The 57,358-nt window shown below is 45.4% G+C and carries 55 protein-coding genes (2 of these 55 running past the window's edge); 25 read left to right on the top strand and 30 right to left on the bottom strand.

Annotation, left to right across the window (positions count from 1 at the left end):
- Nucleotides 1–1,534, top strand: partial view of an ABC transporter substrate-binding protein gene (locus FIU99_RS18915; RefSeq protein WP_006960647.1) — the 3' portion only. Its footprint begins 119 nt before the window's first position; 1,534 of the gene's 1,653 nt are visible here — the last part of the coding sequence; its start codon lies beyond the left edge, outside the window; the stop codon is at nucleotides 1,532–1,534.
- Between the two features lie 15 nt (nucleotides 1,535–1,549).
- Here FIU99_RS18915 and FIU99_RS18910 read toward each other — a convergent pair whose 3' ends face one another.
- The 7 genes from FIU99_RS18910 to FIU99_RS18880 form a co-directional block, all read right to left on the bottom strand.
- Nucleotides 1,550–1,795 (bottom strand): hypothetical protein, encoded by a 246-nt coding sequence (locus FIU99_RS18910; protein ID WP_006960648.1) that lies wholly within the window; start codon nucleotides 1,793–1,795, stop codon nucleotides 1,550–1,552.
- A gap of 143 nt (nucleotides 1,796–1,938) precedes the next feature.
- A complete protein-coding gene (locus tag FIU99_RS18905) occupies nucleotides 1,939–2,424 on the bottom strand; it encodes an acyl-CoA thioesterase (protein WP_006960649.1) in 486 nt (161 codons plus the stop codon).
- A 157-nt stretch (nucleotides 2,425–2,581) separates the two neighbouring features.
- On the bottom strand, nucleotides 2,582–3,751 hold the full coding sequence (locus tag FIU99_RS18900) for a carboxylesterase (protein ID WP_039952060.1): 1,170 nt from the start codon (nucleotides 3,749–3,751) through the stop codon (nucleotides 2,582–2,584).
- A gap of 22 nt (nucleotides 3,752–3,773) precedes the next feature.
- Entirely contained in the window at nucleotides 3,774–3,983 is a 210-nt protein-coding gene (locus FIU99_RS18895) for a hypothetical protein (protein WP_006960651.1), read from the bottom strand.
- Between the two features lie 174 nt (nucleotides 3,984–4,157).
- Nucleotides 4,158–5,594, bottom strand: coding sequence for a glyceraldehyde-3-phosphate dehydrogenase (locus FIU99_RS18890; RefSeq protein WP_006960652.1), 1,437 nt, complete (start codon nucleotides 5,592–5,594; stop codon nucleotides 4,158–4,160).
- Nucleotides 5,595–5,915: 321 nt separating this feature from the next.
- Nucleotides 5,916–6,965 (bottom strand): porin, encoded by a 1,050-nt coding sequence (locus FIU99_RS18885; protein ID WP_099608550.1) that lies wholly within the window; start codon nucleotides 6,963–6,965, stop codon nucleotides 5,916–5,918.
- 4 nt (nucleotides 6,966–6,969) lie between these two features.
- Nucleotides 6,970–7,398 (bottom strand): hypothetical protein, encoded by a 429-nt coding sequence (locus FIU99_RS18880; protein WP_039951956.1) that lies wholly within the window; start codon nucleotides 7,396–7,398, stop codon nucleotides 6,970–6,972.
- Between the two features lie 123 nt (nucleotides 7,399–7,521).
- Between FIU99_RS18880 and FIU99_RS18875 the strand changes: the two genes are divergently transcribed.
- On the top strand, nucleotides 7,522–10,170 hold the full coding sequence (locus tag FIU99_RS18875) for an ATP-binding protein (RefSeq protein ID WP_006960655.1): 2,649 nt from the start codon (nucleotides 7,522–7,524) through the stop codon (nucleotides 10,168–10,170).
- Here the strand turns inward: FIU99_RS18875 and FIU99_RS18870 are convergent.
- The gene (locus FIU99_RS18870; RefSeq protein ID WP_006960656.1) at nucleotides 10,153–10,605 is read right to left on the bottom strand and encodes a dCMP deaminase family protein; all 453 of its coding nucleotides are present in this window, start codon (nucleotides 10,603–10,605) and stop codon (nucleotides 10,153–10,155) included. The genes FIU99_RS18875 and FIU99_RS18870 overlap by 18 nt on opposite strands.
- A 953-nt stretch (nucleotides 10,606–11,558) precedes the next feature.
- On the opposite strand from FIU99_RS18870, the gene FIU99_RS18865 reads away from it, so the two are divergent.
- Nucleotides 11,559–12,323 (top strand): TerC family protein, encoded by a 765-nt coding sequence (locus FIU99_RS18865; RefSeq protein ID WP_006960657.1) that lies wholly within the window; start codon nucleotides 11,559–11,561, stop codon nucleotides 12,321–12,323.
- A 46-nt stretch (nucleotides 12,324–12,369) separates the two neighbouring features.
- On the opposite strand, the gene FIU99_RS18860 is transcribed toward FIU99_RS18865, so the two are convergent.
- The 4 genes from FIU99_RS18860 to FIU99_RS18845 form a co-directional block, all read right to left on the bottom strand.
- Nucleotides 12,370–13,647, bottom strand: coding sequence for a cytosine deaminase (locus FIU99_RS18860; protein ID WP_006960658.1), 1,278 nt, complete (start codon nucleotides 13,645–13,647; stop codon nucleotides 12,370–12,372).
- Nucleotides 13,648–13,656: 9 nt separating this feature from the next.
- The gene (gene codB, locus FIU99_RS18855; RefSeq protein WP_006960659.1) at nucleotides 13,657–14,895 is read right to left on the bottom strand and encodes a cytosine permease; all 1,239 of its coding nucleotides are present in this window, start codon (nucleotides 14,893–14,895) and stop codon (nucleotides 13,657–13,659) included.
- 1,130 nt (nucleotides 14,896–16,025) lie between these two features.
- On the bottom strand, nucleotides 16,026–17,249 hold the full coding sequence (locus tag FIU99_RS18850) for an HlyD family secretion protein (RefSeq protein ID WP_006960660.1): 1,224 nt from the start codon (nucleotides 17,247–17,249) through the stop codon (nucleotides 16,026–16,028).
- Entirely contained in the window at nucleotides 17,249–17,572 is a 324-nt protein-coding gene (locus FIU99_RS18845) for a hypothetical protein (protein ID WP_006960661.1), read from the bottom strand. The genes FIU99_RS18850 and FIU99_RS18845 overlap by 1 nt, the downstream gene beginning before the upstream one ends.
- Before the next feature lie 126 nt (nucleotides 17,573–17,698).
- On the opposite strand from FIU99_RS18845, the gene FIU99_RS18840 reads away from it, so the two are divergent.
- Nucleotides 17,699–18,682: an AraC family transcriptional regulator gene (locus FIU99_RS18840; RefSeq protein ID WP_039952061.1), complete on the top strand. Its 984-nt coding sequence runs from the start codon at nucleotides 17,699–17,701 to the stop codon at nucleotides 18,680–18,682.
- Nucleotides 18,683–18,726: 44 nt separating this feature from the next.
- Here FIU99_RS18840 and FIU99_RS18835 read toward each other — a convergent pair whose 3' ends face one another.
- Both FIU99_RS18835 and FIU99_RS18830 read right to left on the bottom strand, forming a co-directional pair.
- On the bottom strand, nucleotides 18,727–19,422 hold the full coding sequence (locus tag FIU99_RS18835; protein WP_152472461.1) for a hypothetical protein: 696 nt from the start codon (nucleotides 19,420–19,422) through the stop codon (nucleotides 18,727–18,729).
- Between the two features lie 6 nt (nucleotides 19,423–19,428).
- Nucleotides 19,429–20,340: a hypothetical protein gene (locus FIU99_RS18830; protein ID WP_006960664.1), complete on the bottom strand. Its 912-nt coding sequence runs from the start codon at nucleotides 20,338–20,340 to the stop codon at nucleotides 19,429–19,431.
- Nucleotides 20,341–20,665: 325 nt separating this feature from the next.
- On the opposite strand from FIU99_RS18830, the gene FIU99_RS18825 reads away from it, so the two are divergent.
- The gene (locus tag FIU99_RS18825) at nucleotides 20,666–21,358 is read left to right on the top strand and encodes a response regulator transcription factor (RefSeq protein ID WP_301339511.1); all 693 of its coding nucleotides are present in this window, start codon (nucleotides 20,666–20,668) and stop codon (nucleotides 21,356–21,358) included.
- A 6-nt stretch (nucleotides 21,359–21,364) separates the two neighbouring features.
- Nucleotides 21,365–22,684: an ATP-binding protein gene (locus FIU99_RS18820; protein WP_006960666.1), complete on the top strand. Its 1,320-nt coding sequence runs from the start codon at nucleotides 21,365–21,367 to the stop codon at nucleotides 22,682–22,684.
- Here FIU99_RS18820 and FIU99_RS18815 read toward each other — a convergent pair.
- Entirely contained in the window at nucleotides 22,681–23,343 is a 663-nt protein-coding gene (locus FIU99_RS18815; protein ID WP_006960667.1) for a pyridoxamine 5'-phosphate oxidase family protein, read from the bottom strand. The genes FIU99_RS18820 and FIU99_RS18815 overlap by 4 nt on opposite strands.
- A 96-nt stretch (nucleotides 23,344–23,439) precedes the next feature.
- Between FIU99_RS18815 and FIU99_RS18810 the strand changes: the two genes are divergently transcribed.
- On the top strand, nucleotides 23,440–24,861 hold the full coding sequence (locus FIU99_RS18810) for a PLP-dependent aminotransferase family protein (RefSeq protein ID WP_006960668.1): 1,422 nt from the start codon (nucleotides 23,440–23,442) through the stop codon (nucleotides 24,859–24,861).
- A gap of 37 nt (nucleotides 24,862–24,898) precedes the next feature.
- Nucleotides 24,899–25,657, top strand: a complete 759-nt coding sequence (locus FIU99_RS18805; RefSeq protein ID WP_006960669.1) for a class II glutamine amidotransferase — start codon at nucleotides 24,899–24,901, stop codon at nucleotides 25,655–25,657.
- Here the strand turns inward: FIU99_RS18805 and yjeH are convergent.
- Nucleotides 25,650–26,909, bottom strand: a complete 1,260-nt coding sequence (yjeH, locus tag FIU99_RS18800) for an L-methionine/branched-chain amino acid transporter (RefSeq protein WP_006960670.1) — start codon at nucleotides 26,907–26,909, stop codon at nucleotides 25,650–25,652. The genes FIU99_RS18805 and yjeH overlap by 8 nt on opposite strands.
- A 197-nt stretch (nucleotides 26,910–27,106) precedes the next feature.
- Here yjeH and FIU99_RS18795 point away from each other — a divergent pair, with 197 nt between their 5' ends.
- The 7 genes from FIU99_RS18795 (at nucleotide 27,107) to yddG (ending at nucleotide 32,295) form a co-directional block, all read left to right on the top strand.
- Complete coding sequence (locus FIU99_RS18795; protein ID WP_006960671.1) at nucleotides 27,107–27,553, top strand: Lrp/AsnC family transcriptional regulator; 447 nt, start codon at nucleotides 27,107–27,109, stop codon at nucleotides 27,551–27,553.
- The gene (locus FIU99_RS18790) at nucleotides 27,543–28,466 is read left to right on the top strand and encodes a LysR family transcriptional regulator (protein WP_006960672.1); all 924 of its coding nucleotides are present in this window, start codon (nucleotides 27,543–27,545) and stop codon (nucleotides 28,464–28,466) included. Before FIU99_RS18795 ends, FIU99_RS18790 begins: the two co-directional genes overlap by 11 nt.
- An 88-nt stretch (nucleotides 28,467–28,554) precedes the next feature.
- A complete protein-coding gene (locus FIU99_RS18785) occupies nucleotides 28,555–29,169 on the top strand; it encodes a LysE family translocator (protein WP_019275621.1) in 615 nt (204 codons plus the stop codon).
- Nucleotides 29,170–29,241: 72 nt separating this feature from the next.
- Nucleotides 29,242–30,219 (top strand): Gfo/Idh/MocA family protein, encoded by a 978-nt coding sequence (locus FIU99_RS18780; RefSeq protein WP_039952062.1) that lies wholly within the window; start codon nucleotides 29,242–29,244, stop codon nucleotides 30,217–30,219.
- An 11-nt stretch (nucleotides 30,220–30,230) separates the two neighbouring features.
- Nucleotides 30,231–30,629: an OsmC family protein gene (locus tag FIU99_RS18775; protein WP_006960675.1), complete on the top strand. Its 399-nt coding sequence runs from the start codon at nucleotides 30,231–30,233 to the stop codon at nucleotides 30,627–30,629.
- A gap of 146 nt (nucleotides 30,630–30,775) precedes the next feature.
- On the top strand, nucleotides 30,776–31,336 hold the full coding sequence (locus FIU99_RS18770; RefSeq protein WP_152472460.1) for a sugar O-acetyltransferase: 561 nt from the start codon (nucleotides 30,776–30,778) through the stop codon (nucleotides 31,334–31,336).
- A gap of 41 nt (nucleotides 31,337–31,377) precedes the next feature.
- Nucleotides 31,378–32,295 carry an aromatic amino acid DMT transporter YddG gene (gene yddG, locus FIU99_RS18765; RefSeq protein WP_080555935.1) on the top strand — a complete coding sequence of 306 codons (918 nt, stop codon included), beginning with the start codon at nucleotides 31,378–31,380 and terminating at the stop codon, nucleotides 32,293–32,295.
- A gap of 3 nt (nucleotides 32,296–32,298) precedes the next feature.
- Here the strand turns inward: yddG and FIU99_RS18760 are convergent, their stop codons facing one another.
- The 7 genes from FIU99_RS18760 to FIU99_RS18730 all read right to left on the bottom strand — a co-directional run bounded on the left by FIU99_RS18760 (nucleotide 32,299) and on the right by FIU99_RS18730 (nucleotide 39,937).
- The gene (locus FIU99_RS18760; protein WP_050778624.1) at nucleotides 32,299–32,790 is read right to left on the bottom strand and encodes a murein L,D-transpeptidase family protein; all 492 of its coding nucleotides are present in this window, start codon (nucleotides 32,788–32,790) and stop codon (nucleotides 32,299–32,301) included.
- Nucleotides 32,791–33,097: 307 nt separating this feature from the next.
- Nucleotides 33,098–34,717, bottom strand: coding sequence for a BatD family protein (locus FIU99_RS18755; protein ID WP_006960679.1), 1,620 nt, complete (start codon nucleotides 34,715–34,717; stop codon nucleotides 33,098–33,100).
- A gap of 17 nt (nucleotides 34,718–34,734) precedes the next feature.
- Nucleotides 34,735–36,621 (bottom strand): VWA domain-containing protein, encoded by a 1,887-nt coding sequence (locus tag FIU99_RS18750; RefSeq protein WP_152472459.1) that lies wholly within the window; start codon nucleotides 36,619–36,621, stop codon nucleotides 34,735–34,737.
- Complete coding sequence (locus FIU99_RS18745; protein ID WP_099608536.1) at nucleotides 36,614–37,582, bottom strand: VWA domain-containing protein; 969 nt, start codon at nucleotides 37,580–37,582, stop codon at nucleotides 36,614–36,616. Before FIU99_RS18745 ends, FIU99_RS18750 begins: the two co-directional genes overlap by 8 nt.
- The gene (locus FIU99_RS18740; RefSeq protein ID WP_021458215.1) at nucleotides 37,575–38,048 is read right to left on the bottom strand and encodes a DUF4381 domain-containing protein; all 474 of its coding nucleotides are present in this window, start codon (nucleotides 38,046–38,048) and stop codon (nucleotides 37,575–37,577) included. The genes FIU99_RS18745 and FIU99_RS18740 overlap by 8 nt, the downstream gene beginning before the upstream one ends.
- Nucleotides 38,045–38,971, bottom strand: a complete 927-nt coding sequence (locus tag FIU99_RS18735; protein WP_152472458.1) for a DUF58 domain-containing protein — start codon at nucleotides 38,969–38,971, stop codon at nucleotides 38,045–38,047. The genes FIU99_RS18740 and FIU99_RS18735 overlap by 4 nt, the downstream gene beginning before the upstream one ends.
- 9 nt (nucleotides 38,972–38,980) lie before the next feature.
- Entirely contained in the window at nucleotides 38,981–39,937 is a 957-nt protein-coding gene (locus FIU99_RS18730) for a MoxR family ATPase (RefSeq protein WP_021458217.1), read from the bottom strand.
- A 356-nt stretch (nucleotides 39,938–40,293) separates the two neighbouring features.
- Here FIU99_RS18730 and FIU99_RS18725 point away from each other — a divergent pair, with 356 nt between their 5' ends.
- Both FIU99_RS18725 and FIU99_RS18720 read left to right on the top strand, forming a co-directional pair.
- Nucleotides 40,294–42,210, top strand: a complete 1,917-nt coding sequence (locus tag FIU99_RS18725; RefSeq protein WP_152472457.1) for a methyl-accepting chemotaxis protein — start codon at nucleotides 40,294–40,296, stop codon at nucleotides 42,208–42,210.
- Between the two features lie 79 nt (nucleotides 42,211–42,289).
- Nucleotides 42,290–42,490, top strand: a complete 201-nt coding sequence (locus FIU99_RS18720) for a chromosome segregation ATPase (protein WP_006960686.1) — start codon at nucleotides 42,290–42,292, stop codon at nucleotides 42,488–42,490.
- A gap of 99 nt (nucleotides 42,491–42,589) precedes the next feature.
- Here FIU99_RS18720 and FIU99_RS18715 read toward each other — a convergent pair whose 3' ends face one another.
- Nucleotides 42,590–43,531, bottom strand: a complete 942-nt coding sequence (locus FIU99_RS18715; protein ID WP_152472456.1) for a LysR family transcriptional regulator — start codon at nucleotides 43,529–43,531, stop codon at nucleotides 42,590–42,592.
- Between the two features lie 62 nt (nucleotides 43,532–43,593).
- Here FIU99_RS18715 and FIU99_RS18710 point away from each other — a divergent pair, with 62 nt between their 5' ends.
- Nucleotides 43,594–44,577 (top strand): aldo/keto reductase, encoded by a 984-nt coding sequence (locus FIU99_RS18710; RefSeq protein WP_172854215.1) that lies wholly within the window; start codon nucleotides 43,594–43,596, stop codon nucleotides 44,575–44,577.
- Between the two features lie 37 nt (nucleotides 44,578–44,614).
- Here FIU99_RS18710 and FIU99_RS18705 read toward each other — a convergent pair whose 3' ends face one another.
- On the bottom strand, nucleotides 44,615–45,430 hold the full coding sequence (locus tag FIU99_RS18705) for a restriction endonuclease (RefSeq protein ID WP_006960689.1): 816 nt from the start codon (nucleotides 45,428–45,430) through the stop codon (nucleotides 44,615–44,617).
- Between the two features lie 386 nt (nucleotides 45,431–45,816).
- On the opposite strand from FIU99_RS18705, the gene FIU99_RS18700 reads away from it, so the two are divergent.
- A complete protein-coding gene (locus tag FIU99_RS18700) occupies nucleotides 45,817–46,737 on the top strand; it encodes a DMT family transporter (protein ID WP_152472455.1) in 921 nt (306 codons plus the stop codon).
- Here FIU99_RS18700 and FIU99_RS18695 read toward each other — a convergent pair.
- The 3 genes from FIU99_RS18695 to FIU99_RS18685 all read right to left on the bottom strand — a co-directional run bounded on the left by FIU99_RS18695 (nucleotide 46,694) and on the right by FIU99_RS18685 (nucleotide 51,013).
- Nucleotides 46,694–48,007, bottom strand: coding sequence for a HAMP domain-containing sensor histidine kinase (locus tag FIU99_RS18695; RefSeq protein WP_152472454.1), 1,314 nt, complete (start codon nucleotides 48,005–48,007; stop codon nucleotides 46,694–46,696). The genes FIU99_RS18700 and FIU99_RS18695 overlap by 44 nt on opposite strands.
- Nucleotides 48,004–48,687: a response regulator transcription factor gene (locus FIU99_RS18690; RefSeq protein WP_099608527.1), complete on the bottom strand. Its 684-nt coding sequence runs from the start codon at nucleotides 48,685–48,687 to the stop codon at nucleotides 48,004–48,006. The genes FIU99_RS18695 and FIU99_RS18690 overlap by 4 nt, the downstream gene beginning before the upstream one ends.
- 91 nt (nucleotides 48,688–48,778) lie before the next feature.
- Nucleotides 48,779–51,013: a cytochrome c peroxidase gene (locus tag FIU99_RS18685; RefSeq protein WP_152472453.1), complete on the bottom strand. Its 2,235-nt coding sequence runs from the start codon at nucleotides 51,011–51,013 to the stop codon at nucleotides 48,779–48,781.
- 465 nt (nucleotides 51,014–51,478) lie between these two features.
- Here FIU99_RS18685 and FIU99_RS18680 point away from each other — a divergent pair, with 465 nt between their 5' ends.
- The 5 genes from FIU99_RS18680 (at nucleotide 51,479) to FIU99_RS27695 (ending at nucleotide 55,617) form a co-directional block, all read left to right on the top strand.
- A complete protein-coding gene (locus tag FIU99_RS18680; protein WP_099608525.1) occupies nucleotides 51,479–52,168 on the top strand; it encodes a response regulator in 690 nt (229 codons plus the stop codon).
- A gap of 2 nt (nucleotides 52,169–52,170) precedes the next feature.
- Nucleotides 52,171–53,610 carry a two-component system sensor histidine kinase CreC gene (creC, locus tag FIU99_RS18675; RefSeq protein ID WP_099608524.1) on the top strand — a complete coding sequence of 480 codons (1,440 nt, stop codon included), beginning with the start codon at nucleotides 52,171–52,173 and terminating at the stop codon, nucleotides 53,608–53,610.
- Nucleotides 53,611–53,683: 73 nt separating this feature from the next.
- Nucleotides 53,684–55,033: a cell envelope integrity protein CreD gene (gene creD / locus FIU99_RS18670; RefSeq protein ID WP_152472452.1), complete on the top strand. Its 1,350-nt coding sequence runs from the start codon at nucleotides 53,684–53,686 to the stop codon at nucleotides 55,031–55,033.
- On the top strand, nucleotides 55,026–55,508 hold the full coding sequence (locus tag FIU99_RS18665; RefSeq protein ID WP_251768449.1) for a DUF2809 domain-containing protein: 483 nt from the start codon (nucleotides 55,026–55,028) through the stop codon (nucleotides 55,506–55,508). The genes creD and FIU99_RS18665 overlap by 8 nt, the downstream gene beginning before the upstream one ends.
- Nucleotides 55,495–55,617 carry a hypothetical protein gene (locus FIU99_RS27695; RefSeq protein ID WP_285897074.1) on the top strand — a complete coding sequence of 41 codons (123 nt, stop codon included), beginning with the start codon at nucleotides 55,495–55,497 and terminating at the stop codon, nucleotides 55,615–55,617. Before FIU99_RS18665 ends, FIU99_RS27695 begins: the two co-directional genes overlap by 14 nt.
- Before the next feature lie 11 nt (nucleotides 55,618–55,628).
- Here the strand turns inward: FIU99_RS27695 and FIU99_RS18660 are convergent, their stop codons facing one another.
- Together FIU99_RS18660 and FIU99_RS18655 are read right to left on the bottom strand one after the other, a co-directional pair.
- On the bottom strand, nucleotides 55,629–56,018 hold the full coding sequence (locus FIU99_RS18660; protein WP_152472451.1) for a VOC family protein: 390 nt from the start codon (nucleotides 56,016–56,018) through the stop codon (nucleotides 55,629–55,631).
- A gap of 10 nt (nucleotides 56,019–56,028) precedes the next feature.
- Nucleotides 56,029–56,955: a LysR family transcriptional regulator gene (locus FIU99_RS18655; RefSeq protein ID WP_152472450.1), complete on the bottom strand. Its 927-nt coding sequence runs from the start codon at nucleotides 56,953–56,955 to the stop codon at nucleotides 56,029–56,031.
- Nucleotides 56,956–57,300: 345 nt separating this feature from the next.
- On the opposite strand from FIU99_RS18655, the gene FIU99_RS18650 reads away from it, so the two are divergent.
- A protein-coding gene (locus FIU99_RS18650; RefSeq protein ID WP_152472449.1) for a helix-turn-helix domain-containing protein crosses the window boundary here: on the top strand, nucleotides 57,301–57,358 show its 5' end (the start). Its footprint extends 755 nt past the window's final position; only the first 58 of its 813 coding nucleotides appear in the window; it begins with the start codon at nucleotides 57,301–57,303; the stop codon falls past the right edge of the window.

Below are 57,358 nucleotides of genomic sequence, written 5' to 3'. Positions count from 1 at the left end.
TTCAACCGTAATGGGTAAGTTAGCGAATATTGGCTGGGTGTATTGGCAGCCTGCAGTAGGGCGTGGCAAGAGCAGTAAACTTAAGGTAAAAAAATCTCTCCAACAAGTTCTCTCCATTATTTTTCTTTATGAACTCGAACAAGCGCAGTCTAAAGTCATTACGAAATTGCTTGAAAGTTATGGATTAGTTGCGATTCGAGCACTCAGTGTCGCTGCTGAAGAGTTTAACGAGAGAAACGAGCAAGTTAACTCAGTATTTATTTCCTCCTATCCTTGGGTCAATACCATTGACCCCGCCCAAACTTATCGCGCCTCAGAGTTGCAAGTCATTAAAAGTGTTTACGATGTTTTGATAAGACAAGACCAAGACGGCAGCCTACTGCCTGGGTTAGCCCATCATTGGGAACAGAATGACAATGTGATCAGTTTGTGGCTTAGACCACTGATTTACCGGCATGATGGTGAGTTGCTTGCAATAGAGGATGTGGTTTGGAGCTTGGAGCGCCTACGCGATTACTCTGGCCCGGTTCGAGATCTGGTGAGTGGTATTGAAACAATAGATATTACTGCCTCCGACAAAGTCGAGATTACACTGAACTTTCCCAATAAATTATTTATTTACGCTTTGGCAATGCCCTACGCGTCTATTATTTGTCGAGATCAGCTATGTTTCGGTAATGGTTATACCTGCCATGTCGGAACCGGACCGTATAAGGTTGATAGATGGAATGAAGAAAGCCTTTCTCTCAAAGCTCACAATGATTATTACGCTGCACGGGCTTTGATAGAAAAGGTGACGCTGTCTCACAACACAGAGATAATTGAAAATGCGCTTAGCTTTAATCAGGAAGTGGGCGAAGTTGAAGTAGAATCAATCAATGCCTTCTCTTATCTCACCTATCATGAGCGTGCCGACAGTGAGCTAAACCCAGCTACTTGGGATGTGTTAGCTAACTACATTGCCCAAAGTAAATACGATTATGATGAAGATAACGCTGTTGAGGGGGTAGACCTCCAACAATTATCGGAAAATATGTTGCCGGTTGAGCCTCCAAAACTTGAAGGTCGAGTGGTGATTGCAGAGCCTATTTGGACCATTCCCAGTTTAATTCGTAATGCAAAATGGTTACATAGACTGATCCGTTCAACGGGACTAGAACTTGACGTCCATATTGTCGAAGACATTAGTCACCCTGAGGCAGCCACTGCACATGCTGATCTTATGTTGATTGAAGAGATAGTCGAGGCGCCTCTTGAATACGGCCTGTTTGAGTGGCTATCCATCTCGACGGGGCTACGTTTCGCGTTAAATGAGCGGGGCATGGAAACTCATCAACAGAGAATTCGTCAAGCAGTGAGTGCACACGTGCCTCTTGTCGAGTTACAGAAAATAGAGCAAGAGCTATATGAGAGTAAACGTTGTGTGGCGCTTTTTTGTGGGAAAGAGGAAGTAACGAAAGTGCAGCAAGTTCGTGGTGTGCAAATTAGGCCAACGGGGTATAGCGATTTTTACAAACTCTGGATTTCTAAATAGTCAGTGTCGTTTGGGTTAAAATTCGCGATTAGAAGGCGCACATCCTAAATACTGAAGTAGCACGTAAATACTTTCTTGAGAAAGCGCAACTCGACGAAACAGGTCAGCAAAGGTATCGTCACCACCAAAGCAGGTTTGAATATAATGGTTGATTTCCGAATCGGCGTAGCCTTCAACATACATAGTGCGTACCCATTGGTATTCAACAGCCTTTGGGTTGGCTAAGGTGGTTTCGCTAAGTGTTGTATGGCTAAGGTTCACGCCAGTTCCTTCATTCTACTTAATCGATTGCGGATTTAATCAAACCAAGATGAAGGAAAAATGACAGATGTGTTGCGATGATATTAATCTGACATAAAAAAGCGAAAAAAGAGGCCTTTAAGCCTCTTTTTTTGATAGGAATGTTATTTCAGATACTTTACATGCGCTTCCATTTCTTCACCGATTTGTTTACGCATGTTCATTAAACGAATCGCTGAATCTCTTAATTCAATATCGTCTTTGGTTTCTGGAATCCACTCAGGGACAGGTGAAGGTTTGCCTTCTCCGTCTACCGCAACCATGATGACAATACAATGCGTTGTCAGGCGATTTTTCAGCTCTTTTGGATCACTGGCTTGGACGTCAATAGCAATATGCATTGAGGTTTTGCCTGTGTAAATGACTTTGGCGCTGACTTCAACTAAATTACCGACGTGTATTGGAGCAACAAAGCGGATACCACCTGCATATGCCGTAATACAGTACTTACCACTCCATGCCGCTGCGTTGGCATAGGCTGCCAAATCGATCCATTTCATGACGGCGCCGCCATGAACTTTACCACCAAAGTTGACATCTCCGGGTTCAGCTAGAAATCTTAGTGTTATATCGCGTTGACCATTACTCATCTGTCAATCCTTTGTTTTTATGTGTTTGTTAAACTTATTAACAAACACTTCAATAAACTGCAATCAATAATTCCAGCTTAGTCGAAAAAACGCAGGAGCCCCAGAAATGGAGTGGCGCTCATCATGCCCTGATAATTCAGGGCATGATGAAGAGTGGTTAGATTCGAGATGACATGACGGAATCCATGATCTGCATACTTTCGTCAAAGTAAGGGTTGTACGTCAGGCGAGCATGAATCTTACCGGGTTCGGTGTAACCCCAAGCGGAATACCAGACTTGTTCACCTTGAGCACATTTTGCTGCGTCGGTTTCTTCCTGACCGTTGGAGCAAATTATATTCGTTCCATTGATGCCGTAATTGGGGTTATTTGGCGAAAAGAGCAGTCCCATATGAGAGCCGTTAGAAATTCTCTGTTCAGGCAGGTTCATTGAGAATCGGGTTGAACGTGGCTCCGTGAGATCGTGCTCCCCTTGCCAGACAATACGACTGTTTGGGTTCTTCATTTTTTGCGTAAAGGTATCAATTGAAAACTGAGTGTTGATGACACTGTCCGCTTCGCTCATGAGCATAAACACGGGCTTGTCGTAATTGGCTGTCGCGAGTTTATCTCTTACTTGTGCTGATGTTTGATAGTAAACAGCTGCCGCACTCATTGGTAATGAGTTGTAGCGCAGTGGATTGTCTTCTGGATCCTGATCGGCCCATGTAATGAAGTAGCTCGCGAGCTCGGCAAACTTGACTGTCGTTGACCCTGGCTCAAAGGCGGGTGAAAACAATAATACGCCATTGATATCTTCATCAGACAATGCTTCAGAAGTGACAAGGTTCGCGCCCGTAGAGTAACCGCCAACCCAAATAGAATCGGTGTCTTGCTTTAGTAAGCCAATATGATGGTGAACGACTCCTTGCCAGTCTTCTAAACTAGGTAGCAGCAGGTCGCCAGCTTTACTACCATGACCGGGCAGCAAGACTGTTCTCACCAAGTAACCTTGCTCAGCTAGATGTGTGGCGATATCTGTAAAAGAGTATGGAGAGTCGCCCAAACCGTGTACCAGAAGCACACCTTGTCCGTTTGGCTCAGAAGGCACATACTCTCGTGGTAAAACTTGTGCTAGCTCTTGCTGCTGATTTCCCGTTAGAAACAAGCGATTTTCCGTCAGCCAAGTTTTGGTGTCAGCGATGTATTCCTGAAAGCTACTCTGCTGATATTCAGGTAAAGTGTCAGCTTTGTCATAAGCTGGATCTTTAGAAGGCGTGCTGCAGCCCACAAGGCCTGCCGTGACGGCTGCAGCAAAGTAAAATGCCAGCGCGGTTTTTTTACGCATGATGTATTCCAGCTTTTCCTTTTTACTTTGACACTTCTTCATACTCTCCCTCCAACACAGATCCTTTCGATGGCTGGTTGTTAAATGTTGATGCGTTTTTCTTAATCGCTTTTTCGATCTTCTTACCTGTAATCAGAGCCGCGATGGTTAAGGGAATTGCTAGGATCAGGCCAAAAATGATGGTAAAGAAGCCAATAAACAGCGCCAATGCGCTCGAAATCACTCTATTCATAATTTACACCTCTCTTTTATCCTCAATATTAAACAAATCGAAATGAATGAAAGATGAATAAATTCGTCAGCAACAAAAAAGCCGCTTTCATCAAGAAAACGGCAAGTACGGGGGTATATCTTTATAATTGTGTTGTGGAGTTTTGCCCCTGAATCTTTCAGGGGCGATATTCGATTACTTACTAGGGTAAGTCTTATAACGTACACCCATCATTTGTTCCATACAGTGAACAACCTGACAGCTGTAACCAAACTCGTTGTCATACCAAATGTACAATACACAGCGGCTGTCTTGAGCAATCGTTGCAGCACCATCTACTACGCCAGCATGGCGAGAACCAACAAGGTCACTGGAAACGATTTCTGTCGAGTCTGTGTAGTCAATTTGCGCAGACAGTTTAGAAGTTAGCGCCATCTCACGAAGATACTCGTTCAGCTCTTCTTTGTCGGTGCCTTTTTCTAGGTTCAGGTTAGCAACCGCCATCGAAACATTAGGAGTAGGGACGCGAATAGCATTACCAGTCAGCTTACCAGCAAGTTCTGGTAGCGCCTTAGCGACTGCCTTCGCTGCACCTGTTTCGGTCAAAACCATATTGAGTGATGCACTTCGGCCACGACGCTCGCCTGAATGGAAGTTGTCAATCAGGTTCTGGTCGTTAGTGAACGAGTGAACAGTCTCAATGTGGCCTGATAGTACACCATACTTGTCGTTGATGGCTTTAAGTACTGGCGTGATTGCGTTAGTGGTACAGCTTGCCGCAGAGATGATGGTATCTTCCGCTTGGATAACTTCTTCGTTAACGCCAAACACAACGTTCTTAATATCGCCTTTACCTGGTGCCGTAAGTAGCACTTTTTCAGCGCCGTTACAGGCTACATGTTGGCCTAGGCCCTCAGCGTCGCGCCAAACACCTGTGTTGTCGACAACCAAAGCGTTGTTGATACCGTAAGTGGTGTAGTCAATTTCTTCAGGCTTGTTAGCGTAAATGAACTGAATGTAGTTACCATTTGCAATGATTGCTTTACGCTCTTCATCGACAATGATGCTGCCGTTGAACTGGCCATGAACTGAATCACGACGAAGTAGGCTAGCACGCTTTTCAAGATCGCCTTTCTTACCACCACGAACAACAACTGCACGTAAACGTAGCGGATAGCCAGGGCCACTTTTCTCAACCAATAGGCGAGTAAGTAGACGGCCGATACGGCCAAAGCCATATAGAACAACATCACGAGGCTCAGTAACGGTCTCTCCGTTCATCGCGCCCATTAGAGAAGAATGTAGGAAGTCTTTGACACCGTGCTCATCATCGCGACCTTGCCAGAATTGATGAGCCAGTTGGCCTACATCAATACGACATGGTGACAGTTCCATTTCTGATAGTGCTTTAATCAGAGGAAGCGTTTGATCTGCAGATAGTGGAGTTCCTGTATAGCGACGAGCAAGACGGTGCGTCTTGATAATATCGATGGTCGCTGCATTCACCAGAGTTTTACCGAACAGTAGAACTTCGACGCCTTTTTCGCGATAAAGTTGACCTAGTAGGGGAGAGATAGTTTCCGCAATCGTTTGGCTCGTTTGCCAGTCAAGGAGGTGTTTCTCTGGACTCATTGTTTGTTTGGACCTTTCACGTTTTGGGGACTGACTCTACTTCACTGTGTAGGGGGAGTGAGCAGAGATAAAAAGTGTTTTAATTATGTAATTTTTATGCGGCAGGATTGTAATGCCTAACATCTTATTCTGCTAGAAAAAATAATTGCAGAGTAATTGGCTGGTTTTGTTACGATTTAGTCATGGTTTATTGTCGGTATGACCTATTGACTTTTGCAGGGTATGTTACTTATTTTTCGATAAAAAATACTCAACACACAAAAAGTATGCAAATCATAGTGTAAGAACTAAATGTATGTTGATCTGTAGCACGTAAACTACTTAAAAGGTAAACGACAAACCTATAGACACCAAGTCGACCTTAGAAGCAAACGATTCACTTGTGTTTTGTGGCAAGGTGAACTGGCCGCTGATCACGTTTTTTCGACCTTGTATTTGTTGCCACTCAAATGAGGCGTTGAATTGAGGTGTAAAATCGTATCTGACCCCGAGTAAGTAGCTATTACTCTCCTTGGTTCTTCTTGATTGCCCATATTGTATGTAAGGCGTAAACATATCGATTCGATAGTCTATACCCGCATACCAGTTAGCGCGTATATCTTCAGAAAGCACTGCCTCTGTTTGGAGATGCCAATTACCAATCGTATGGCTTGCCCCAAAGCTGACTAAGTGGAGGTTAAAGCATACGTCTGGTTGGTTAGCAAAAATCTGTCGTGCCTCAACATCGGTATAAGAGACATGGAGCTGGCTGTCTTCTATATAGATATCTGCACTGAAGCCATATGCATTTTTCACGTCTAAGGTGAAAGAGCGTCCATAAAGTTCGTAATTCTCCTCGTTATCCAGAGCGTAGAAGGGGGTAAGGCTGAGTTGAAATTGCTCAAACAACTCGAAGTTAAACTCCGCAGATGCACCTTCAAAATGGGTGATACCTAGATTGCCCCCATAGACATCTATGGGCAATCGTAACCATGGATAGGCGCTGGAGACGTAGTAGTACTCAGACATAATAAACATCGGTGACCTCAATCGTCCGACTTTATAGCGGTGCCCTGAGTCTGAATACTCGATAAAGGCTCTCTCTAGAATTGGGGATGAGAAAGTGTCCTGAGGTCGCTTGAGCACTTGTAATACTGAGCGCAGCTCATTACTAATCTGCCAATCCAACTGCAGACCGAAAGTGGTATCACAATCGAAACACCAGTCATCGGCTATATCGCGGCCATAGAACACAGGCGTATTATTATCGCTTTTGGCAGCAGCAACGGTACCAAAGCCGCTTAGATTCAGCTCGTTAGCCAGTTGAGTTTGAGCGGTAACAGGGCAGCTAGCCAGTGCGATTATTAAAAATGATTTTTGTCGTAGCTCCATAATCCTAGCCTTTATTACAGAGTGTAAAGAGGACATTAGCTTGTTCTGGAATCATATCGACTGGAACATAGGCTATGCCATTGGGATGCTTGCTCAGCCATAAGGTAATATTTTTCATTGAAGTGTGAGCGATTTCGTTGGGGGCTGGTGTTTTGCCTGAAAAGCTTTGGCGTGCCCAAATAGCGTTCATCTGGGCTGGGCTTTTATTCAATAACGAGTAGTAAAAATCTTGGCGTTGGGTGGAGTTTTTAGGGAGATCCATCAGCCTAATAGGTTGACCGCCAATACTTGAAGTACGGCCTCGATAGAGCATTTTAACTTGATTAGAGCGCAATACGTTTATCTCTGGGTTCAGGGTGACGATGGCAAAATTACATGCCAGAGACTGAAAACAGAAAAGTAGTAATGTTAATGCTGTCAAATGCTTAAGCAAATATATCCCTTGTCGCTCGAAAAAATCACCTTAATTTTACTCTTGTTAATAAGAAGCGAATTTAATATGAACTAATATTATAGGCCTAGTGGTTCAAAAAATGATTCGAAGGAACGAGTCTCAATGCTCCTCACTAACATATCAATAAAAAGTCGGTTGTTGATTTTATGCCTTATTCCTACATTAGTTATTATTTTGTTCACCGCCAATACGGTAGTGCATATTCAGGACAGGCTTCACAGCTACGCGGTTATCAATGAAAAAAATCAGACACTAAGGCATTTGTCTGCCTTTTCTCGTTACGTCTACGAAGCGCTTGCACTCCGCATTGAAGGGCAAAGCGCAGCCATTGCGCTTGGGATGGCGCAGCAATCGTTGAATTCAATAACGAGCGTGACGCACGCTGAAGAACACGTTAGTGGCAGTATGAGCCAGTCGGATCACACTTTAAGCTACATTGAGGAACTCAACGAACTCCTACCTGAGCTCGCCACAGTCAGCTCTCACGGAAGCTTAGAGCTAGGTCGGCTGATTTATGCGGTTTTGTATGATCTGTACAGTGACGTTCAGTCCATTGAAAGCCATAGCACCGAGCTAAAAGTGCATAAACTCGATCTTGTATTGAGTGACCTCAGCTGGCTGTACTTTTGGATGGAGCAAGAAGCATGGTTGGCCCAGGAAATCAAAGGTATTCGCCTTTCTTATGCGGAGTATGCCACCGAGTATTTCAAGATCAGCGAAAGGCAGCAATTTTACCTCGATAAGTTCATCAATTTGGGGGCAGATTCTGACCAGATAAACACGCTACTTAACATTTTCGCGAGTCGCGATTTCCAGCGTGGTAGTTATTACAAACAGCACATGTTGCTTAATGAGGGGAGCCGTGGACGCCTTGGGGATTTTGCACTTGCGATCGAGCAACGTAATGCCCTGGTAGAAAAACAACTTGGCCTGTTTTCATCAAAATTGCACGAAGAACTGCTGAGCAGTATTCAGCGCAGTGAAAACACGCTTCTCGTCATCGCTATTGGCGGTTTCATTGTGTTCTCCGTGATGTTTTTTTGGGGGACGAGTACGCTTTATCGTATTAATTCCAAGCTGGCAAAAATTCTGGCTGTAATGGGCAGCATGCGTAATAGCGGCAGTACTGAATTAGTGTCTGTGGATGGCAAGGATGAGTTCTCTAAGTTTGCTCAAAACATCAACTATCTCATTCAGGCTCAGAAAGACCATGAACGGGATCTAGTCGTCGCCAAGGAAAATGCAGAGGCTGCCAACCAAGCAAAAAGCGTATTTTTGGCTAACATGTCTCATGAGATCAGAACTCCGCTCAATGGCATTATGGGCATGACCGAGATCCTATCGGATAGTCGTCTTAATTCCTCGCAAAAAGATATTCTCAGTGACATTGATGTTTCTTCTCACGCGCTATTAGTACTTATCAATGACATTCTCGACCTGTCGAAAATCGAATCTGGCAACCTGACGTTATCTCCCAGTCATGCGGATGTTCGCGAAGCGGTTTTTGAAGCGATGAACATGGTCAGTACTAAAGCTCTTAAACAGCAAGTTGAACTCAGAGCAACGTTGTCCCCAGACATTCCGGATAGTTTGTACATTGACGAGTTTCGTTTTAAACAGATCTTGATGAACCTGCTTAGTAACGCAGTGAAGTTTACCCAAGATGGCTCGGTGTCCGTGGTAGTCAAGCTCATGAATGAAGGTGAGAAGGCCTATTTGCACTGCAGTGTGGTGGACACTGGAGTGGGAATAAACGAAGAGAAATTGGAAGAGATCTTTGAGCCATTTACCCAAGAAGATGGCAGCATTACCCGTCGTTATGGAGGCACTGGCTTGGGGTTAGCGATTTGTCGTCAAATTGCTGAATTAATGGGAGGCAGTATTACGGCGAGCTCTACGCCCGGTCTAGGTAGCCGCTTTAGCTTCGTCATACCTGCGCAATCTGTTGTTGAAACGAGTAAGGACAAAGCAAAGGGAAAAGCTTTGTTTATTGTAAATGACAGCAAATATGAGTCGTTGATAAAGAGTGAAGCGGAGCGCTTTGGTTTAGCAGTGACAGCTGCTGAGAGCACTAATGAAGTGACGATGCTTGATGAACAGTTTGATTTGATTTTCTATTGTTACCATCCACATCACAGCTCGCGCCGCGATTTAGCGTCTCTTAGAGCTCGTTTTAATTTCTCAGAGATCATCGGTTTGCAGCATCACTTATATATGTTGCCGGATGCAGAAGCGCTTGTATCATCTAATCTGACTTTACCCTTCTTGGGAAGCCGATTTGAAGCAGCCATCATCAAGGCTCTCAATTCTATCCAGATCAATACCAGTTACTCTGATAATGAACGCCCCCAGCCTTACCCAATAAATGAAAGCCGTTGTGTGCTGATTGTCGAAGATAACTTGATGAATCAGAAGATTGCTAGCTTCTTTCTCAGCAAAGTTGGAATGAATTACCAGATTGCCAGTAACGGCGCAGAAGCGGTGAATATGTTTCAGTCGGGGCGATTGTATACGGCAATCCTGATGGACTGCATGATGCCAGTTATGGATGGGTTGACAGCAACGCGTAGCATCAGAAAATGGGAAACAGAACAAGGGCGAGACAGAACGCCTATTATCGCTTTAACGGCGAGCGTCCTGCCTGAAGAGATTGATAGTTGCTTTGAAGCGGGTATGGACGCCTATTTACCTAAACCGTACAAGTCCCAGCAACTGTTTGACACGTTTGAACGTTTACACGTTGTCTTGTAAATCTTCTAGCGGTAGCCAGTTTACCTTAACGCCTGCTTGAAGGAACATATCTTGGCTGATTTTAATTTTCTCCCCCCAACGAGACAAGAAGTCTTCGGTCTGCTCAGGACAGTGCACTGCTGAAATACCTGTCTGGATAATTTTGGCTGCGCAGTTAGGGCAAGGGAAATGCGTGACCCAAATTTCACATCCGTCTAAATCACGCTTAGCAAAAAGAATAGCGTTTTCTTCTGCATGAAGTGTCTTGAGATACTTCATCTCTCTCTCATCGGTCATCGCACTATCGGAGATTCCATGTGGGTAGCCGTTGAACCCAACTGAAACGATACGGTTTTGCTTCGTGATGACAGCGCCAACCTGAGTCGAAGGGTCCTTACTCCAAGAGCCCACAAGGACAGCCATCTGATAAAAGCGTTGTGCCCATTTAGAAATCATTCAGTCATTCCTCTAGGAAAGAAAACCCTGCTTAGGGAGATAAACAAACGTAATGTGATAGAGATCAGGTAATAATATCCTAATTTCGGCTGAGTTAGTCCAGTAAAATTCAGTACCTTAGCGATTTCAGAAAATGATAGCGCGCTACAAATGTGATTTACATCTCAATTTTTTGCTGACAAGGTGTTCCGATAGAGGAGTAAACGACCATGACTCTTGTGCGAGATCTCTTACAAATACGTAAGTTTAATGATGGTAAAATGCTAGGAAACAGTCATTTATTGATATTAAGGTGTTGATATTATTTGATTATTTTAGTTTTTCACATTCGGGCCGATATCATATTAGACGAAATCGACCATTGTGAAAAAGCGCTACTGACTTAATCTTAAGTTGTCAGCAGGAAGCAGACACGGAACAGGAAAGACCCAAGGATAGGTCATCTTCAGGACGAAGATTCGATTATTCAGGACGAATGGTCGGCATGGAAAGCAAAGGACATTGGCTGGACGCTAGTAACTAGGATGGTTACATCAAGGAAAGTTAATGGACGCTTAAAGGAATAAGGCAATTTCTATCAGGACGATAGATTCAGGACACCGCTTAAGGATAAAGCGATGAGAGTTAGCGAGGATAGCTAACGGGCTGGATTGCCGAGGACACCGCTAGGAAGGCGATGATAAGGAAAGTGCTGAAGGAATCAGCGTACTATCAAGGAATAGATGCAGGGAGCACCTATTAGTAGCCGGATTGCTGCGAGTAAGAATAAGCCCCACTAGGCGAAAGTTTAGTGGGGTTTTCTTTTACGAATTGTTACAAATAGCGCTATTGTGAATTACCTTGGCGAGTGGTCTACTGACGATCCCTAAGCAATAAAGGTAATAAACTTAAATGGACGACCCCTTTAGTCGACTGAACACACTTCTGGCTTCTTCATCCGAGGAGGCAACCCTATGTTAGAACTTTTCATGCAACCCGAAACTTGGGTTATCTTCGCAACACTTTTCGCACTGGAAATAGTACTTGGTGTCGATAATGTTGTGTTTATATCTGTGCTTTGCGAACGCCTACCCGCTCATCAGAGAAAACTAGCCCGTAACTTGGGTATTTCGTTGGCTGTTATTGCTCGAATTGTCCTAGTCTTCTCGATTTCATGGGTAATGTCGCTCACACAGTCTGTATTGGAAATCATGTCATCGAGCTTTACTGGGCGTGACTTGATAATGATCGCAGGTGGCGCCTTTTTATTGCTGAAAAGTCTCAAGGAGCTTTGGGCCTGGCTAGCGCACCAAGAAGCGGGACATTCAACTCATGTACGAACTGGGCTGGCTGTGGTTTTGCTACAGATAGTGGCTGTGGACGCCGTTTTCTCGATGGATTCTGTGATTACTGCGGTTGGATTGACGAGTGAAGTGCCCATTATGGTTGCTGCCATTCTCTCTTCAGCGGTGGTTATGGTTCTAACCGCGGAAAAGATTAATAACCTAGTGAGCCGTTACCCTGGATTTAAAACCTTAGCCCTGCTGTTTTTAGTGCTACTTGGTGGATTGTTGATGGCAGAAGGTTTCGCTATCCACATCAACAAAGGGTACGTCTATTTTGCGATGGCATTTGGCTTAGTTCTTGAACTGTGTCATATCCGAATAGAGAAAAAGAATGCTATCCAAATAAATCGAATTCGACCATTTAAGTTGAAAGTCGGCACGACAACGTTGTAAATGAAAAAGGGAAGCTCAAGCTTCCCTTTTTTGATTCTAACTAGCGTTATCGCTGAAAAGTGATGCGCTCTTCACTGTCAAGGTGAATAGAGGTTACTGCCGGTTGAGTTTGTGCAATCACCTTACCATGGCGTATTGAGTAACGGACAGGCACTTGGCGTCGCACTGCATCAAATCCATTTTCGGCAGGCAGGATCAGCAAACTGCCAGGTTTACCTTCTTCTAACCCATACTTGTCTTGGATATTCAGCGTACGTGCTGAATTTGTGCTGATGAGATCCAATGAATTGTTGATTTGGTCGTAGCCCATCACCTGACAAACATGTAAGCCCATATGGAGCACTTGAAGCATATTTGCTGTCCCTAGGGGATACCATGGGTCAAATACGTCATCATGTCCAAAACACACATTGATGTTGGATTTGAGCATTTCTTTGACTCTAGTGACGCCACGGCGTTTCGGATAATCATCGAAGCGGCCCTGTAGGTGGATGTTGACCAGTGGGTTGGCAACAAAGTTAATACCCGACATTCTCAACAAGCGGAAAAGTCTCGACGCATAAGCGCCGTTGTAGGACCCCATCGCTGTTGTGTGACTGGCCGTAACCTTATCTCCCATCTCATATTTATGGGCCAGAGCGGCTAAGGTCTCGACAAAGCGAGATTGTTCGTCGTCAATTTCATCACAGTGCACATCAATCAAGCGGTCATACTTTCTTGCCAACTCGAATACATAGTGGAGAGACTCAACCCCATACTCGCGAGTGAACTCAAAATGAGGAATCGCCCCGATCACATCGGCGCCGATCTTCACGGCTTCTTCAAGCAGTTCTTTGCCATTTGGGTAGGAGAGGATGCCTTCCTGAGGGAAAGCGACGATTTGGATATCTACCCACTCTTTCATCTCTTCACGCACTTCAACCATCGCTTTCAAAGCGACAAGTGTCGGGTCCGATACGTCAACGTGAGTACGAACGTGTTGAACACCGTTGGCAATTTGCCATTTCAGAGTCTGCTTTGCACGAGCTTTAACGTCTTCCGCAGACAGCATTTCTTTGCGCTCAGCCCAGCGTTCAATGCCTTCGAAAAGCGTACCGGAAATATTCCAGCTTGGTTCTCCGGCCGTTTGAGTTGTATCTAAGTGAATATGTGGCTCACAAAATGGCGCAACGGCGAGTCCACCTTCTGCATCTAAAATGTCACCAGAGTGGTTAACAGCAATGTCGTTATCTAGGATCTGTTGAAATTGACCATTTTCAATCAGGATCTGTTTCAATCCTTCTTGATTTTGTAGTTTTGCATTTTTGATCAATAACTTAGTCATTATGCGTCCTTACGCGGATTGCGCGTTGAGTGTTTTCTTGTTTAAAAGTGGGTTGAGTACGACGTAACACAACGCGCCTCCCAGTACGGCATTGATTGGTACAACTCCAGGGATAAACTTACCTGCTGCAACACCTACTGCCACTGCTACAATACTAGCCCAATTCACGTCTTTGAATTCTGTCGTAGCGAAATTTTGGTAGCGTTTTCTATTCATCAAGAAATCCGCGATGATGACGCCACCAATCGGCGGAATGGCAGTCGATAGGAACGTTAGCCATCCAACAAAGTTGTTATACAGCCACAATGCGAAGATGGTGCCCACGATACCGTTGATAATAGACATCATAGTACTTGAGCGTCCGGTGATGTTAGAAAAGCCTAACCCTGAAGCGTATAAAGCATTTTCATTGGTAGTCCAGATATTGAGCCCAAGTACGATGATTGCAGGTAGTAGTAGGCCTTGAGCAATCATGACGTCCGAAATATCTGCCATACCCGTCGCTGCTGCCCCTGCGGCACCGAAGATAAACATTAGTGAGTTACCGATAAAGAAGGCGATCATGGTGACCAGTACGGCGCCAGCTGGTTTTTTACCAAAGCGAACAAAATCTGCGGTGAGTGTACCTGCGCTGACAAATGAGCCTACGACCATTGCTAATGCGACAGAGAAATCCATAGGCGTTTCTGGTTGAATAAGCTTGAGTTGTTCAAACCCGCCCACGCTATCGACGGCCATAGATACTGAGTAGCTGCCCAGAATTGCAATTGCAGGAACAGCAATCGCTGAAAGCACCATCAGCGCTTTAATGCCAAAGTAAACCGTCGCTGTCATTAGAAGGCCGGACACAATGATCAATGTATTGGTATCAATGCCTGTCGCTTTTTGAACGGGTATGGCGAACATCGCGACACCTACACCAAACCAACCGACCTGTGTGCCACCAAGTAAAGCAGAAGGAAGCCATGAGCCTTTAGTTCCAAATGAGTATCGAGCGAGAAGGTGAGTGGAGAGGCCAGTAGAAGACCCGATGTAGCCGAGGAAAGAAGTGTAAATACCGAGGATGAGGTTGCCAATGAGGACTGCGAGAATAAAGTCATTAAATGAAAGGCCAGTACCGAGTGAGCCTCCCGTCCACATGCTTGCAGAGAAAAAGGTCAGGCCTAACATCACCATCGTGAGTGAAATGACGCCTTTTCTGGCCGTTGTTGGAACGGGTCCCAGACTGTAGTTGTTATCTTCGGACATCTATCACCTCCACAAATAGATAAAACAAACTTAAGTGAGTAAATTCTAGATAAACGGCCGCTATTATGGTGATAAATATCACGTGGTCAATCTAAATCCATAAGGGTTAACGTTTGCTTGGCTTTGTCTTGTAATTAAATTTATATAAAACAAAAAGATAGTTTAATTGTGAATTTAATAAAAAAAATATTAAAGATGATGTAATCGGTTTCTAAATGATATTTTTAGAGGGAATTCTACTAAATTTGTACAAGTTTGTTGTGAATGCATGTCTGTAAGAATTGCTTCATACGTTAGCTTCACCTAGTTTCTGTTCCAAACGTTTGTTGACGTGATTTTGAGTAATTTTGGTGTGGAAGTATCGAATAATGTCTGATTTTGAGGTGTTGGAAATGAAGAAAGCCTATAGTGGTTATTTACTACATTAAATCGTAAGAAATTTAATAGACAAGACAAAGATAAAAGAGAAAGCGTGCAATTATTGAGCGTGTCAGTGCCATGTGATGATCATTGAACTGACACATCAATGTAGCAATCAAAGTTGATGATAAGTTCGTTGGCAACAGATAGAAAAAAAGCCAATCTCAATAAGTAAGATTGGCTCAAATAAGTGTGAACAAATTCGGTTCACTAACAACGTCAGTTGGCTAGGTGACCCTCGGCTTAAGAAGGGTCACTCTAGTAAATGCAGTATATGTGCCAACTTTTATAGAGCTTAATTGCCCACTATTTCACCACTAAATGCCGTTTTGGAAGCAAACGGTTGCAATATGAAATTGCATTTTGCAAATAACCTCAACATTGCTAATGATATATCACACAATTTAAGTGTGTAATCAAACCTTATTGGTATCGGCCCTTGTTTAGATTTTTTCTCGTAACGCTTGTCATTCTTATCATTGAGAATGACGCGCTGTTTTATCTAATCCCAAAAACAGGATAGTCATACACTCTCGTATTGAGCGAGCAGGGCTCATTTCGCAAAGGTAGAATTTGTAAAATTGAATGAAAGTAAGAGTTTTGATGCATATCCAATGATAAGCTTAAAAGTGATAACAAAATCTAATGATTGGTGTAACGCTGGATGCAAATAAAAAGCTCGGGTTAACCGAGCTTTTTACAGGGGAGTGTTAAATAGAGTAGAAGTAGTAAAGCTGAGACTTCATACGAATGATGATACCTCTGATGACATCAAGGAATGCCATAAAACCAACGGGCTTTTCGCCACTAACCCAAGCTAGCCCGACAGAACCGACGGGAATGTCATAGCCCTCGGTTTCTTCTATTTTCAAACGGACGAAGTGATGTTTGTTTTGTAAGTTCTTGCCCGTCGTCGCACGCACGGAGTCATCCAGACCAAGCAAATTGCTTTGTGATTCGCCAGTAGCTTCAACTATTCCCTCAACTTGAGCAGAAAAGATCTTACCTGGGTAGACTGACGAAGAAAATTCAGCACTGTGTCCTGGTTTAACATTGCGAATCGCCTGATGATTGACTCGCATTAGGACGTATTTCTCATCTGTGTACATTTGCAGCCGAGGTAACATTGAGACACGCTGTCCCTCGCGCAAGATGAAGTTGGTAACAAAGCCATCAGCAGGTGCATGAACTTTGGTGCTGTCGAGCTCCCACTTTGCTTTTGCGAGTTTCTCTTGTGACTTTTTCCAATCAGCATGTTTAGATTTTACCGCTAATTCCGATTTCGCGATCGCGAGTTTGGCTTTTTCGGTGTCCACCTGTTTTGTTTTTAGCTTTGATTCTATGGTTGAGACGTTGTGTCGTGCCTTAGTGACTGCTGTTTCCTGCTTATCGATATCGCTCGCAGTGATGGTGTTGTTCACTACACGATTTTGCTCTCTGTAACGCTTTAACATTTTGTTTTGCAAACTGTAATCAGCTTTGGCAGCAGCAAGTTGGCTTTCTGTAGTCTCTAAATCCTGAACCATTGACTCGTACGTTGCCTGTGAGATTGAAATATCCTCAAATGCAACTTCAAGCTCCACCATCGCTGACTCTTCTTCTACTTTTGCCTGGTTATAGGTGATTTGGTATTGAGTCGGGTCGATCTCGTAAATCAGTTGGCCTTTCTTTACCTTTTGGTTGGGTTCAATGTAAATCTTGTCGACTTTACCTGTTACGTTAGGCGAATCGGGGCGTAACTGGATATGGGGGGATTGCACCACCGAACCGCCAGAAAGATCCATTGGCGTATAGTTGATCAAACCCACCCAAACAAACATCAGCCAAGAAACGCCACCTAAATAGGCGAATGACTTAGTCGCGGTATTCCAGGGCATACCCACCAGCCTTAGCAGGTAAATAAAAAGTGCCCAGACAGCTAAACCTTCTAACATTAAGCCTCCTCCTGTTTATCTTTCGTGTTGGGGGCATGACGCCAAGTGTCGCGTAGGTTCACAATGGCTTTGTCCATATCGACGAAAGCGACAATGACTGCTACAACCCAAACCCAGTGCCAGATGAAACCAATCCATGTCAACGCCGTTATCAGTCCTATTTGATGATGATCTTTGCTATGGGCTTTGTTGATTGGTAGTTCGTGAAACTTCCAGAATCCAAACAGAGCTGCACCGACAGTCGCAATCAAGACAATAGTTGCGACGACATGTAATGCGGTGTCTGCACCGGTTCCCACGAACGGGACACTTAATAAACTCATTCAAGGCTCCTTTATTAATAAGGATCTGTATTGTGTTTCGGATTTGAAAATTAGCTTAGTATGTGACAGATTGATTCATATTAAATGTCTAATTGATGTGATCTGTATATGGATAAAGTGCGCTTTATGCGTGTGTTGGGAATTCGACATATTCATCAGGAAGCGAGGTCGCGCTACCAAATTGACGATGACGAACTAGTGATTCCGGAATCTGCGTTTCGCAATCCGATGACGCTGGTCCCAATGTTTGAAGTGAATCGCTGGTTTGAAAAATTAGAGGGCGTTACAGGAAACCCTGATGTGATTCTTGATATCAACCGTGATGTTGATGTTGGACAGATCGGTGTTATTTCTCACTGGCTTCTTTCTGGTAGTGATCTCGCATCGACCATTCGACGTGTGAATTATGGATTTAGTAGTCTGCAAAGCGGAGCGTTTCTATCTGCATCCCTGAGTGGTTCACTGATCAAATGGGCGTATCGGAATCCAATGATCGAACCTGAATGTAAAGTACACGACAGTGTCCGTATGGCGATGGCACTCACCAAGATCTTACGTACTTATCTTGGTCAGGATTTTTCTCCACTCAGAGTACAACTGTCTGGTTCTCGCAAGAATACACCTAAATATGAAGCATATTTTGGCTGTGAGGTGGAATGGAGTCACTCGTCCACGGAGATATGGTTTCATTCGGAGCTGCGTTTAGCGACCAAGCAGCAAGCGAGGCTGCAGAAAGGGCGACTGGCGATGAATTTTGCTGACTTGGACGAATTGCTTAATATGCCTGACCCAGAAGATGAAGTGAAAGTGATTTATGAAATTCTAAACTACAGCCGCCATTATGGGTTGCCAACGGTAGAAAATGTTTCTAGCTTACTCGGGCTGTCAGTACAGCAATTTCAACGTCGGTTGCGTAATTTAGGAATGAACTTCACCACGGTGAGTGGTTATGTACTGAGTAACATTGCGGTAGAAATGATGCGTCATGGTATCAAGATTGATGATATTGCTCAGCGCCTTGGTTATCAGAATATCGCTAGCTTTAATCGCATGTTTAAAAAACATCGGGGTTTGACGCCAAACCAGTACGTGCAGCGTTACTACCTTTAGGCGCAGAGAACAAAAAAGCGCCGCAATGGCGCTTTCCAATCCGCTTACTCTTCAGGGCGCCAACCGAGCGCACTGGCAATCGCGCCGACCACTAAAGTGTCTCGTTCATCATCGTTCAGTGAGTCAAGCATCTGGATTGTGAGTGCGCCATTAGTTTGCACTGCAGCGACTTCTTGTGTTCCACGCTCAAAGCTGTAGCCAAGTGGTGTGTCGACTGGCACAAGTAGGCCTTCACCAGTATGAATAGTTTTCACATTAAAGTGGGTGGTGCCAATTCTTACCAAGCCTTTCTCTGTTTTATCGAAGCCGATATCCAGTACACCTGCATCTGGCTCAATTTTGTACTCACCAACGCTTTTCTCATCTGAGCTTATATCGCAGGTATAAGGATCGTTGCCACCGAACTCTACGCCCATGTAGTTGTATGAGACACCGCCACCTGTGCAGGTCAGCACCCATGTTTTTCCATCACTGTTACGAGTAACTTCTGCCGCCATTTCCCCATCTTTAAAAGACAGTTTATTGAACCACGTTGATGAAGAGGCGCTGCGAGAGTACTTACCCTTATACATACCAGCGATGTCAAAAGTACCTTCTCGACCTAACTTCCATAAATTATTGTCGGTCTTTATGTTGATCTCCGGTTGAGCTTTGACAGCGGGCGATTTATCCATGATAGCGGTGCTACCACAAGCGGTAAGGGCAAGCGCCATTGCGCTAACGAGTAGGTGTTTGTTCATATATATTTACTTCTTGTTGACGAAAAACCAGCTATTGAGGAAGTTGTTCAGTGACGCAAACGCTCTATGCGTCCAGTTAAGAGGGTTATCTGTTGCGTTTGAGTCTTGGCTAGCCACATCCCCGGTTGCGGTAAATGTAGGTTTTAGCTCTCCGGGATAGGTACCTAGACTTGGGTCAACTTTATATTCATACATCGAGCCCAGTAGAGCACCTGGGTTGAGATCCTTGCTGACCGTGTGGATCGGGTCTTCGTCCCCTTTGTCATCTGGGGCAGGGCATGTATTGGCGGCGAGCTGACCGTTTCCGTAGTTACATGGGTCGTACTCAAGCTTAGTCGCGCCAGTTTGCAACGACAAAAGGCGCTGGAACTCTTGATAGGCACTGGCGACTTCGGCGCCTTGTGTGGTTAAAGAGTCTTCATCGACATAGTAGTCGTAAAGCTGCAACATCTTTTGGTAAGAGGTGTTTTTTAGTGTTTCGTCACCACCGCCGTTATTGGTGTAAACAAGCTCAATACCGTCAATACCAGAGGAGGTGTTGACCTGTTGAGCCAAATTAAGGACGAAGGTTTCATAATCAGCACTGCCCGTTGGCTCTTTTTCTATGACGCCAATGACCAAGGTTTTTTGAGCGAATTGTTTTTGCACATCACTGTGTGCCCAGTTAGTCAGGTTGTTAATTTGGGTTTGTACCCGAGCACGCTGCGTTTCAGAGACATTTGGTCCAATGCTCAGTACATAAACGCCTTTATCGAACTGGCAAGCATTCGCGCCAGTCTGAACACTACAGTTGGTTGCTGAGCTGTAGACATTAACGGCATTGGTCGTTGTTGATGTTGGATTCGTATCATCACTGTTACAGCCAGATAGTAAAGCGACGGTGAACGTCGAGAGAAGAAGAGAGCGGCTAGGATTCATTTCATTATTTACTTATTGAATGATAACTTTGGTGAATAATAAAGAGAGTAACTAGATTGTCGAACAGGCCTACTGTGATTTGTAAGAGCATAAACACTCAGCTCATAAAAATGTGCCTTCAGAACACAGTATGTCCACGATACGAACACTAGAATGGGGCTATTAACGACATCTAATCGAATGGATAAAGCGGGTATTGTAATTAATTGTAAGTGGACTCTTACAAAATCCAGTGTGGCAGGGAGCGCAATCTCAATTTCCTTGCTTGAGCAAGTAATCGTCTAATATATAATTTGCGTCAATTTATAAATGGTTGCGAAAGTAGATTGTGAATTACAGAGTGCTTCTTGTTGAAGACGATAAGGAAATCGCAAGACTGACTCAAATGTACCTCGAAGCCGAAGGATATGGTGTTGAGGTGGTGTACTCAGGTGATAAAGCGGTAGATGCGGTGACGCGCTACCAGCCTGACGTTGTGCTATTGGATCTCATGTTACCGGGGGAAGATGGTGCGACGGTTCTTAAAAAGCTACGAACCTTCTATCAGGGTGTTGTGATTGTACAAACAGCAGTTCAAGAGGAGCTGAGTGAAGTCAGTTTACTAAAATTGGGTGCCGATGATTATCTGACTAAACCAATTCGTGGCCATATCTTGGTTGCTCGTCTTGAAGCTCATTTACGTCGTTATGCGGCAGCGGGGCAGGAGCCATCGACCCACAACTATGAAGCTTATGGATTTAGGTTGTGCCCTTTACGTAAAGTGGCTTTTTATCGCAGCAAAAACATTGACTTAACTCAGGCGGAGTTCGACATTCTTCTTTTGCTGGTTCAATCTCCCGACAAAGCGGTATCAAGAGATCTCTGTTGCCAATCATCTCGTGGGATAGAATACACCTTCAATGATCGCTCCATTGATATGCGTATTTCGGGCTTACGACGAAAACTAGCCCGAGCGGATGTGAACAACGCTCAGATTAAAACCATTCGCAATCAGGGCTATATGCTCACAGCAGCATAATCGGATATGGTTCGTTCCACTTTTACCAAAGCATACATTAGTCTGGCAACAGGGCTTGTAATCACTGTTGTTGCATTTCTCACTTTGGGTTCTGACTTTATGAGAAAAACTGAAGTCGAGATATTCCTCAATGATGGGCAGTTTTTCGTTAATCAATACATCGAACAACGTGGTCAGCCTAACTCCCTTTATAAAGAGTTGACCAACACGGGGAAGCAGCAGTTTTACATCTTTAATCTATCTTTGGTTAACGTAAAACCCGAGACGCTGCCATGCTCAGATTGTCGCGAGCTGTACCGATTGAAGTCAATACCCGTTTATCTAGTCGAAGATAACTTGTATGCGGCGGTGTTTCCGTTACCAAACTCGGCGAGAAGTCTCATGTTCAGTGAGAATCGCGATTTTTTTGAACCCCAATTTGAGTGGTACGAAGACTCCGAAGTCATGTTTGTGATTGGTCTTGTGGCCTGGATATTTGTCAGCTTAGGCGTATTTGTTTATGTCCCTATTCGCCATCTACATAACCAAATTAATCAGCTTAACCGTGCGTCTCGTCGCTTTGGACGCGGTGAGTTTAGTGCACGTATTGACAGTGACAACTTCCGACTTCCCCTCAAAGAACTGGCGGAAAGCTTCAACTACATGGCAGATGACATTGAAGGCCATGTAAAGCAGAGTCAGATCTACACGCAGGCTATTCCTCATGAAGTCAGAACGCCGCTCAGTCGAATTCAGTTAGCCAGCGATATGGCTAGGCGCAATGCTGTTGAGGAGCAAGAACCGTTTTTTGATGATATTGACCGATATGTTGACGATATCTCCGCTCTGACTGCTAGCGTGGTACAAATTTCCCGGGTAGGAGGTTTGACGGAAAGTGAATTGCTCGACACACAAAACCTTCTCCCTGAACGCTGGCTTAAACAGCGTATTGACAGGCAAGAGCATTACAACAAACAAATCAGCTTTCATGCTTCTTTGACTGAGCCTGCCCCAGCTTTGGATGTATTAGAAACCTTAGCTAATCTGGTGATTGATAATCTGCTTCAAAACGCATTCCGTTACGCAGATGCTGCGGTCGCGATCACTTTAATCGGTTTTGACAACACATTAGTGATTGATATCGAAGATGACGGGGCTGGCATCCCAAAAGATAAATACGATGAGATCTTTCTGGCATTCTCCAGATTGGATGAAAGCCGCCATAGTGACGGCTTTGGGTTAGGGCTGACCATCGCTTCAGAAGCAGCCAAGCGACTCAACTGGCGTATTTCTTTAGGCGAAAGCGAACTGGGTGGGGCTCGTTTTACTGTTTTGATCGAGTGCTAGTTCACTACTTTGTGCCAGCGTTCACCATATGCACTGCTGTAATCGGGCTCTTCCAGATGTTTAGATGCTTCTACTGGCTCAAGTGGACCAACTATCGTCCGATAGGGTAAGACGCCAGCCCACACGGGAAGATCCAAATCGGATTCATCATCGTTGACTCCAAAACGACTGATTTTGACCGATGCTTCGCTTAAAGGCATCTTCAGCACCATGGTCGCGGCGAGTTCTCTGTCACTACTTAATCTGACCTGCTCCGTTCTCCCGGGGGCAATCTGCTCAACAAAATGATTGAGCAGACGATCTTTTTCCTGCTTCTCTTCAACTACTTCAAATTGGCCAAATACTACAGCTGAGCGATAGTGCGCGCTGTGGTGAAAAGCCGATCTCGCTAGAACCCAGCCATCGAATAGTGTGAATGTCAGGCAGGTCTGGTGGCCTTGTTTTAATGAGCGCAGCAATCGGCTGTTGTTCGCACCGTGTATATACACATGTTCATCAACACGCCATGCCAACATAGGAATCACAATAGGGCCGTTAGCGTCATTAATCGCGATATGGGCGATTAATGACTCATCAATAATTTGTTCAAGATGTTTGTCCTCGAACACGGCTTTGTGCGCGCCTTTTTTTATTTGGGTCCTTTCTGTGTTTGATAGCATTGCGTTTCTCCATTAGCTTGTAATTTATGGTTCCAATCTAATGTTTAACTGGTATGTTATTGAGAGCCAGTTTTGACAAAGTTATAGGTCCAGTTAATGGCGTTGATTGATATTGGAGATCTGACTCTCTCAGGTGGGGCGAGCACCTTACAACAGCAGTTATTTCATGCGATTCGAGCAAAAATAGTGAAAAGCTTGTGGCCATTGCAGGGTAAGTTGCCTTCGACGCGCAAGCTCGCCAGTGAACTCAATGTAAGTCGCAATACAGTGACGGCTGCTTATGAGCAGCTGTTGGCGGAAGGCTACATAGAAAGTAAGCAAGGTTCGGGGTTCTACGTTGCGGTTGAGTTACCGGATAAATATGTGCCAGCGACCGTGACTCAGGGTACGTCTTCGGGCGAGTCCAACTGCTTTGATATCAATTCGTCATTTGCACCTGGCGTTCCAGATCTTTCACAGTTTCCACTTGGTAAATGGCAGCGATTGCTGCAAAGGCATGTTCTACGCCCAGTGTTACTGGGAAATCAAAATATTCAGGGCAGTGAAGCGCTTAGAGCGGCGCTGTCTGATTACTTGTCTTCCAGCCGCTCCGTTCACTGCTCAGCACAGAGAATCATTGTGACTTCTGGTGCTCAACAGGCTTTGACCATTGCGATGGCGGCGACTCTGGCACAAGGTGAAAAAGTTCTAATGGAGCAGCCAGGGTATGCCCAAATGACCAAGGTGCTTGAACTCAACCAATATCAGCTGGAACCTTTGACGGTGCATCAAGAAACAGGCTTTGAGTTGAGTGATGTCCTGAAAAGTACGGCACGAGCGCTATACATCACCCCGAGTAACCAATATCCGATGGGAACGACCATCAACACTGAAAATCGCCTTAAGTTGATTGAATGGGCGGCGAGTCATCAAGGGTGGATTATCGAAGATGATTATGACAGTGAGTTTCAGTTTGCACACCGGCCTTATACCAGCTTACAGGGATTAGCGGGCCAAATGGGGCTAGATGAGCACGTGATCTATATTGGCTCACTAAGTAAAGTGATGTTTAACGGCTTAAGGTTAGGTTACATGGTGGTGCCGGATAATTTAATTCAGCGCTGTCTTGAAATCAAAGATGCCATGAGCGGTGATTCTCCGTCACATACTCAGGAAGCGTTAGCTGACTTTATTGCTGAAGGCCATTTACTGCGTCATATACGAAAAATGCGCCGACTGTACAAACAAAAACATGAGATTGTCAGCCAAGCCATTGAACAAGCATTCGGTGGACAGGTTACGATCATCAGCCAAGCTGCTGGTTTGCATGTCACGCTAAAATGGAGCGGCAGAATAGACGAGCATGCGTGGGTGAAAAGGGCCGCGAAGCAAGGGATAGTGCTGCGGCCACTGAGCTATTATGAACATAACAAGGAGAGTCATCGAGAGTGGCGAGCGGTCGTGCTCGGTTTTGGTAATACACCATTGCAAGAGATCGAACCCGGGATACAAGCACTTGCCCGATTATTTGAATCGTGATTGTATTGAACAAAATGTCATCAATTGAGGGAAGAATATGTGCCGTTGGTTAGCCTATCAGGGAGAGTCAATTTACTTAGACGAATTGGTGTATGAACCTGAGCATTCTCTGGTGCATCAAAGCCTCGATGCAAGAAAAGCCGTAACAAGGGTGAACGCCGACGGCTTTGGATTGGGCTGGTATACTGAGCGAGACACTCCAGGGCAGTTCCACGAAGTTTTACCAGCTTGGGGAGATGAAAACCTACGTTCTCTGACACATCACATTCGTTCTCATCGATTTATGGCGCATGTTCGCTCATCTACGGGTACACAGGTCTCTCGCTCTAATTGCCATCCGTTTATCATCGACAACTGGATGTTTCTGCATAATGGTCAGATTGGTGAATTCGAGCGCGTTAAGTATGAGCTACAAAGCCAGTTACCTGAATCATTGTTCCTTAAACGCATGGGTACGACCGACAGCGAGCTGATTTTTCTTTTGATGCTACACAATGGCCTGTGTGAACAGCCTGTCGAAGCGATTCGTAAAACCATTATTGATATTAGCCAGATGTTGAAATCGAAAGGCATTGAAGAGCCATTAAAAGCGTCTATTTGTATTTCAGATGGAGAGCAGTTTTGGGCGGTCCGTTATAGCTCTGATGATGATGCGCCAACCGTATTTATAAGACAAGAGGGCGCTAACATCGCTTTAGCATCAGAGCCGCTGGAGAAAAGCTCAGGCTGGAAGGCGGTGCTTCCTCAAAGCATTCTGGAAATTAAAGGTGACGCCGTCACCTTATATGCTATTTAGCCTGACTTTGATCCAGCGTTTGTCGCTTTCCCCATGGTAGGGACAATAAAACAAAGACAGCAACGGCGTATAGCATTGACCAACCTAAGCAGACAAACACGCCTGTGCAGATAAGTAACGACACGCCAGCAAGCCATTTGCTGATGCCGGTAAGTAGCTTGTAGGCAGATAACATCGCCAATAAATACACCAGAACGAAAATACCATTTGCCAGCTTAAGGAAGAACTCTAAGTCCAGCCCTGAAATTTCGCCCACTAAGCATGACAATACCAACACCACACCAACCGCCAACGTAGCGTTTGCTGGGACGCCTCGAATTGAGACTCTGGCTAGCGCGCTTTTAGGTTTGTATTCGCGCGCCTGCGCCCAAACCATCCTTGATAAACTTTGTGTATATAGATTCACGCTGGCAAAGCAGGCGGCAAAACTGAGAGCGCTGATAAGCAACTTAAATTGTTCACCGAATAGCATCTCTGACAGCCAAGGGATAGAAGCACTGTCGAACTCGCTACTCCCATAAGCTCCATATTTGAGTATGACGACAGAGCATGCCCAATAGGCTGCACCCGCCACAAAACAACCGATGATGATCGCAATTGGGAAATCCCGTTGTGGATTCTTAAACTCTTCCCCCATGTGGGCGAATGCTTCAATTCCGACAAAGCACCAAAACATAACGGCCAATGCAGCCCCAATACTCCAAGTTGATTCGGAGGAGAGCGCTGGCATTGTTAGATCTTGCGCGCCAATATCACCTTTCCACCAGAATGCAGCGACCAGAATGAAGATACTGAGCGCAATCAGCGTCTGAAGGCGCCCCGATGACTTTGTGCCTGCTAAATTAACAGCGATTAAGAGAAACACTGTTAGCAGTTGGGCGAAAATAGAGGAGTTCAGCGCTTCAGGCAGTAATTGCTGTAAAAAGCCAGCGGCTAGCGCTACTGCGGCAGGGACGCCGACCGGAATAACACTGACAAACAACCAAGCAACGCTTTTTTCAAGGCGCTGATCAAATGCCTGGCGAACGAAGTGTGCCGTGCCACCTGCATTCGGATAGCGCTTTCCCAGCTGAGCAAAGGTCAGCGCAATCGGACATATCGCAATAAATAGAATTAGCCATGCCCAAAGTGAGAGTGAACCTGCAATACCAGCGGCAATGGCTGGTACCATGAAAAGGCCAGTTCCCAGCAAGGTCGTTGAGAGTTGCCCAACGCCTGAGAGTAACGTGATTTCTTGTTTTAGCTGACTCATGGTTTCCTTTCCTGATTTTTTTTTTGATAGCTTACTCAAACATATGAAAAAACACAGCAAGCAATTTGTCGTAGTTATATGTCATTTTGGCGGAAGTCAGGTGAGTGAATAGGCAATTTGCACTCTTTCGCCCAACGGTTTTTTGTGTCACATTACCTGAAATCAACAGGATAAGTTGAGGTATGACAGGAAGTAATATGGATAAGTTCGACAATCAAATTCTCGGTATTTTAAGACACCACGCCAGAGCTTCGGTCAGTGACATTGCTCGACAGGTCAATTTGTCACGTTCAGCCGTGACGGCAAGAATTCAAAAGTTGGAACAGGAAAAAGTCATTCTTGGCTACCATGCGAATATCGCCCAAGACGAACCGGAACTTATACAGGCGTACATGGCATTAAAGTTCGACATGTCAGCCTCCTCTCATTATTGCGAGTCCTATGCTGAGACAATCTATAAGATTGATGGCGTGAAATGGTGCCATGCGATAACAGGGGAGACCGACATGATGTTGTTCGTCGAAGTACCTACCATGGCAAGGCTCAATGAGATTCGTGATGAACTACAGGCGATCCCTGAACTGCGCCACCTGATGACTCACACCGTGCTTACGGAGTTCTTTAATACACGCCATGTCTCTTAATCATATCAACCTCAACTTGTTGCGTTCTTTGCAGGTGTTGCTCGAAGAGTGCCATGTGAGCAGAGCCGCAGATAGACTCAACATTACTCAATCAGCCGTGAGTCGTCAGCTCGCTCAGCTTCGAGAATTGTGTGGTGACCCTTTATTGGTGCGCGAAGGCAATGCTTTGGTGCCGACACCAAGAGCATTGGCCATGCAGGAAAAGCTCAATCTTTTGTTAGGAGAGTTTGAACAACTACTGCACGACAAACCTTTCGACCCGCAAACATGGAAGCAAGAGTTTGTTCTGTCTTCCAGTGACTATGTTGCTCAATACATAGTGCCCGATGTGGTTGCCGTTATGGTAGAGCAATCGCCGAACGTCAATCTCGCCTATCGCTTATGGCAGCCAGAATATCTTCAACAATTTGGTGAAACCGGTATTCACTTAGCCTCGACCATGCAGCCAGAGAAACCCGCTAATGTAACGAGTGTGAAAATCGGTGAGGACAAATCAGTCTGTCTGATGCGTAAATCTCACCCGTTGTCAGTCAAACAGACGCTGACAGAAGAAGAGCTGGTGGGTTACCCACATTTGAAGGTTACTGGTGGCGGAGATAAGGATTCAAGTACAGATATTGTTCTCAAATCTCTTGGGTTTGAAAGGCGAATTGCTTTAAAAGTCCCGTTCTTTTCCGCTGCAGTCAATGCCTTGGTTTCCAGTGATTATCTGATGGTGGTACCTGAGCACATCGCTTTGAACTTGTCGGCGAATCATAACCTTGAATATCGTCCTCTGCCATTTGAGACAGAAGCACATCAGTACTGGCTGATGTGGCACCCCAAATACGATCAGGATAAAGCGCATCAATGGATGCGTGAGATGGTTCTGCACGCGATGCGCACATCAAATTATTCTGTAGGTATGACTTGAAATCATAGCCGATATAATAAACTTTGATTTCAAATCATTAATCCGCTGCGATAGTTTAACGACATGGATTCAGCCTCAGGAAAAAACAATGACACTCACAATCTGGCTATCACTTTTTACGGTTTGTATTTTAGGGGCGATGTCGCCCGGCCCGAGTCTCGCTATGGTCGCGAAACATAGCCTAGCAGGGGGGCGAAAAAATGGCTTGGCAGCCGCATGGGCGCACGCATTGGGCATTGGCATTTATGCTTTCATTACCCTGATCGGCCTAGCCGTTGTCCTACAACAGTCACCACTGCTTTTCAAAGCGATAAGTTACTCGGGCGCAGCGTATCTGGCGTACCTTGGTTACAATGCGTTGCGCTCAAAAGGTGGTGTGGCAGCGAAGCTGGAGTCGGGCGAGCACACATCGGCTTGGCAGTCTGCAAAAGAAGGATTTCTTATCTCCATTCTTAGCCCTAAGATTGCGCTGTTCTTTATCGCGCTGTTCAGCCAGTTTGTTGCGGTGGGGGACAGTCTAACGGCTAAAGCGCTAATTGTTCTCACCCCGCTAGTGGTCGACGGTTTGTGGTATACCTTGATTACTTTCTTGCTATCGAGCCCACGCCTTTTAGACAAAATTCGCTCAAAAGCACAACTGATTGATCGCCTGTCTGGCGCCGTGCTGATATTTTTAGCGGTACGAGTTGTGATGACAGTGTAAGATAGCCAACACGAACAAAAATAAATAACAAAGGAGCCATCGGCTCCTTTTGTCATGATTGGAGACGGAATGATGATTAGACTTGCTGTTATCGGGACGAACTGGATCACCGATCAGTTCATTGAAGCTGCGTTGAAGACAGAGCAATATCTTTTGGCTGGCGTGTATTCTCGCTCTATCGAGAAAGCGAAAGAGTTTGCTGAGAAATACGCATCACCCGCTCTTTTTGATGATTTTGATAAGCTGGCGACTTCTAAGTCGATTGACGTGGTTTACATTGCTAGCCCCAACTCACTACACGCTCCACAAGCATTGAAATTACTTGAAGCAGGTAAGCATGTTATCTGCGAAAAGCCACTGGCTGCGAATGATAAGTTAGCACAACAAATGTACCAGACAGCGTTAGCGAATGATGTGGTTCTTTTTGAGGCGTTCATGTCGCCCCACACACCAAACTTCAAACTACTGAAAGAACAAAGTAAGAACATCGGTAAGATTCGCAAAGCACTGATCACTTATTGCCAGTACTCGTCACGCTACCCTAAGTACTTAGCTGGTGAAAACCCAAATACCTTTAATCCTGCCTTTGCAAATGGTTCGATTATGGACATCGGCTACTACTGTGTTGGCTCAGCTGTTGAATTGTTTGGCGAACCTCACGGCGTAAAAGCACAGGCTCAGATGCTAGATAGTGGTGTCGATGGCAGCGGAAGCGTTATTTTAGGTTACGACGGCTTTGAAGTGGTGCTGCAACATTCTAAGACCAGTGACTCTTATTTGCCGAGTGAAATTCAAGGTGAGGAAGGGGCGTTGCTTATGGAGATGATTTCAACCGGCAAAAAACTGACAAAGATTGCCAGAGGTGGTGTTGGTGTCGATTTGAGTGTTAAACAAGACCCGAATCCAATGTATTACGAAGCTCTGGCTTTTGCTAAGCAATTTGAAACGAAAAAAATTGACGAAGAGTGTATGAAGCGCTCGCTGATTGTGGCTAAATTGCTGACAGAGATTCGCAAGCAAACGGGTGTAACATTCCCGACAGACGTATAAGAGAGAAAGATATGCAAGCCGAAGTTAAATGGATCGAAGATTTTAAGTTTCTAGGTCACTCTCAATCTGGTCATTCAGTCGTAATGGATGGCAATGGCGGTGCAACAGCACCCAGCCCAATGGAAATGGTTCTGATGGCGGCAGGCGGATGTAGCTCAGTTGACGTTGTTGATGGCCTTAAAGAAGCCTCTCAGAAGGTGACTAGCTGCATTGCGAAACTGACGACCGAGCGCCGTGAAACAGCTCCTCGTATTTTCACCACAGTAAATATCCACTTTGAAGTGTCGGGTGACAATCTGGATACAGACGTTGTCGCAAAAGTAACAGCAGACTCTCTGGAAAAGTACTGTTCAGTGTGTCTGATGCTAGGTGCTGGCGTAGAAATGACCCACAGCTGGGAAATTGTGTAATCTGTTCTATTTAGATGGAAAGCCGGGTTTACAGCCCGGCTTTTTTGTAAATTAAGGAAATATTCACCGGTTAGGTTTTCTCTTTTTCCAATCTTGTATTCGCGCTATTTTACCTTTCCTATTCAAGCAGTTAATTGGAAAACGTTATGACAGAGTTTGAAAAAATGGTCGCAGGTCAGTTGTTTAACGGGGCTGATCCCAGCGTTAATAACATTCGCGAGCAAGCAACACGCCTTTTGCAGGAGCTAAATCACAATACCAGTGATATTCAGCGTGTTGAAACCTGTCGTCAGCTGCTGAAACGTTTTGGCGAAGCGAGCATGATTCGCTCTCCTTTTCTTTGTGAGTTTGGAAAAACGATATCGATTGGCGATAGCACCTTCATCAATATGAATGTGACCATGTTGGATGGGGCTGAGATTACGATTGGCAACCATGTACTTATCGGCCCAAACACTCAGTTCTATACCGCGGGTCATTCTTTGGACTATCGAAGCCGAAGAGGTTGGGAAACCACCTGTTTGCCTATTACTGTGGAAGATGATGTTTGGATCGGTGGCAACGTGGTAATTAATCAAGGTGTGACTATTGGCGCGCGCAGTGTCATCGCCGCTAATTCAGTGGTAACACGAGACGTACCACCCGACAGCTTGTATGGTGGAAATCCGGCAAAATTGATAAGACATTTGACAGAGAATGACAGTTAACGCTAGGTTAAGCTCCTTTGCTGTTAATCTGAGAGAATAGAGTGAGCCAACATAAATTTACTTTGTGCGGTGTGTTAGCCATCCTGCTTTGGAGCAGTGTGATGGGGTTAGCGCGAACGGTCACTGAGTTTTTAGGGCCCATTGGTGGCGCTGCATCAATCTATACCGTCGCTTCTCTGTTTTTGGTGATGGTAATGGGCCTGCCAAAAATCAGAAGCTATTCTCTGACCTATGTATTGATTGGTGGTGGGCTGTTTGTCGCCTATGAAATATGTTTGGCACTTGCACTGGCTATGGCGAATTCTCGCCAACAAGCCGTAGAAATGCTGGTGATTAACTACCTATGGCCCGCTCTGACCGTTCTACTGGCTGTCACGTTCAGCCCGAAGAAAACCAATATTCTCGTTTATCCCGCAATCGCACTGGCGTTTTTTGGTGTGGCTTGGAGTATCACTGGTGACCAAGGGCTTTCGTTCACCCAGATTGCAGCCAATGTGGCGACTAACCCTGTAACCTACGCTATGGCATTTGTGGGCGCGTTTCTGTGGGCAATCTACTGTAATCTGACTAAGCGTATTTCCAAAGGGCAAAATCCGATTACGCTGTTCTTTATCATGACGGCCGTGACCTTATGGATTAAATACGCGATCAGTAATGAAACAGGGATGAGCGTTAACCTTGAATCCGGTGGTTTGTTGCTGATTACAGGTATTGCAATGGGCAGTGGCTACGCGCTTTGGAACTACGCAATTATCGGCGGTAACATGGTGCTTTTGGCGACGCTATCTTACTTTACACCTGTTCTTTCGACCGTTATTTCGTCTGTGATTCTTGGTTTGGTTCTTACGGATACCTTCTTGCAAGGCGTCGCTCTAGTGACAATCGGTTCACTGCTGTGCTGGTGGGTCACAAGAGAGAAAAAAGCGGAATCGGCTGAACCGGAAGCGTGTAAGGATTGAGTATTACCAGCGGATCTCAATGGGTGTTCCTGTTTTCACGAGAGTGAGCAGTTCATCCATTTCTTCGTTGGTAATGGCGATGCAGCCATTGGTCCAGTCAAAACTTTGTACGAATTTGGCGGGCCGCTTTTCCCCGTTTCTTAATCCATGAATCTTAATGTCACCACCAGGATCGACGCGAAGTTTTGCGGCATAAGCAATGTCTCGTGGGTTAGGGTAGCTGATGTGGATTGAGCGATAGAACTCTGAATTATCAATCACGAAGTCGAGGTAGTAGCGGCCCTCAGGCGTTCGATGATCCCCTTCCTGGGTTTTATGCCCTTTAGGGTGTTTACCTAACGCGATGCGAAACTCTTTCACCACTTGACCATTGTCAATCAGATACATGCGACGTTTGGACTTGTCGACTTTAACTAAGTCGACCATTGCGGTTGAAGCACAGGTAAAAAGTAGTGCCCCCAATGTCACTATCGTCCTTAATGCAGTGCCATTCATTGTCTTACTATTCTTCCAAAAAACAGAAAGGTAGCCGTGAAGCTACCTTTCGAGTTTACGTAATGTCATCAGGGAGAAATCGAGAAAATATCACGCTCCGCAAATCCCAAGTCTTTAAACGCTTCTATCGCTTCATTCCGACTATGCGCATCAACTTCAAACGAAGTCATTTGGGACCCATCAAAATATAGGATCACATAATGAGTACTGGGATCTGGCTTTTCAATTGCCGACATCATTCCTCCAGCTATTCATTGATACAATGAACTTGGACCTGAACAATGCCTCTACCAGTGCCTTCGCGGTATTAAAGCTTCGCTAATGTTTCCCCAGGCTTCCCTTTTGCTCGAGGCATTTTGTCCACCTTTTTAATTAGTTTAAGCAGTTTTGAAGCATTCCAGCCAGTTTCTTGCTGAGAAAAACGTGATTTTTGCATTTCATCCAATTCATTTTGGATATCGGCAAGAAGTGCCTTATCACTAATCTGGGCCTCCTGGAGCCATTCAGTAGCGCAATGCTGTGCTTTAAAGTGATCTTGCTCTTCAAGTGCTGAAACCAAGCGGCCACTTGTATCGAGTGGTGCGATTGGCTTCTGCTGGGTTTCCACGCTAGTGTTTCGTTTTCTGAATAGTAAAACGGTTGTGATAACCCAAAGCAGGGCAAACAGCGCTGTGAGATAAGGCCAAAAACCGGGATCTTTGACAGTGACCGTTTTTACTTCGGTTGGCGCTGAATACTGAGACGCTGGCACTGGAATATTTAGGCTCTCTCCCGGGCTGACAGCTAACGCTATACCATCTAGATGAGCGGTTTTCTGCTGTTTGTTCTGGCTATCCCACCAATTGAGATTGATCTCTGAAAGTTGAACATCACCAGTTTGCTGAGGAATGAGTACCTGCTTCAATGTCATGCGCGTGAAACCATTCTCTAGCTGGGTGAACTGAGGCTTTTCTTCGTACACGCGAATGCCTTGCGGATAGCTGATCTTCAGGTTCGGGAAACGGTCAGAAGAGAGCCCTTCAATGTCCAAGGTGACTTCACGTGTAATCGAATCGCCCACTTTAGCCTGATGCGTGGTTGATGAAGGAATCGGTTCCCCGTTCGCCGCGACCCATGTTTGTGTTAGCTTAAGCTCCGATGTCGGCAGCCATACACCACTGTAGCCAGCGGGTTTATCTTCGACTTTGATAGCAAAGGTTTTTGCTGGCGTATCAACCGAGATCAGTTTGTTGGTCCCTGTTCGATCATTGCCATAAACAACAGAACCTTTGAATGCTGCACCTTTTAGTGTGTATTCGCCGGGCTGGTTTGCCGTTACGCGATAGGCTTGGTCAAGTACAGTGACTTCCACGCCACCGAGAACGCTTTGATACTGCTTTGGTTCACCGATTTGAGCTAAGGTCAATCCATCGACTTGAGGAGGGATGACATTAGGGCTTTGCAGGCGTCTCGGATCTGCTTTAATGATCAGGCGAGTACGTAATGAGGCACTTTCATTTGGGTAAAGCGTCGTCTTATCAAGTGAACTGCGTAGCTCAACTAAGTCGGATACTTTAGGCTCATCGGTGTCCATAGTAACCTGAATAGCAATCGGCTTTGAGCTCGCCCCGTTGACTGTAAAAGCGGGAATATTGGCAACGCCAAGTGTTTGAGCGGCTAGTGTTAGGTTCCACTCACTGCGTGTACTGCGGTCACCATTGACTATGTTGATCGAAGAGCCAAAACTAGGTCGTCCAACATAAAAATCTTTTTCCAGTGCGCTGAAATCAATATCATCGGAAGAGACTTTTTCGTCGACTACAACGCGAAGTTGGAACACTTCGTTCTTGACGACTTTATTCTTGCTGACGGTCGCCCAGACATTTGCCGCCATAGCGGCAGGGCTGACAAAAGATAAAGCCAGCGCCACTAAGCTAATCAGTTTCATTATTTGTCGATTCATAGTTACCACTTCTTACCTGTATTCTGCGGTGGTTGTTTTTGCTGAGCTTGCAACATCATCTGAGCTCTGAGTAAACGGCTAGGGTCGCGCGCGCTTTCGACCTGTTCTAGTTTGCGAAGTGCAGGATCAATCTGTTCTAAATTTTGCTCCTGCTCAGCTGCGTTTTGTGGTTGAGTCGCGCTTTTATCTTGCGGATCTGGCTCTTGTTCCGGCTTTGAAGCACCTTGCTGTTGCTTGTCTTGGTCTTGTTGCTGCTGAGGAGTTTCGGAATTTGATGCCTGTTGCTTTTGCTGTTCGCTTGTCTCTTCTTGGTTTTGCTGAGGCTTTTGAGATTGCTGCTGCTCAGATTGCTTGTCAGACGATTTCTCATTTGAAGATGAATCTTGCTCAGATTTAGACGAATTCTCTTGCTCTGATGAGGAGCCATCGTCAGACTTTTGTTGCTGTTGCTGTTGCTGTTGCTGTTGCTGTTGCTGTTGCTGTTGCTGTTGCTGTTGCTGTTGCTGTTGCTGTTGCTGTTGCTGTTGCTGTTGCTGTTGCTGTTGCTGTTGCTGTTGCTGTTGCTGTTGTCTGACAATCTCCAGATTTTTCTTTGCATCTTCGTTGCCCGGATCTTGTTTGAGCACGTCTTCATAAAGGCTAATGGCTTGATCAAACTCTCGGTTTTGAGCGTAGGCGTTAGCGAGGTTGTATTTTCCGTTTGGCGTCTGCGAACCTTTAAGCGCATTGATGGCAGCAGGGAAGTTACCCGCCTGATACTGCGCTATACCTTGCCACTCTTTGTTCTCGAACAGATCCGCCGCTTCTTGATACTGCTCGGCATCGTAGAGCTGTTTGGCTTGTTGATTACTGTTAAGCCAAGCTGAAGCCATCGCTGGTTTAGGAGACAGTAGTGGGTAAGCCAAGATGATCATCGAAAACAAAAAACCACGACGGAACATAAGAAGCGCCGGGATGATAAGCAAAGGTACTAACCAGATACCACTGTTGACCCGATCACTGATTTGTTGGGCTTGGTTTAGTTTACCCGTACTTTCAACGCTACTTGTGCGATTCGCTATGGCGTCTATGTCGCTGTTATTGAGCTGAATAGGTGTAAAGAAACCACCAAGGGATTTGGACACGCTATTCATGTTACTGAAGTTGGATTTCGCCACCACGGTTTGCCCAGCATCGGTTTTAAGCAGAGTGCCATCACTGAGTCGTATCGGGGCTCCTGAACGGGTACCTACACCCAGAATGGACAGTCGCCAGTGTGTGCCTTCAAGAAGATCTTGAATTCCTTGGGTTTCCGCATTATCCAAATCATCACTGAAGAGTATGATGTCACCACGAGACAAGCCGGTGTTTTTCATCATATCAATAGCTAAACGAACGGCTTTTACTGCGTCGGCACCGGGGTAGGGCATCAATTCGGGGCTGAGGTTGGGGATCAGGTTTTGAATGGTACGCGTATCTGAGGTCATCGGACTAACGGTGTACGCATCGCCAGCGTAAGCGATGAGACCAGTGGTACCTTCACTCCATTTTTTGAGTAGGTCACTGGCCTTGTATTTAGTCTGAGTCAGCCGGTTAGGTTTGATGTCAGTGGCATACATAGACATCGACATGTCCATGATTAGCACACGAGCACTGTCGTTGCTGAAGCTAGGTCTTTCAGAGCTGGTAAAGCTTGGCCCAGAGAGAGCAATAGTGGCGAGTAAACCGCAGATGGCGATTGCACTGGTGACAGCATTGCGTGCCGATTTGTGTTGTATACCCATTGCTTTGGCAAGATGAGGGGCAATTAACGTCTGGTTGCGGCTACGTTTTGAGAGCCAAAAAACTAACCCACATAGTGGAAGGAGTACCAGCAGCCACTCTGGATAGAGGAAGCGAAAATCAGACATGATTCCTCCTGATGATAATAAGTGCGAAGAATCCCGCCAGTGCTATCGCAAGTGGAAACCCGAACCATTCTTGCTGTGGTCGCCAGGTTTGTGTGGCTTGGCTAACAGGCTCTAGGTTATTGATGGTGTCATAGATGGTCGCCAGCTCTTTGCTGTCGCGGGCACGAAAATATTGCCCACCTGTTAGCTTGGCGATTTCCATCAGAGATTTTTCGTCTAGGTCTTGAGCTGTGTTGACTTTACGTGTCATGAAAAACTCTTTGACCATCATCTCTCCGGCGCCGACGCCAACAGTGTATATCGTGGCGTCGTATTTCTTGGCAATTTTGGCCGCTTCGATTGGGTCAAGTACGCCCGCAGTGTTACTGCCATCGCTGAGTAGTATCATCACACGCTGCGGTGCATCGCTATCGACGAACGTTTTGGTTGCTAGTCCTATGCCTTCACCAATCGCGGTTTTGGTCCCAATAAGGCGTAATACGGTTTGATTGAGCTGCTCGGCAACGGTATGTCTATCAAGCGTTAATGGTGTTTGCAGATAAGCGTGATCGGCAAACAGCACTAAGCCTAATCGGTCTCCCTGACGTTTGGAAATGAAGTCAGATAAGACCTGTTTGACTGCGCTTAAACGGTCGATGTAGTCACCGTTGAATTGCATGTCTTCTTTACTCATCGAGTAAGACAGATCAACTACCAGCATCATGTCTCTATGCTTCGGTTGTGTCGTGACAGGGTCGCCATACCAGACAGGTCTTGCAACCGCGGTAATCAGGCAGACCCATACCAGACTCGCCAGAACTTTAGCCAACAAGTTCCTCGGCGCGCTGCCTGCCGCTGAATCGGGCAGGTAGGGCATATAAACGGGAGATGACTGTTTAACTGGCGGCAGTAAAAAATAAATCAGTATGGGGAGTGGTAGCAGCAGAAATGCCCACCACCATACGAATTCGATGTTAGCCAACTTTGGCTCTCCTTCTTTTTGGCGGAAGCGCCTCATCGACCCACTGGGAGCAATGGGTAATCAGTTCGGACGCGTTTCCTACGGGCTCTTTCGAATACAAAGCCTCTTGCCAGAGTTCATAGTTCTCAAGGAACACGGGTGATTTCACCTGAGTATCAAGAAAGGCATACCACTCTTTGCCCGTTAACTGCGCTACTTCTTCTCTTGGGTAGTAACACAGCGCGGCCTGACGTAATAATTCAATGGCTTCAGCAGGTTTGTCACCTGCCTGAATAAGCTTCAGCGCGGTTTTCTTTGGTGCCATGCGCTTTTTATTCCAGCGATAGGTCAGCCAAATTATCAATGTGCCAAAGACAATCGCTCCTGCGGTCGCCCACCATCCCCATGCCAGTGGAAACCACGAGGGCACCTCCGGTAAATGCATTGGATTAAGTGGTAGTAGTGAATCCTTGTTATTGGTGCTCATTGATTACGTCCAGATAATTGTTGTAGTAATGATTCTTGGGTAGAGAGACGGGTAAAACTCAAGCCATGGTTAATAGATAAGTCTTTCAGATCTTGCTGTTTTTGTTCAAAAACAGACTTAATCTGATCGCGTGCTTTTCGTGAAGAAAAGTCCATCCACAGCGTTTGACGTTTGTCGGAAACTTGCTCGACTCCACGGTAACTGGTGATACCCGCTTCCAAAGGATCAGAAATATGAACCAATCGTACGCGGTTGTGGGCACGCAGCCGAGTGAGTAATGGCTGGTTAGACTCTGAGAAACGGAGGAAGTCACTGATGATGACCACTTCACTCCCCTTGGGACAAAGGCGGTTCAGCGCCTGTAAACCATGGCCCATATCTGAGGAGTGGGGCGTAGTCGATTGATTCAGTTTGTCCTGATGAAGCTTCACCAGATGCTGAATTAATGCGAGTGGCCCTTGATTACGACTGGTCGGCTTTAGCTCAGTCAGTTGGTCGCCAGTATCAATCATTGCGCCTATACGATCTCGCTGAGCAACAGACAACCACGCAATCAGGCTTGCCATATGAGATGCCAAGACCGATTTGAACATCAGTTGAGAACCAAACATCATGCTGGCACTGAAATCCACATACACAATGATGGGCTTCTCTCGTTCTTCTGTGAAAAGCTTGGTATGAGGTTTACCGGTTCGAGCGGTTACGCGCCAATCAATGCTCCGCACATCGTCACCAGGTTGATACTGGCGGACTTCGGCAAAGTCCATACCACGGCCTAGTTGCTTACTCTGATGTTGCCCCAGCATTTGAGACCACAAACTCTTTGCAGGAGGTAACCACTTTATCGCTTGCTGCTTGTAGTAAAGCAGTTCATCAAGACACAAGTTTACGCCGTCAGAGTATGGGGATAATTGTTTATCCATCTGTAACCCTTATGCGCTGCCCACCAGAGACAGAAGGCGGTTAACCACCTGATTGGCACTAATGCCTTCGGCTTGAGCCTGGTAGCTGAGCAGAATACGGTGTCTGAGAACTGGAAAAGCCATCGCCTGCACATCTTCTGGCGATACATAGTCACGACCAGAGAGCCAAGCGTGAGCACGAGCACAGCGATCTAACGCGATGGTTGCGCGAGGGCTGACTCCCATTTCTATCCAGTTACTCAGTGTTTCGTCATATTGCGTTGGTTGGCGTGTCGCCATAACAAGGCGAATAATATAGTTCTCAACCCCTTCCGCCATGTGGATGTTCAATACTTCCTGTCGCGCAGAGAAAATATCTTGTTGAGAGAGGACTGGCGGAGCGACTTTTTCCTCGCCTTTTGCCTCACCGCGATTCAGGCGCAGTATTTCCAGTTCACTTTCTGCATTCGGATAATCCACATTGAGATGCAGTAAAAAGCGATCCAATTGCGCTTCGGGAAGCGGGTAAGTGCCTTCTTGCTCAATTGGGTTTTGCGTCGCCATTACCAGAAACAGCTCTGGCAGTGGGTATGTTTGACGACCAGCGGTGATTTGTTTTTCTGCCATGGCTTCAAGCATAGCGGCCTGAACTTTCGCAGGGGCACGGTTGATTTCGTCAGCTAAAATCAGTGAGTTGAAGATCGGCCCTGCTTGGAATGTAAATTCGCCCGTTTCCGGACGGAAAATATCAGTGCCGGTTAAATCGGCAGGAAGTAGATCTGGAGTAAATTGGATCCGGTGAAAGTCGCCTTCAATGCAGTCAGCCAATGACTTAACAGCGCGTGTTTTCGCTAATCCAGGCGGGCCTTCAACCAGAATGTGGCCATCGGCTAATAGAGCGACTAAAAGTTGTTTAACAAGTTCAGTCTGACCAATAACTTGGCCTTCCAAGTATTGTTGTAGGGTATGAAATGACTGAGAGTTCATCGATGTCTGTCTCCTCACTTTTTCACTTAGTGGATTTTGAAGTGAAAAAGTTCATCCATTGACTAATGTTGCGTATTGGATGGTTAATAACTATCCAACTTAGTACTGCAACATAAGTTCTATTATTTCAGTTGCTTACAATATGGGGATTTTAACGCTTCATGCAAGTGTTCAATATCGAAAAATTGGTTTGCAAATTAGTGCGAAATTGATGACTTATTCAGTAAAGGAATGTATTTTTTGTCCGATATAAAAAAAGTGCGTCACAATTTAATTTGGCTTGCTCTCCTCCTAAGCTAAAAATTAACTGTGATTTCAACTTTCATACAGTCATAAAGCGCTATAAGGCAACTCGAATGATGAAACTAAACGCGATCAGTATTAAGCAAAAGGTTGTTGCGGGTATTACTTTTGCTGTTCTTGCTTCAACAATTATTGTCGGAGTGATGGCACAGCGTCAGGCACGTGAGGTCCTCGAACATAGATTAGTAGGTATCGAACTACCATCTATGCTGGACCAGATTAAAGGACAAATCGATTACGATGTGACTCAGCTACTGCGCGCCGCCGAGCAGATAGCAAACAATGAATTTATCAAACAAGCGGTCAGTACGACCAACATCGACCCTCAAGTGGAAGCGATGCTGGTTAAAGAGCTCAATAACGTTCGCAATCAATACAATTTGAATGATGCCTCTGTTGCGAACCGTGAAACAGCCTACTACTGGAACCAGAATGGCTTCTTACGTCAGTTGAACCAACAGCAAGACGGATGGTTCTTTGGTTTCACGCAGTCTGGACAACCTACCATGGTGAGCATGTTTCAGGAATCGACTGGTGAAGTGAAAATGTTCGCTAACTTCCAGTTTGTAAACGGACTCAGCATGTCCGGCTTGTCTAAGTCAATGGACGACATGGTTAGATTGCTCAACGGCTTCCAAATCGAAGACACGGGTTTTGTATTCCTGACGGATGCACAAGGACAGGTACAAATTCATCGCCAGAAGGACAAAGCCAGTTCGACTTTATCTCAATTGTATGGAAGCGAAGCTTCTACGCTTTTGAATAAATCTGGCTTCAACCTGATTGAAGCGAGCTACGAAGGCGAGCAAGTGTTCGTTTCGAGCCTATATATTCCTTCAATGGACTGGTTTGTTATCGGTGTAGCGCCGGTAAATGAAGTGTTCGCTGACCTTAACTATGTTGCTAAACAGATGACTGTTACTACGATCGTGGTTGCTGCTCTGTTCATCTTCATGGGTTTATTCTTAGCGAACAGCATTACACGCCCAATAAAGTCTATTGCAGCGCGCTTTACCGACCTTGGCCGTGGTGATGGTGACCTTTCACAGCGTATTGAAGTTCAGAGTAGTGATGAAATTGGTCAGTTATCTGAAGGGTTTAACGGCTTTATCGAGAAAATACACGAGTCGATGAAAGAAGTCGCATCAACCAGCGGTGCGCTACAAACCGCCTCTGAGAGTGTTTCCCATAAAGCCAACACGACTCACGATAACAGCCAGATTCAGCGCGACCAAACCATTCAGGTAGTCACGGCGATTAATGAAATGGGCGCAACGATTAGTGAGATTGCATCGAATGCGGCAACCGCTGCAGAAACCGCGAATCAAGCGTCAGATAATACTCAGGTCGGTCAGAATGTTGTTAACAAGGCCAAAGACGCGATCAGTCGTTTGGCTATGGACATCGAGAATACTGGTCAAGTGGTTGAGCAACTGGCATCGACAACACAAGAAATCGGCTCGATTCTTGACGTAATCCGTGATATCTCCGAGCAAACCAACTTGCTGGCATTGAACGCAGCAATCGAAGCAGCGCGAGCGGGTGAGCAAGGGCGTGGTTTCGCTGTGGTTGCGGATGAAGTGCGAAATCTAGCAAGCCGAACCGCAGATTCGACAGAAGAGATCCAGAAGATGATCAACCAACTTCAAAGCGACGCCAAAGATGCGGTAACGGCCATGGAAGCAGGCAAATCTGTCACGCATGAAGGTGTGTCGTCATCGGATGAAGCAGTAGAAGTGCTGGTGAATATTTCTGAGCGAATCCATGATATTTCTGATCGCAACACTCAGGTGGCAACGGCCACGGAAGAGCAATCAACGGTTGTGCATACTATCAACCAAAACATTGAAGAGATTAACGCCATCAACGAAGTAACAACTAGTACGGCGGAAGAACTGGCAGCTGCCAGCTCTGATCTGAAAGAGTTGTCAGAACGCCTTGATCGCATGGTAGGTAGCTTTAAGCTATAAAACCATCCGTGAACTAGAATAACTGGGGCTAAGTGGGTAAACTTAGCCCCAGTTTTTATATTATTAGGTAAGTAATATCATGAGTGATTTTGAAAAAGAGCTAGAGCAAATGTCTCAGGAAATGAGTGATGAGCCTGAGGTAGCGCTTCCATCACTTGAAGAGCAAAAAGCTATCGCGGCAGAGCTGAAAAAACTTGAAGAAGCCGGCGAGCTAACGCCAGAAATCCTAGAACAGTACTTTGGCAAGTTTTACTCGAAAACCGATAAGCCAGTGCACTAGAAACTAAGTATTCAATAAAAGCCGCATTAAGCGGCTTTTTTGTATTCGATGGACTTGCTAGTTACAACAGGTACTTGTTAGCTTTTCGGTAACCTATTTTCACTTTCCAAACTCCAATAATTCCCGATTTTCATAAATTAGCTCGCTCAAGAAATCAGCGACCACTCTTATCCGTCTTGAGTGTGCTAAATCTGAGTGAATCGCAAGCCAGATAGGTTTATTACAGCCCATCTCATTTTCAATGCAGATGAGACCTTGTTGTTTAGCGATGAAGTGAGGAAGAATTGAGAGCCCAAGGCCAGCATGAACGGCACTGAACTGCGCGGACAAACTGGACGTAGTAAGCTTGCAAGTTCTGCCACGTAGTGTTTTTTGAATCCATTGTGCAGCAGGAAGGTGTTGCTGAGTTTCCGTCCAGCCAATGAAGTCATCATTCACATAGGGATTTGTCTGCTTTGAACGAGGTCTTCTATTTAAATAACTTTCAGATCCGTAAAGCCCAAAACCTAAATCTCCTAAACGACGGATAGTTACATTTCCTCTCTCTGGCCTCACCATACGTATAGCCATATCAGCATCTCTTCGATGCAAGTTGACGGTTGAAACACTGGTTTCCACTTCTACATTGAGTCCATCATGCTTGCTGAGTAGATTTGGTAAGGCCGGAATGATCAAATGATCAGCCAGTCCTTGTGCGGTTGCTAATCGAACGTGGCCTGAAACCCCATCATCCGTACCTTGTGCCGCAGAGCCAAACGCATATCCGGCTTGTTCCAGAGCTTCTGCTTGAGGAATTAGTGACAGCCCTTCATCGGTAAGTATGTATCCTAGTTGGTCACGCACGAACAACCGCAGTTCAAGCGCATTTTCTAAGCGTTCGAGCCGACGAGTCGCTGTCGCGATACCTATTTTTAGTGTTTTGGATGCGCCACTTAGTGTTCCTGCTCTCGCTATGGCCAAGAAGACTCGTGCATCATCCCAGTTGAGTCTACTGTGTTTGTTATTTCCGAATTCGGAAAACTGATTGTGTTTTTTGGCCATATGAACCTCCTTTTGAGGAGAGCATACTGTGAACAACACAACAAACCAAGGAAATTTAGATGATGGAAAAACGTATCTTGGGAAATGGCTTAGAAGTATCTGCGATCGGCCTAGGTTGCATGGGAATGAGTGAATTCTATGGGCCCAGAAATGATCAAGAATCAATAGAGGTATTGAATAAAGCTGTTGATCTAGGGTGTACGCTTTTGGACACAGCAGATACTTATGGTGACCATCATAACGAGGAACTGATTGGTCGATTCTTAAGGACTCGTCGCAGTAACGTAAAAGTGGCAACCAAGTGTGGCATTGTACGTGAGCCGGGAGAATACAAACGACGTATTGATAACAGCCCGGATTACATAAGAAAGGCCTGTGAAGGCTCACTGCGTCGGCTCGGCGTTGAGTGTATTGATCTCTATTACATTCACCGCTTAGATCCTAATGCATCTATTGAAACTACAATGGAGACGCTTAGTGATCTAGTTTCTGCTGGGAAAATCGCACATATTGGGCTCTCTGAAGTGAGCGCAAACACGCTGAGGCGAGCACATGCAATACATCCAGTAACGGCGGTTCAGACGGAATATTCACTTTGGACTCGAGATGTGGAAGCTGAAATTTTGCCCACTTGTCGTGAACTCGGTATTGGATTCGTGCCATATTCGCCGTTAGGACGCGGATTTCTGACTGGGAATATTCAGTCAGAAAAGGACTTCGCCCAGAGCGATGCTCGCAAAGCACTTCCACGCTTCACGTCTGAAAATTTAAAGGCTAATCAACCGCTATCCGACGCGGTAAAACAGTTGGCAGTTGAGAAGGAATGTTCTTCGGCCCAAATAGCTTTAGCTTGGTTGCTTGACCAAGGTAAAGACATAGTACCGATTCCGGGTACGAAGCGACTTAAATACTTGGAGGATAACTTTGGAGCCGTGAATATTGAGCTGACGACTCAGGACCATAAAATGCTGGAACGAGCCATCAACAATTTTAAACCTGTGGGTGATCGTTATACTTCTGAGGGTATGAAAGGAGTTAATGCCTAGCGCTACTCTTAATGCTATCAGCCACGTTTTTAATCGGTTAGGTGTTTAAAGTAAATCGACATTTAGGAAAAGAGGAGCAGCCATAAAATTGCTTGCCTGAATTCTTGCCTTTCCTTGCAGTCCGGAGTACTAATTCTGACTGGCATTTAGGACACAGGACGCTATCTTCGTCGTGTTTTGATGGTTCGGATGACGACCGGTCAATGAAGTAGCGTCCATCTTCTACCATGTTCACTAGTTCATCGCCGCATATTAACCAAAAGCGTTTGTCTGCGGCAAATCGGATGGCTTCAGAAGTGAAGTGGCCGGAGGTTACGATAATCATCTGTTTGCCCTGATTAGCCAGCATAACACCGTACATTTCTCTCAGTACCTGAACGCCAACCTTTCTACTTTTCCAATGTTTACACTGTACTAAGCTAACGTCTCCATTTTTGGTAAGCCATATATCGACTCCATCGTCGGGTGCCGAAGAGAGTGCTTGTTTTACGTGATAACCCTGGTGTTTAAAAAACTCTCCTATGTAACTCTCGAACTCAATCCAGCTCAAGTCATTTAATGCAGCAGTGGATCGTTGAGATTTAAGTTGTGCAGTGGTTCGGCTGTACCTCTGCTTTCTGTTACGTTGAGCAATCAATGAGATTGGAGCGGGTATCAGAAACAAAAAGCCAAACAAAGGCGCTAGATTTGGCAAGTTGGGTCCAATTGCATTCAGAATAAAGTTATCTGTGGATGCAAAGATTCTTGGTAAGACGCTGGCAAGTCCAAAATAGGTGATAAGAGACATTGTGACGCTGACCCACCAAGGTGCACTACACAAGTGAATCAGAATGCTGTCATTTCTTTTAGCCATAAGTTTATTAATGATTGTTGAAGCTTAAGAGTATATTCAACCACATGCACTATTGTGTGTCTGGCTATAGCACGCACAAAAGCGCGATACATTGTTTTTCACACGGTACTTTGAAGCTTGTATTGGATTGATTTATGTCTTTTGGTCGACATCTAAAGCAATGGTAATAATTAATATCCCTTTTAAAAATAATGATATTGCTGTGGTGTAATTATGTGGTATTTATTTCTAAATTATTCGATTATAAAAAATTAATTTCTCTATTTAAGACTATTTCTAGATTTAAAGGCAAAAAATTTCTCTGGTGAACTCCGTATACTGTGCTACGTCATTAATGCTCTACAAGCAGATGATTTACAACAATTATTAAATGAGTAGTAGTCACCATGAATTCGAAGTCTCTAACTTTTCTGCTTTTTGTTTCTGTTTGCTTGATATGGGGAACCACTTGGTTCGCTATGGAAGTGGCGTTGCACTCTATTCCGCCGATTTTTGCTACCGCGTTACGCTTTCTACTTGCCGCTCCACTGTTAGCTGTACTGGCTAAAGTGTTTGGTCAACCATTACTGTTTCCGAAAGGTAAGGGGCAGTGGGTGATCATTGTAGCGCTGATGTACTTTGCGATTCCTTTTACTTTGATGATTTACGGGGAGCAATATATCTCCTCCGGTTTGGCTTCGATCATCTTCGCTAACATGCCAGTTGCGGTGATGTTGATGTCTGGTCTATTCCTTGGGTTACGACTCGCAAAGCACCAAGTCTTTGGGCTTCTTGCGGCGGTGATCAGCTTATGCTTAATATTGGGTAATGAAATGCAGATGGGTGGTTCGGACTACCTGATTGGTACTGCATCTCTAGGGTTGGCAGTTGCGATTCATGCGGTTATGTACGTGCTTGTGCAAAAACATTGTAAGAACATCCAAGTACTTACCTACAATGCATTGCCGTGTTTGGTCGCTTCCATTTTATTGTTCGCCGTGTCTTCTATGGGTGAGCATGTTGATGTGCAATCCTTTACTTGGGATTCGATCTCTGCAGTTGTTTATTTAGGTTTGATAGCTAGCGTTGGCGGGATTGTCGCTTACTTTAAGCTTGGCCAGGTATCTACACCATTTCAGGCGTCAATCTGCTTTCTGATATTTCCTGTAGTTGCACTGTTTATTTCTGTATATATCAATGGTGAGATGTTGTCTCACCAATCACTGGCTCTGATGCTGCCCTTGCTGTGTGGTATTTTGTTGACGAAAGCACCTAAAACTTGGTTTAAAGTGCGCTTTGCTCGCAAAGAACGTCATCTAAACCTTTAGTCAACATAAGGTTTGGTTCCCCAATCGATAAAGATGCACGGCATTGGCCGTGTGTCTTTTCAAATCTGAAGCCCCACCTGAGTTGTCTACATAAGCGCCTAACAAGCATTAAACCAAGGCCAAAACCTGACTTGTCCGGATAGTGCTCGTAATAATCAGAGTACTCTTTGTTGATGATCTGAATGCTTCCTTGTTGCTGGATAATCGTAATTACACCTTCATGGGTGTGCTGTACGGCATTACGCAATAGATTGGCAGCTATCATCTGAATGGCTGCGTAAGGAAGGTTAGCTTTATAGCTATCGGTATGGATTTGAATTTCAATGTTTTTGGCTTGGGTTAAATAACTTAAGTTTTCTATTTCAGAATGCAGTACTGACGAGAGGGCAACAGATTGAGTGGTTAGCTGAGAATGCTCCGCTTTGTCGAGCCAAAGTAACGTGTCGCAGAGTTCAGCCATGCAGAGGCTCGCGTCCTTTATACGTTGCTTCGCATTGTGGCTCTTTTCTTCCCACTGTTTTTCGACTTTATCCATCAATTCTACACTGCTAAGAATAACCGCAATCGGTGTGCGCAGCTCATGGCTGGCGTAACGCACAAACTCCTGCTCACGTTTGAGCGAGGCTTCGGTTTTCCGCAAGCTATCAAGAATAATCTGAGCAAGTGTATTTAACTCTTCATATTGGAAGTTTGGTGGTGCACTACTTATGTTGGCGGAATCCAGTTGTCTAGCCCACCGATAAAGGTGTTGAATGGGTTTAGTGGCTGAGTACATAAACGTGAACAGCATCATTAGAAAGAAACTTAATGCGAAAGCACCAAAAAGAATGGCCTGAATTTCGGGTGTCTCAAACCAATTTTGCGGAGGAGCATTTGGTGGTTCTTTGAAATGATGAGCCACGTAATGCACTTTACCATCAGGTTTCGTAATCAACATCACATACACGGATTCGGTTGGTCTTGATAACGGACTAGTTCGATCTGATTTATGGTGGATCTGGTTTGGCGAGAGCAGGTCACGATCGAAGTGGCGGCGAATTTCTATGGGTAACTGATGCCACTTTGAGGTTTTTATGAAACGCGGGCTTTGCTCAACGCTTTTCGACTCACTTTTGTGGGCAACCTCAAGCAGAGCGCCTTTTATCATGTTGTCGTGACTATTAAAAAAGTGCAGCAACCATAGCGTAGACATTAGTGTCACGAGAATGAGCGCAGTGGCAAATAGCATGGCGATCATAGAGTGCTTTAAGCTCGATATTTTAAATTTCATTGGCTCTCACTATCTGTATCCTGCAACTTAAATCCTTGTTTGTTTACTGATACAACGCAGACGCTACTACTGTGTAGAGATAATGCTTTGCGCAGATAGTGGATGTGGACTTTGAGAGAGTTACTGTTAGGTGCTCGGTCTTCCCAGATTGCTAGGTTAAGAGATTGACGTGTGATTGAGTGCGGATAAGCACGCATCAAGTGTTCTAGGATAATTAGGCTGGTGGGAAGAAGCTTGATTGGTTGGTTGTCGATATACGCTTGATTTTCTTGGGTGCAGAATACGATATTGCCCGCTTTGAATCGGATCAGTTGACCACTTTTTCTGGTCGCTAGTGCTTTGGTTCTGGCGACCAATTCTGCCATAGCAAAGGGCTTGGCGAGGTAATCATCAGTACCCACCTTGAAACCTGTCAGTTTGTCTTCGAGTAGATTTCGGGCGGTCAACATAATGATCGGAACTGCTACTCCTTGAGTGCGAAGTCGTTCACATACGCTAAAGCCATCGAGTCGAGGAAGATTGACGTCTAGGATGATGACCTGATACTGATTTTTTTCGATCAGGTTGAGTGCCGTTTCGCCATTATTGGCGTAATCGCATGTGATGTTTTCGAGCTCTAGAAAATCAATGATATTACCCGCTAAGCGTGAATCATCTTCAACTAGTATTGTGTTGATCATAAGTTTCCAAATTGAGATTAGTAGAATGAGTGAAAGACAAGCCATTAAATGGCTTGGCTGTAGTTAACGTTACTGCCTACAAAGCAATGCTTTATTGTTGTGTGGATATATCAAGTTGCAGCGATGTGCCCTGATTGAGTCCATCTCCAGCCGCAAGAATGAAGTACCAGCCGGGTATGGGCGAATCTATTCTCAGGTATTCGCTACTGTCTGTGCTGCGAGATGAAAACTCGAACTGACTTGTACTTGGCCAATAAGGACCGACATATAAATCGGTATTACCTGAACCGTGTCTTGTTCTAATTTCCAGAGTGCTATTGGGCTCTGTAACCTTGATGAAATAGTAATTGTCACCTTGTGCAGTGCAGACTGGAGTACCGCTTTGTAATTCTCCAAGTGAAACAGGAGAAGAGGTCACACATTCATCTGAGATTGCTTTGGGATGCTCACCAGGCTCTTTATTGGCACGCCGTGTACCCAAAGCGATAGAAACCCCTTGATATCCTTGCTGTGAGATGGCGCTGACGTAGTGACGGCCCTGATTAAGTGTGATGATAAGAACTTGTTCTGTACCTTCACCAATCGACTCCGCTAACGCATTCTGTTTGGAGGCCCAACTTGTAGGGTGGTAATAGAGCTTGAGATCGCCTTGACCATCTCGGCTGCTCAGATAGACAGTAGTGTTATCTTGTTGAATATCAAAGTAAAAGTGTTCCATTGAGCCAGCAATGCACTCTCCTTGATCTCTTGTCAGCTTCCCACCAGACTGAAGGGTTTCACCTTCGGAACACTTGGATGGCAGGTAAAGAGGAACCCCTTGATAGTTAATTGCTGCCAGTTGAAGCCCATCAGGATCGGAATCTTCTGGTTGAGGGATCCAAGCTTGCAAGCACTCCGCGCTTTTCACACAGGGATCGGTAAGTGCTTTCATAAAATTAACCAGATCGGTCTTCGATTGATCTGACAGGTTGAGCTTTTGCAAGACGGGTGCGCCATCTGCTATCTCATCGTCAATTATCTTCGCGGCTTTATCCGTGTTCTCTCTTGCGTCAGGAAACAAGCTGTTGCAATGTTCGATGTCTTTAAACTGAGGTTGTTTGCACCAGCCTAGCTCGTCAATATATTGGTCTAGTATTTGGTGATAATCATCATAATGATCAATGACTTGTTCTAGAGTATCGTAGTTTCCTGCGTGTCCAAATGGACCAGTGACTTCAATGTTTAACAGGGTGCCTGAGCGAAAGCTATAGATATCCGCTTCACTTTCGTTTCGATGGGCTCGACCTAAGTCATTTGTTTCCATACCTGGCTCTCCGGTTCCGGGGCCGATTTGCGGGAAGGCTAGGCGGTGATAGTTTGAGTCTTTGGTTTGACTGAAAGTGTCTGTGTTGTGGCAGCCAATGCACTGTGTGGGTAAAAAGTCGGGCTCATTCCCTCCGTCAGATGGGGGAGGTGGCATGTACAAATACAGGTAGGCTCCACGCTTCTGCGATGTCGTAAGTGCAGACGTGTCACCATTCACGTACTGGTTCCATGCGTTGTCGGTAAAGTTCATCGACTCTTGGTACGCAGAGAGTGCTCGAGTAATGTTGGCAAAGGTTACAAGCTCCTTAGGTGACTTATCGTCTCCGTAAACAGAAGCGAATTTCTCCAGCCACTGGTTTCGAAACAATTCGCCTTTGGCGTCGCCATAATCGCCAATTCTTGCCGCTAGATGCGCTCTCACGGCCTCATTGGATGCATCCTGCATGAAATCAAAACCACGCATTTCAGATGCAGTAACTGGTGGAAAGCGAGCTTGAGCGGCTAAAAGGGTATCTCCAGAATTTGGGTCAGCTTCACCAAATGCAACATCGGGAGTACTGATCCCTTTTGACGGATCAAGCCAGTCAACAAATTCGACACGAGCATCACGGAACAAACTGCGTTTGTATAAACCAGCGTTGAAGATCGTTGGCGTGTTGCGTGCTACATAGAATTCACCGGTGGTTGTTTTCCGGCCAGGGCCAAGCACATCTTCATTTTCAGCCAATGTCCCTACTGCGAGTGATAATCCGTCGCCTCCACCAAGGTAAGGGTGATGGCAACTGGCGCAAGCAACGTCTTTGTTACCACTTAGTGCTTTGGAGAAAAATAAGAGTTTTCCTAATTTCACTTCTTTTGAATCTACACTGGGTATTTCAAAGCCTTTGTTTGGCTCACCTGTGAGGCTGTGTTGCTCAATCAGTTTACGAAGTTCAGTATCCAGATCATCAGGGATTGGAATGGCCATCGCCTGGGATGCCAGCCCCAAAGTCAGGGCCAGTAGACAAGCATGTTTTCTCATTGTTCTCTTCCATGTGTGCGGTATTGGCCGGATGTTAGGAAAGAGAGGGTTAAAAACGGGTTAAAATGACTGGAACCGAACGTCTTTTTGCTATGTGACTTTATTAAATGAGATGCATATCAAGGTTAAGCTGTGCTGAATCCCGCTGGGAGTAGGAAAGTTTGTGGTCTTTGGTGCTCGAAATCTTAATGAGTAAAAGGTATAACGTGGTTCTTGTTTCTCGTTGTCTTATGAGCCGTTCTAGCGGCTTTTCTCATGTTTAAGGAAGTACCTATGTTCATTGTTTATCGTCTTCTAAAACTGGCGGTTATTTGTGCCGTATTTTTCACCATTTACGATTTGATAGAAATGGGCAAAGTAACTTGGCCTATGCGCTTCTTTGGTTTCTAAACTATTCACAATAATGATTGTCTGTAATCATGTATCAGTCATAGTACGGAAACGTAGCTGCGCGGAGTTGAAACATTGAACGACAAAACAACGATCGTCATTATTGAGGATGAACCTGCCATTGCAGACAATTTAATTCATGTTCTCGAAATGGATGGCTATCAGCCGGCGTGGTTTTCAACGGCAGATGAAGGGCTGACGTTCATTAAACAGAGTGAGCCCGCGCTGCTGGTACTTGATGTCGGCTTACCCGATGGCAATGGATTCGAACTCTGCAAAACCATTCGTGAGTTTTCTGATGTACCCATTATTTTCCTGACGGCGAGAAATGACGAAATCGATCGCGTTGTGGGCTTGGAAATTGGCGCCGATGACTATGTCACTAAGCCTTTTAGCCCAAGGGAAATGTTGGCGCGAATCAAGCTGCGCATCAAATCACGCCCGACGACAACCCAATCTCCGAATGAACAAGAGATTGATGGTGGCCTAAAGGCAGATAACTTTGATTACAGCGTTGATGGCCAGCCACTGGGTTTGACCGCTGTCGAATTTAAGATCCTAAGCAAACTCATTGCCGTATCCAGCTGTGTTTTAAGTCGTGAGCAATTGATGCTCGCCGCTGACATGACACCGCATGCATCTTACGAGCGTAATATCGATTCTCACATTAAAGCGATACGCAACAAGCTAAAACCTTTCTCTATGGCTGAGCGCATATGCACCAAGCGCGGCTTTGGTTACTACTACGATAAAGCGGGTGAGTAACGATGCCATGGCCTAAGATTCCACTCGGATTGAGACTGTTTTTTCTGTACTTTGTTCTTGTCGGTATGACGGCCTACACCGTGAGTACTACTGTGATTCAGGAGCTTAAGCCGACGGTTCGCCAAACGACTGAAGAAACCTTGGTGGATATGGCCAATCTCTTGGCTGTGCTTGCAGAAGAGGACGTGGCGAATGGCCAGATTTCAGAGAGTCGATTCTCTAAACTGCTTACTGCGTATGGCTTAAGGGAACCAGAAGCACGTATCTGGGAAATCGGTAAAAAAGCGATCAATCATCGTATTTACATCACAGACAAAAGTGGGATTGTGATTGCGGACTCATGGCAACAAGATGTCGGAGAGGATTATTCGAGATGGAATGATGTTTATCTGACGCTGCGCGGCCAATACGGCGCGCGAAGCACTGCTGAAGACCCAGATGATCCTCTATCAACGGTGATGCATGTCGCGGCCCCCATCTATCACAAAGGTGAAATCATTGGCAGCGTGACAGTGGCAAAGTCCAACCGTTCGGTTCAGCCATTTATTGACCTCTCAAAGCGAAATGTCTTGTTCTGGATGGTTTGGATGAGTGGCCTCGTGTTGCTGGCCGGCGCTTTATTCGCTTGGCGCATTCACTCTGCTCTGAATAAGTTGGAAAACTACGCGGTGAAAATGGGTCAGGGTGAGAAAGTCACCAAGCCAACATTTCGTGTGTTTTATGAATACGGCACCTTGAGTGATGCGCTAGAAAACATGCGTAATCAACTCGATGGCAAGCAGTATGTCGAAGAGTATGTGCAAACCTTAACCCATGAACTCAAAAGCCCGCTGTCGGCGATTAAAGGCGCCAGCGAAATATTGCAGATGCCTCTACCAGATGAGAAAGTGACACGTTTTGCCACAAACATAGAACGTGAAAGTGACCGGATGCAGTCTTTGATCGATAAGCTGCTGGAGTTGGCTCGACTAGAGAAGCAACCACACTTAGACAAGCAGGAGTCAATCAACATCAAGGTTATGCTCGACGAGATCGTATCGGCTTCAGATGCACGGCTTAATGCCAAAGGAGTGACATATGAAACGGCTATTAGCTCTAGCTTTGAGCTTGTAGGCGATAGCTTTATGTTCCAGCAGGCATTGTTTAATCTCATGGACAACGCATTGGATTTCGTTGACGATAGCGGTTCGATTCGTTGGCACTATTCACAGTCAGATGAACAAGTTGCTTTGTCGATATTTAATACTGGCTCCCATATTCCTGATTACGCATTGCCGAGACTCACAGAACGCTTCTACTCGCTTGCACGCCAAAATGGCGTGAAAAGCACCGGGCTTGGGCTCAATTTTGTTGAGCAGGTCGTCAAGCTACACAAAGGTTCGCTACTGATTGAGAACGTAGAACAAGGCGTCAAAGTGACCTTGAGCTTTCCTTCTCCATAAAAACTCCATAAACGCTCCATCTTTTCTCCAACTTGCTGTTTTACAGTTAAAACATCAGTTAAGGAGAAGAAAAATGAAGAAAATCCTCAATAATCAACTCGGCATGAAGTTTGGCTTTGTGCTGTTTTTGTTTGTCTTGCTACAAATTCCAGTATCTATGGTCAGTGGCCTTGTTTCTGAGCGTTCATATCGCCAACAAGAAGTTAGAGATGAGATTGCACGCAGCAGCAGTGGTGAACAGCGCATTATTGGCCCGTTTATCGCGATTGATTTCACGGAAACTGTTCGTCGTGAAGACAGAACTTACAACGTTGAGCGTCAAGCTTACATTTTGCCAAACACTTTTGATATGTCTGCTCATCTGGAAAGTTTCGAGAAATATCGTGGTATCTACAAAGCTCGCTTGTACAAAGCGCAAAGTGCGCTCAAAGGATCCTTTGATCTGTCAGCATTGCACGAGTTTGAGCGATATAAGATCGAACAAATTAAAATGGTGGTTGGCGTAAAAGACAGCCGTGGACTAGTGAAATTGGATCAAATGAAGCTGGGAGGCGAGGCGTTTGACGTTGTGCCGGGAACCGGTATCAAGCAACTAGCTCAAGGGTTTCATACTCAGCTAAATGTAGCGCATTTAGACCTTTCTAAGCCCCTCGATTTTGATCTTAACTTCTTATTGCAGGGGATGGGAAAGCTTCAGGTAACACCTATCGGGAAAACCACAACCGTGGAATTGTCTTCAGAGTGGCCGCATCCGAGCTTCATCGGTGATTACCTGCCGATAGAATCAACCGTGTCTGAATCTGGGTTCAGCGCACAATGGGAGAGCAATAACTTTTCATCCAATATCACGCAGCTGTTTAAAAACTGCATGGAAGAAGAATCGTCGTGCTATGAGTTGGAACAGCGTCAAATGGGTGTTGACCTGATTGATCCGGTCGATCATTACCTCAAGTCGCATCGTGCTATTAACTACTCGCTTCTTGTCATTACACTCGTGTTTGCCAGCTTCTTTTTGCTCGAATTGTTTCAGGCTCGCCCTGTCCATCCTGTTCAATACGGTTTTGTGGGTCTCGCTCTGGCGCTGTTCTATCTATTGCTGATTTCACTCAGTGAACACACTGGGTTTAACTGGGCCTATGTTATCTCAGTATTGGCTTCTACCAGTCTCCTGAGTGTTTATGTGGCTGGTATGCTGGACAATAACAAGCACGGTACAGTATTTGGTGTGAGTTTATTGTGCCTATACGGATTACTCTTCGGGCTACTTCAGGCTGAAAGCTACGCACTCCTGATGGGGACGTTATTGTGCTTTGTGATTCTCAGTTTCGTGATGGTGATAACCAGAAACGTAGATTGGTATGAACGCAGTAAAAAAGCCGTAGAGAGAGCGAACGATGAGCACCAGGGCAGCACAGATGCGTAACACAAAGTCGCATGAAATGAGTCAGAGCCGTAATCGCGGCTCTTCTAACCTCAATATACGTTTCTCTAAACACTATGCTCTGGTGAGTTTGATGATGTTTGTCGTGCTGGTTTTTATTGCTGGCTATGTTCGGGATAGTTTCATCAGGCCGACGTTTGGGGATGTCCTAGTTGTGGTGTGGCTCTACTACACCATAGCGTCGGTGATTCGAATTAATCCTAAGGTTTTGGCAATGCTGGTGGTTGGGATTGCAACCTTGGTTGAGCTTAGTCAGTACTTTCAGTTGGCACAGTGGCTGGGTATTGAGCCTTCTTCACTGCTTTATGTTGTGCTGGGGGCAACTTTTGATTGGAAGGACTCAGTGGCGTATGGCGTGGGAGGTGCTCTTTGTGTGGTTTTGGAAAGCGGATTGTTCCGCCGAGATGGCGCTCTATCAGCTGACGTGAAACGAGGGCAAGTTGATGAACCATCCTAAACCGCGCCGGATCGTCAAAAAGCGAGTTCGGCGCAGCTTGCTTGAGAAAGTGTTTATCTGGTCTCGTAAGCAAGGGCATCGTGAGTGGGTTGTCGCCAATCCTCAATGACTACCACCCTATTAAGTTTGTGCCTGATAAATCTCCAGTGGCAAGCCGTCTGGGTCTTGGAAAAACGTAAAGGCTTTTCCGGTGAATTCATCAATGCGCACAGGCTCCACCTCAATCCCTTTGCTTTCGAGATAGCTTTTGACGTCTTCAACACTATCGACTTCAAAGGCGAGATGGCGAAGGCCTTGCGCTTCTGGGAAACTTGGCCTTTCTGGAGCGCCGGGAAAGCTGAACAGTTCAATTTGCGATCTATCTGGGAGCTCTAAATCGAGCTTGTAAGAACTTCTCGCCTCTCGGTAGTTTTCGGCTAGGATTTTTAACCCCAATACTTGGGTATAAAACTGCTTAGATACTGGGTAATCAGAGCAAATAATCGCAACGTGATGAATTTTATTAAACATAGGGTTCTCGTTATTTGCTGGCGAGTTTATCGCCTAATACTTGACTGATGTAATCAATAAAGACACGTAGGCGAGCGGGCATGTATTTGGTTTGCGGGTACTGCATAGCGACTGCGCCATGGTAGTTACTTTTGATCGTCCAAGCTGAAAGAACGGGTACAACTTGTTTCTTTTCGATGGCTTCTGCGATGACAAAATCATGGAAGATGCCAATACCGAGCGCATTTTTGACACCAGTGAGACGCATTTGTGAGTGGTTCACCGCATAGCGACCTGAGACCGTCATCGAATGGAATTCGTCGTCTTTAAAGAAGTCCCAAACATTATCTCGCTCAGTTTCGGCCAAATACAGGCAGTCATGATGTTGCAGATCAGTTGGGTGGGAAGGCATACCACGTTTATCTATGTATTCAGGGCTGGCACAAAGGACAAGGTTCGTTTTTCCAACTTCTTTAAGCACTAAGTTTTCATCAGGTTTGTCAGTAAGTTTGAACGCGACATCGATCCCGTCTCTGAGTAGATCGATCTCGCCATCAGCGACACGTAGCTTCAGCTGAATGTCTGGATATTGCTGCAAAAACGGAACGACAAAAGGCTGTAAAACGGAGTTGAGGAAAGCTTCTGGTGCTGCAATGGTAAGAGAGCCTGTCGCTTGTTTGTGATCGGTTGTTGATAGCTCCCAAGCTTGCTGGGCGGCGTTTACCATCACAATTGCCTGATCATAAACTTGCTGCCCAGTGGGCGTGATAACGAGTTTTCGTGTCGTGCGCTCAAACAGCTTTACGGACAGGGCTGACTCAAGCCGAGTGATCAATTTACTCAGTGCGGAAGGAGTTACATCGAGCTTTTTTGCGGCAGCAGTAAAGCTACCCTCATCAACGATCAAAATGAAGGATGCAAGATCTGGGAGCAAAGCGATAAGTTTTGAATTAACCAAATTGAAACCGTGATATGTCTTTAAATTGAGAATTAAATCGGTTGTTAATGAATTGTTGAATCGATAAGGTGGCGAAATGTTAAACAGCAAGAGGTACTCAAAATGCAAGAACCAGGCTTTCTTCTTGACTTGGGCTCAATGATGCAAGATATCTTGCTGGCCGCGTTCGCTGTCGTATTGCTCACCATAGTCACCTTAGTGTTAGAAAAGTAACACGCGCATTCTTTTATGTCACCAAAACAGGCGGATAGGTTAGATGAACCAGCGCCTGTTTTGTGTTTCTGCGATGTCTCCAATGCATTTCCAGTATAAACTACACTAAAAATAAATTTCGGTAAGTTGGCGATGAATAAAGAAAATTTCAGCGAGTCTTTGAAGGAGCTACGAGAAGAGCGACAACTCT

The organism is Vibrio sp. THAF64 (assembly GCF_009363455.1).
Lineage (GTDB): Bacteria > Pseudomonadota > Gammaproteobacteria > Enterobacterales > Vibrionaceae > Vibrio > Vibrio coralliilyticus.
This window is presented reverse-complemented; position numbering and strand designations above follow the sequence as displayed.

Bases quoted from the DNA above. Each gene is read 5' to 3' on its own strand.
- FIU99_RS18905 (WP_006960649.1), bottom strand. From the start codon at position 2,424: ATGAGTAATGGTCAACGCGATATAACACTAAGATTTCTAGCTGAACCC.
- FIU99_RS18900 (WP_039952060.1), bottom strand. From the start codon at position 3,751: ATGCGTAAAAAAACCGCGCTGGCATTTTACTTTGCTGCAGCCGTCACG.
- FIU99_RS18895 (WP_006960651.1), bottom strand. From the start codon at position 3,983: ATGAATAGAGTGATTTCGAGCGCATTGGCGCTGTTTATTGGCTTCTTT.
- FIU99_RS18890 (WP_006960652.1), bottom strand. From the start codon at position 5,594: ATGAGTCCAGAGAAACACCTCCTTGACTGGCAAACGAGCCAAACGATT.
- FIU99_RS18885 (WP_099608550.1), bottom strand. From the start codon at position 6,965: ATGGAGCTACGACAAAAATCATTTTTAATAATCGCACTGGCTAGCTGC.
- FIU99_RS18875 (WP_006960655.1), top strand. From the start codon at position 7,522: ATGCTCCTCACTAACATATCAATAAAAAGTCGGTTGTTGATTTTATGC.
- FIU99_RS18870 (WP_006960656.1), bottom strand. From the start codon at position 10,605: ATGATTTCTAAATGGGCACAACGCTTTTATCAGATGGCTGTCCTTGTG.
- FIU99_RS18865 (WP_006960657.1), top strand. From the start codon at position 11,559: ATGTTAGAACTTTTCATGCAACCCGAAACTTGGGTTATCTTCGCAACA.
- FIU99_RS18860 (WP_006960658.1), bottom strand. From the start codon at position 13,647: ATGACTAAGTTATTGATCAAAAATGCAAAACTACAAAATCAAGAAGGA.
- codB (WP_006960659.1), bottom strand. From the start codon at position 14,895: ATGTCCGAAGATAACAACTACAGTCTGGGACCCGTTCCAACAACGGCC.
- FIU99_RS18850 (WP_006960660.1), bottom strand. From the start codon at position 17,249: ATGTTAGAAGGTTTAGCTGTCTGGGCACTTTTTATTTACCTGCTAAGG.
- FIU99_RS18845 (WP_006960661.1), bottom strand. From the start codon at position 17,572: ATGAGTTTATTAAGTGTCCCGTTCGTGGGAACCGGTGCAGACACCGCA.
- FIU99_RS18840 (WP_039952061.1), top strand. From the start codon at position 17,699: ATGCGTGTGTTGGGAATTCGACATATTCATCAGGAAGCGAGGTCGCGC.
- FIU99_RS18835 (WP_152472461.1), bottom strand. From the start codon at position 19,422: ATGAACAAACACCTACTCGTTAGCGCAATGGCGCTTGCCCTTACCGCT.
- FIU99_RS18830 (WP_006960664.1), bottom strand. From the start codon at position 20,340: ATGAATCCTAGCCGCTCTCTTCTTCTCTCGACGTTCACCGTCGCTTTA.
- FIU99_RS18820 (WP_006960666.1), top strand. From the start codon at position 21,365: ATGGTTCGTTCCACTTTTACCAAAGCATACATTAGTCTGGCAACAGGG.
- FIU99_RS18815 (WP_006960667.1), bottom strand. From the start codon at position 23,343: ATGCTATCAAACACAGAAAGGACCCAAATAAAAAAAGGCGCGCACAAA.
- FIU99_RS18810 (WP_006960668.1), top strand. From the start codon at position 23,440: ATGGCGTTGATTGATATTGGAGATCTGACTCTCTCAGGTGGGGCGAGC.
- FIU99_RS18805 (WP_006960669.1), top strand. From the start codon at position 24,899: ATGTGCCGTTGGTTAGCCTATCAGGGAGAGTCAATTTACTTAGACGAA.
- yjeH (WP_006960670.1), bottom strand. From the start codon at position 26,909: ATGAGTCAGCTAAAACAAGAAATCACGTTACTCTCAGGCGTTGGGCAA.
- FIU99_RS18795 (WP_006960671.1), top strand. From the start codon at position 27,107: ATGGATAAGTTCGACAATCAAATTCTCGGTATTTTAAGACACCACGCC.
- FIU99_RS18790 (WP_006960672.1), top strand. From the start codon at position 27,543: ATGTCTCTTAATCATATCAACCTCAACTTGTTGCGTTCTTTGCAGGTG.
- FIU99_RS18785 (WP_019275621.1), top strand. From the start codon at position 28,555: ATGACACTCACAATCTGGCTATCACTTTTTACGGTTTGTATTTTAGGG.
- FIU99_RS18780 (WP_039952062.1), top strand. From the start codon at position 29,242: ATGATTAGACTTGCTGTTATCGGGACGAACTGGATCACCGATCAGTTC.
- FIU99_RS18775 (WP_006960675.1), top strand. From the start codon at position 30,231: ATGCAAGCCGAAGTTAAATGGATCGAAGATTTTAAGTTTCTAGGTCAC.
- FIU99_RS18770 (WP_152472460.1), top strand. From the start codon at position 30,776: ATGACAGAGTTTGAAAAAATGGTCGCAGGTCAGTTGTTTAACGGGGCT.
- FIU99_RS18760 (WP_050778624.1), bottom strand. From the start codon at position 32,790: ATGAATGGCACTGCATTAAGGACGATAGTGACATTGGGGGCACTACTT.
- FIU99_RS18755 (WP_006960679.1), bottom strand. From the start codon at position 34,717: ATGAAACTGATTAGCTTAGTGGCGCTGGCTTTATCTTTTGTCAGCCCT.
- FIU99_RS18750 (WP_152472459.1), bottom strand. From the start codon at position 36,621: ATGTCTGATTTTCGCTTCCTCTATCCAGAGTGGCTGCTGGTACTCCTT.
- FIU99_RS18740 (WP_021458215.1), bottom strand. From the start codon at position 38,048: ATGAGCACCAATAACAAGGATTCACTACTACCACTTAATCCAATGCAT.
- FIU99_RS18735 (WP_152472458.1), bottom strand. From the start codon at position 38,971: ATGGATAAACAATTATCCCCATACTCTGACGGCGTAAACTTGTGTCTT.
- FIU99_RS18730 (WP_021458217.1), bottom strand. From the start codon at position 39,937: ATGAACTCTCAGTCATTTCATACCCTACAACAATACTTGGAAGGCCAA.
- FIU99_RS18725 (WP_152472457.1), top strand. From the start codon at position 40,294: ATGATGAAACTAAACGCGATCAGTATTAAGCAAAAGGTTGTTGCGGGT.
- FIU99_RS18720 (WP_006960686.1), top strand. From the start codon at position 42,290: ATGAGTGATTTTGAAAAAGAGCTAGAGCAAATGTCTCAGGAAATGAGT.
- FIU99_RS18715 (WP_152472456.1), bottom strand. From the start codon at position 43,531: ATGGCCAAAAAACACAATCAGTTTTCCGAATTCGGAAATAACAAACAC.
- FIU99_RS18710 (WP_172854215.1), top strand. From the start codon at position 43,594: ATGGAAAAACGTATCTTGGGAAATGGCTTAGAAGTATCTGCGATCGGC.
- FIU99_RS18705 (WP_006960689.1), bottom strand. From the start codon at position 45,430: ATGGCTAAAAGAAATGACAGCATTCTGATTCACTTGTGTAGTGCACCT.
- FIU99_RS18700 (WP_152472455.1), top strand. From the start codon at position 45,817: ATGAATTCGAAGTCTCTAACTTTTCTGCTTTTTGTTTCTGTTTGCTTG.
- FIU99_RS18695 (WP_152472454.1), bottom strand. From the start codon at position 48,007: ATGAAATTTAAAATATCGAGCTTAAAGCACTCTATGATCGCCATGCTA.
- FIU99_RS18690 (WP_099608527.1), bottom strand. From the start codon at position 48,687: ATGATCAACACAATACTAGTTGAAGATGATTCACGCTTAGCGGGTAAT.
- FIU99_RS18685 (WP_152472453.1), bottom strand. From the start codon at position 51,013: ATGAGAAAACATGCTTGTCTACTGGCCCTGACTTTGGGGCTGGCATCC.
- creC (WP_099608524.1), top strand. From the start codon at position 52,171: ATGCCATGGCCTAAGATTCCACTCGGATTGAGACTGTTTTTTCTGTAC.
- creD (WP_152472452.1), top strand. From the start codon at position 53,684: ATGAAGAAAATCCTCAATAATCAACTCGGCATGAAGTTTGGCTTTGTG.
- FIU99_RS18665 (WP_251768449.1), top strand. From the start codon at position 55,026: ATGCGTAACACAAAGTCGCATGAAATGAGTCAGAGCCGTAATCGCGGC.
- FIU99_RS27695 (WP_285897074.1), top strand. From the start codon at position 55,495: ATGAACCATCCTAAACCGCGCCGGATCGTCAAAAAGCGAGTTCGGCGC.
- FIU99_RS18660 (WP_152472451.1), bottom strand. From the start codon at position 56,018: ATGTTTAATAAAATTCATCACGTTGCGATTATTTGCTCTGATTACCCA.